A 56,928-nucleotide genomic window follows, 5' to 3' on the forward strand; every position below is an offset into this window, starting at 1 on the left:
TCTCCCCCCCCCCCCCCCCCCCCCCCCCCCCCCCCCCCCCCCCCCCCCCCCCCTCCCCCTCCCCCTCCCCCCGGGCCCGGGGCGTCAGCCGCCGGTCAGGGTGCGGCCGAGCAGGGGCAGCAGCCGGTCCCAGTGGCGCTGCAGCGCGGCGGGGTCGAAGGCGTCGGTGTCGGACATGGTGAAGCCGTGGACGGTACCGGGGTAGATCTCGCAGGTGTGGCCGATGCCCGCGTTGTCCAGGGCCCGGCCGAGTTCGCCGAGGGCCTCGGGCGTGATGTCGGATTCGGCGTGGCCGATGTGGACCTGGGCGGTCAGCCCCGACAGGAGGCGGCGCAGGCCCTCGGGCCCGTCGGCGCCCACGGGTCCGTGGAACGAGGCGGCGGCGGCCACCCGGCCGGGGTGCGCCGCGGCGGTGCGCATCGCCAGGAGTCCGCCTATGCAGTAGCCGGTCACCGCGACCGGGCCGGCGCCGACCCCGGGCCGGGTGGTGAGGAACCTGAGGTAGGCGTCGGCGTCGCTCAGGACGCGTTCGGTGGTGTGCGCCTCGATCAGGGGCATCAGCTGGGCGAAGACCGCGGGCCGGGCCTCTTCCCCGATGTGCTCGGGAAGGTCGATCACCGGTGCCGGGCCGTGCCGGTAGAAGAGGTTGGGGACGAGTACGTAGTACCCGTGCCCGGCGAGTTCGAGGGCCATCTCCCGCAGCACGGGCCGGATGCCGAAACCGTCCGGGTACATCAGCACCCCCGGGTGCCGCTGCCGTTCGCCGTGGTCGGGGAAGGCGGCGAAAGCGTCGGCCGGGCCGTCCGCGGTGGGGATCGACAGGGTCGTGATGGGCATGGATTCTCCAGTCGTGGTCGATGTGCAGAGCCTGTGGCCGAACACGACGGAGGCGGAGCCCGCGCGGCGGCGCGGGCTCCTCGCTCGAACTGGGGGCCCACACCGGCCCGCACGGTGCTCAGCGGAGCACCGGGTCACCGATCCGTGTGTGGCGCAAGGCCGTCCCGGGAGTCATCGCCGCCCACCCTAGCCACGGGCGGAGCCGTCCGCGAGGACGGTCCCGGCCAACACCCCGGATCCCGGGCCCGGTCGGCGCTCCCGGCCCCGCGCGGCAGGCGCTCCCGGGCCCCGCGCGGCGGGCTCCCGGCCCCGCGCGGCAGGCGGTCTTGGCCCCGCGCGGCGGGTGGTCCGGCTCCGGGTGGCCGGAACTCGCCCGGGGCGGGTGAACAGAGGGCTACGTGCTGGTAACTTACGCGAGTTGATCAGGGTCGGGGGTGTGGCCGGCCACGCTCCCGGCCTGAGCCACCCCCACCCCCAGTCAAGGAACCACATTGGCACGCACCGTCGCTGCGGCGGCCCTCGTCTCCACCACGGCCCTCGCACTCGGCCTCTCCCTCCTCGGCGCCGCCGCCCCCGCGTCCGCCGCTGACGCACCCACACCGCACCTGGACTCGGTCGAGCAGACCCTGCGGCAGGTCTCGCCGGGCCTGGAGGGCTCGGTCTGGGAACGCACCGCCGGCAACCGGCTCGGCTCCTCCGTCCCCGGGGGCGCCGACTGGCTGCTCCAGACCCCCGGCTGCTGGGGCGACGCCGCGTGCGCCGACCGGCCCGGATCGCGCCGCCTCCTGGACAAGATGCGCCAGGACATCGCCGGCGCCCGGGAAACGGTGGACATATCGACGCTGGCGCCCTTCCCCAACGGCGGCTACCAGGAGGCGATCGTCGCGGGCCTGAAGGAGGCCGCCCAGAAGGGCGGCCGGCTGAAGGTGCGCATCATGGTGGGCGCCGCGCCCGTCTACCACTCCACGGTGATCCCCTCGTCCTACCGCGACGAGCTGCTCGCCAGGCTGGGCCCGGCCGCCGCGGCCGGCATCACCCTCAACGTGGCCTCGATGACCACCTCCAAGACCGCGTTCTCCTGGAACCACTCCAAGCTGGTCGTCGTGGACGGCACTTCGGTGATCACCGGCGGCATCAACAGCTGGAAGGACGACTACCTCGAGACCACCCACCCGGTCGCCGACGTCGACCTCGCGCTGACCGGGCCCGCCGCCGGCTCCGCGGGCCGCTACCTGGACTCCCTGTGGGACTGGACCTGCCGCAACAAGGGCAACTGGGCCTCGGTCTGGTACGCCGCCTCGCCCGGCGCGGACTGCATGCCCTCCCTGCCCCGCCCGGCCGCCCCGGCGGGCGGCGGGGACGTGCCCGCGCTCGCCGTCGGCGGCCTCGGCGTGGGCATCCGCCAGAGCGACCCCGCCTCCTCCTTCCGCCCGGTCCTGCCCACGGCCGGCGACACCAAATGCGGGATCGGGGTGCACGACAACACCAACGCCGACCGGGACTACGACACCGTCAACCCGGAGGAGAGCGCCCTGCGCGCCCTGGTCTCCAGCGCCGCCTCGCACATCGAGATCTCCCAGCAGGACGTGCACGCCACCTGCCCGCCGCTGCCCCGCTACGACGTACGCCTCTACGACGCCCTCGCCGCGAAGCTCGCCTCCGGCGTGAAGGTCCGCATCGTCGTCAGCGACCCGGCCAACCGCGGCACGATCGGCAGCGGCGGCTACTCGCAGATCAAGTCGCTCTCCGAGGTGAGCGACGCCCTGCGCGGCCGCCTGACGGCCCTGACCGGTGACGGCGGCCGGGCGCGCACGGCGATGTGCGAGAACCTCCAGCTGGCCACGTTCCGCGCGTCCGACCGCCCCACCTGGGCGGACGGCAAGCCCTACGCCCAGCACCACAAGCTGGTCTCGGTCGACGGAGCGGCCTTCTACATCGGCTCCAAGAACCTGTACCCGTCCTGGCTCCAGGACTTCGGGTACGTCGTCGAGAGCCCGGCCGCGGCCGGACAGGTCAAGAGCGACCTGCTGGACCCGCAGTGGCGCTACTCCCAGGCCACCGCGACGTACGACTACGCCCGCGGCCTCTGCCAGGGCTGACACCCCCAGGCCCCCAGGCCCCCGGGTCCCAGGACACCAGGCCCCAGGCCCCAGGCCCCGGACACCCAGGCCCCAGGCCCCAGGCCCCGGACACCCAGGCCCCAGGCCCCGGGTGTCCGGCTCCCCGCCCCCGCCGCCCCCGCTGCGCCCGGCCCGTACGGCCGGGCGCGGCGGGGGCGGCCCCGTGCCCGCCGCCGGGAATACCGCGGGCGCACCCCCCGTTGTGTGGTTGAACAGTCAACAATCTTGGAAGGGGATGGGGACCCATGCAGTTCGGGATCTTCACCGTCGGTGACGTCACGGCCGACCCGACGACCGGACGCGTGCCCGGCGAGCACGAGCGCATCAAGGCGATGCTCGCCATCGCGCAGAAGGCCGAGGAGGTCGGCCTCGACGTCTTCGCCACCGGCGAGCACCACAACCCGCCGTTCGTCCCCTCCTCGCCGACGACGATGCTCGGCTACATCGCCGCACGCACCGAGAACCTGATCCTGTCCACCTCGACGACGCTGATCACCACCAACGACCCGGTGAAGATCGCCGAGGACTTCGCGATGCTCCAGCACGTCGCGGACGGCCGCGTCGACGTCATGACCGGCCGCGGCAACACCGGACCGGTCTACCCCTGGTTCGGCAAGGACATCCGCGACGGCATCGACCTCGCCATCGAGAACTACGCCCTGCTGCGCCGCCTGTGGGACGAGGACACCGTCACCTGGAAGGGCAAGTTCCGCACCCCGCTGCAGTCCTTCACCTCCACCCCGCGCCCCCTGGACGGCGTCGCGCCCTTCGTATGGCACGGCTCCATCCGCTCCCCGGAGATCGCCGAACAGGCCGCCTACTACGGCGACGGCTTCTTCCACAACAACATCTTCTGGCCGGCCTCCCACACCGAGCAGATGGTCAGCCTCTACCGGGAGCGCTACGCCCACTACGGGCACGGCACCCCCGAACAGGCCATCGTCGGACTCGGCGGCCAGGTCTTCATGCGCAAGAACTCCCAGGACGCGGTACGCGAGTTCCGCCCCTACTTCGACAACGCCCCCGTCTACGGCCACGGCCCGTCCCTGGAGGAGTTCACCTCCCGGACACCGCTGACCGTCGGCTCGCCGCAGCAGGTCATCGAACGCACCCTGTCCTTCCGCGACTACGCCGGCGACTACCAGCGCCAGCTGTTCCTGATGGACCACGCGGGCCTGCCCCTGAAGACCGTCCTGGAACAGCTCGACCTCCTCGGCGAAGAGGTCGTACCGGTCCTGCGCAAGGAGTTCGCGAACCTGCGCCCCGCCGGCACACCGGACGCACCGACCCACCAGGCCCGCGTGGCGGCCGCCCGCCCGGCCCCAAAACAGGAGACGCAGGCATGAAACTCGCCGTCGTATCGGCAGGGCTGAGCTCGCCCTCCTCCACGCGCCTGCTCGCCGACCGGCTCACGGCCGCGGCACTCGGCCACCTGGACGCCGCCGCCGAACCCCGGGTCATAGAAGTGCGGGAACTGGCGACGGAGATCGCCCAGCACCTCGTCACCGGGTTCCCGCCCGCCCGGCTGGCCGCCGCACTCGACACGGTCGCGGCCGCGGACGGCCTGATCGCCGTGACACCGGTCTTCGCCGCCTCCTACAGCGGCCTGTTCAAGTCGTTCTTCGACCTCATCGACAAGGACGCCCTCACCGGCACACCGGTCCTCCTCGGCGCGACCGGCGGCACGGCCCGGCACAGCCTGGTCACCGAACACGCCCTGCGCCCGCTGTTCACCCACCTGCGCGCACAGGTCCAGCCCACCGCCGTGTACGCGGCCTCGCAGGACTGGGGCGAGCAGGGCCTGGCCCGGCGGATCACCCGCGCCGGCACGGAACTGGCACACGCCATGAGCCCCGCCGCCCGGGACACCGCCCCCGACACCGCCGCCGCGCTCGCACCCCGTTCGCCGACCGGGGCGATCACATCCGCGGATCCGGCGAACGGCTTCCGGACGGTGCCGTTCGAACAACGGCTGGCCGCCCTGCGCGCCGAGTAGCCCCACGGCATCCCCCCGCAGCACCCGCTCCAGCGGCCCGGCGGCTTCCTGGTCCCCACCATCTGCCGGGCACAGCACCGGGCCCGCCCCGGGCCGGTGCCCCGCCCGGGACACCCCCAAGCCCCCGGGCGGGGCCCAGGTGATCCGGCCCGGCTCCGGATCACGGGCGAAGGCCCCCGCCGCCGTCCTGGGCGGGTACCCTCCCCGGCGGCGGCGGCGGCGGCGGCGGCACGGACACGGCGGCCGGCGGCGAACACCCCCCGCACGCACCGCCGCAGGCCACCGGGCAACATGCCGCGTCCGGCGTAATCGGAGCTTCGGCCCGGCTTCCTCCCCACGCTGTGACAGCCGATCACGCTCAAATCAGGAGGCCCGTGTGCACAGCTCCCGTGGGTGCGCGGCCCTCCGCACGGCGCCCGGGGGCGGGCGGTGAGACGCACCCGCCCGGACGCCTCCCTCACGGCCGGCCCCGACGACGGCTTCCGGCCGGCCGCACCGCCGGCGTGGACGCGGTGGCTGCCGTTCGTCTACGTGGCCTTCGTCCTCCTCCTGGAAGCCGCCCAGCAGGAGGAATGGGCGGTGAGCCTCTTCCTCGTCGCCCTGCCCGCCATCGCCGCGTACGCCTACGGCCCGGCCGTCGTGGCCGCGCTCACCGTCCTCGCCATCCTCCTGGAAGGCTTCCTCGCCGCGGCCTCCCACCACCTGGGCGAGACCCACCACGTCACCGCCGACATCGCCACCGCCGTCGTCGGCATCCTCGCCACCGCCCTCGCCGCGCACCGCCGCAGCCAAGAACGCCACCTCGTCCACGCCAACTCCGTCGCCGAGGCCCTGATGCGGGCCCTGCTGCGCCCGGTGCCGCACCAGGCCGGGAACGTGCTCGCGGCCGGCCTGTACCGGCCGAGCGAGGCCGGGACCATGGTGGGCGGCGACCTCTTCGACATCCGCACCACCCGGACCGGGGAGCGCGCCATCATCGGCGACGTACGCGGCAAAGGGCTCCCGGCGGTCCGCACGGTCGCGGCGATCCTGGGCACCTTCCGCGAGGCCGCCTACGAGGCGCAGGACCTGCCGGCCATCGCCGCCCGGCTGGAACGGGGGCTGGTCCGCGAGGCCGAGGAGATCCGGGACGCCGAACTGTTCGCGACCGCCGTGCTCATCGAGTACGACAGCCTGGCGCACCGGGTGACGGTGACCAACCACGGACACGTGGAGCCGGTACTGATCTCCCGCGGTCAGGTCCGCACGCTGCAGGACCCGCCGGCGCTGCCCCTCGGGCTGGGCCACCTGGCCGCGCGGGACAGGCCGGTGCCGTGCAGCCACCGGTTCACCCGGGGCGACGTACTGCTGCTGGTCACGGACGGGCTGGTGGAGGCCCGTGACCCCGGCGGCGACTTCTATCCGCTCGTGGAGCGGCCCCGCCACCGCTTCGAAGGCCGCCCGGCACCCGGCCCCGCCGACGTCGTCGACTTCCTCAACACCGACCTCCCCCGCCACACCCCCCACCTCCACGACGACGTCGCGATGCTCGCGATCACCCCGCACCCCCGCACCTGACACCCCGCCCCCGGCCCGCCCCGCCCCGGCCCCGTCCGAAGGCCCCGGAGCCGCCCGGGCCGGCACGTACGCTCGACCGTATGCCCCGCTCCCCGAAGAAGCCCCGCCTGCTCGTCGCCGACGGACGCAGCTACACGTGGACGGTCCGTCACGGCCACTGCGTCCTTGAAGACGGCGGCTGCCGCAAAACCCTCACCCTGAATCCCCACCCGCCGGGCACCGGCGGCCTGCTGCGCTTCGTCTTCGACGAGGGCCCCGGCCGGTACGTCTCGGGTTTCACCACGGGCTCGGGCGAGGTGGGGGAGACCGGGACCGGCGCTCTGAACCTGCACGAACCGGGCACCGTACGGGTTCTGCTCGACGCGGCGCTCGCCCGCGGGTGGCACCCGGGGGAGAAACGGGAGACGAAGGCCGACGGCTGGACCTTCCTCGGGCCGGCGGTCGCCGTACGGGGCTGAGTCCGGTCGCCGCACCGGCCCTCAGCGGGGTGCACGTGCGGCGAGGACCCCGGCCCGGGGCCAGACCCGCCGGCCGTCTGCCCGCGGACACCACGAAGGCCCCGGCATCGACCCGGGGCCTTCATGCACTTCGCTGACCTACCGGTTCAACGACCCGGACCGCAGTACGTCACGCCCGCCCCGGTCCCGCCCCGGCGGGCGGGGCCGGCCGCGGCGCAGGCGCACCGCGGCCGGCGGCGCCTGCTGTGCCCTACCTGAACAGACGGTCACCGGGCGCGGCCATGCGATGGGTGCCGCCGTGCCGGTTCACCCAGTCACGGATGAGGCCGACGGAGTTGGCGCACTGCCAGCCGTCGTCGTACTCGCGCACTCCGGTGAAGGCCCCGTAGCCCGCGATGATGCCGTCCACCCGCCCGTCACCCAGCAGCTTGTCCACGTACCAGGGATCGTTGTAGGTGGTCGTCCAGGACAGGGTGGCCGCGAGCTGCCCGGCGTCACGGTCCGCGGCGCCCCTCTTCAGTTCCGCGCACGTGTAGTACGTGGCTTCCGTGCAGTTGCCGAACCCCTTGGTGATGTCGCTGTCGCCGTAGTCCATCACCCGGCGGCCGGCCGGGAACCCGGAACCGGACCGGTCGAACGCGCCCCGGACCCGGTCGCGGGTCCCGGTCGTCGTGATGCCCTCCAGGGCGCCGAGCCTGCCCTCCAGGCTCTGCCAGCCCCGGCCCCCGACGTCCGGGGTGCTGCCGCCGTGGTACTCGTAGAACCCGTAGAGCACCTGGATCCCGGCAGCCGTCAGCCGCTGCGCCTTGTCGCGCAGCCCGGCGACGCTGCACCCGCGGTTCTCCCGCTCCCCGCAGTAGTTGGGATCCTTGATGTCCAGCCAGACCAGCGACAGCCTGCGCCCCTGGTCCGCGTGGGAGAGAATGCGGTCGACCATGCTGTCGAAGCCGGGGCCCAGCCGGTTGTCACCGGCCGAGGAACAGTCGTGATAGGCCCGCCACTCGTTCGGGTTCCACCACGCGCAGACGTCTATCTCGATGCTGTTGGCGCCATGCCTGAGTGCGGCGTCCACGCCGTCCAGGGTGTCGACACGGTGCGCGATGGCGTAGACCGGGTGACGCTGATCGGCCGCCGCCGCCGGGGCCGTACCGAGCGCGGTGGCGGCGACGACCGCGCACAGGGCCGAGAGCAGCGCCAGGAGCATCCGCGGGCCGGCGCCATGCTTGAGGTGAGGGGTCAAGAAAACACTCCGTCATGTCGGTGTCCGAATAGGACGGTTCATCTCACCCGCCACATGCTGGCACGCGATAAATGTATGACGAATGAATTCTGTTGGGGATGTTCCCGGAATGGCGGGAAACAGCCGCCGCCCCCTCCGCCGTATGACGGGAAAACACCCGCGGGGAAAAGAGGGGGCGCAGATTCCGGTGCCGCGCGAATCGCCTCCGCGCGCCCGGACGTCCACCGGGGGCGGTCCGGACCGCGGGCCACCGCTTCCCGCCCTGCCGGAAGCCGCCGGGCCGCAACCGTGCACGGCATCCGGCGCGGACGGCCCGCACGCCGCGCATTCCGCACCCCCGCCGGGAAATACGGACGCCCCCGTTCCCACAGGCCCCGGCCGGCCCCGCGGAATACCGGGGGAGCGGACGCAATGCCGGGGAACGGCCGGAAATCCCCCGCAGCCGGTTTCGGCCGACCGTGACATCACCGATCAGAACCGGACTTGGACGGACGGCGAACATAACCCTCAGGCACTTGCTGCCGTCCGGACGGCATCGCAATACTCTCCGAACGGTCCGGCCGACCGACGTCCCGTGCACTTTCGGCTTTCCGCTTCCACATTCCGGGAGACAGCTATGTCCGACACCGCACACACCCCCGGGGCCGAACTCCACGACCTGGAGCTCGACCTCGGCGACCTCACCGTCACCTCGATGCGGGACACCGCCGCGCTGCCCGAGGGCGGGGCGTCCTGGGGCTCCTGCTCCTGCCAGGGATCGTCGTCCTGCGCCCAGCCGCAGGACGTCACCGCCCTCGAGGTCTGACCCCCCTACACGAGAGGCACCCCATGAACGACGCCACGCAGTCCGCCGGTTTCGACCTCGACGACCTCGACCTCGGTGAACTCACCGTGACCTCCATGCGGGACACGGTCGCGCTCCCCGAGGGAGGCGCGTCCAACGGCGGCAGCTCCTGTTCCTGCGGCTCGTCCTCCTGCGCCCACCCCCAGCTGCCCGAACTCCCCCTGTAACCGGGGAACACCACCGCACCACCGCACACAGCACCACCGCACCACCGCGCACAGCGCCACCGCACCACCGCGCACAGCGCCACCGCACCACCGCACACAGCGCCACCGCACCACCGCGCACAGCGCCACCGCACCACCGCGCACAGCGCCACCGAGTGACCGCTCGCCAGACGCTTCCCGCCGCGCCCCCGCGCCCGGCGGGAAGCCGCGCGCCGCCCCCACCCACAGGACGGGAACCCATGCCGCAGCCGCAGCCGCACTCCGCCCCCGGCACCGACGGCTACCGGGTACGGTCCGCCACCTACGCGCTGGCCCGCGCCACCGTGCTCGCCCACCCGGCCCAGCCTCCCGCCGCAGCCGCCTTCCGGGACCTGCTGACCCGCCTCCACCGGCTCGACACCGAACTGGCCCAGACCGCCGCACCGCTCTGCGACGACCTGTACGCCGCCCGCGACGGCCACCCTACGGACTTCCACCGCGACACCGTCCTGCCCCTGCGCAGAGCCCTGCACAACCACCGCGAACCCCGCCCCGCCCTGCTCGCCCGCCTCGGCGACCTGCCGGCCCGCCTGCCCCGGCTCGCGGCCTGGCTCGCCCTGCGCGCCGACCGCGACACCCTCCTCACCGCCCTCGACACGGCCTGCGGCCCCGCCCTCGACGCCGAACGCGCCTCGCTCGCCGCCCTCTGCCGCGAACCCGCCCTCGCCAAGGCCACCGCCCTGACCAGCGCCGACCTGCTGCGCGCCATCAACCGTGCCGCCACCGGCACAGCCGACCGCCGCACCCGCAAGGAGGAGCCCACCGTGCTGCGCTACGCCCTGCGGGCCAGCACCAAGACCAGCCCGCTGTCATGGTTCACGGCGGTCGGATGGGGCCCACTGGCCGGCCACCTTGCCGACGGCCCCGCCCGCCCGGTGACCTCCTGGGGCACCGCACCCCTCCTCGACGGCCCCCTGCGGTCCGTCGTACGGGCCAACCGCACCCTGACCACCGCGCTGACCCTCGCCCTCCTCGACGCACCACACCGGCGCACCACCCTTCCCCACCGCATCACCAGCACCGCACGGACCGCCGGCGCACGCACCGCCTACACCCGCGACCGGCCCTCCTTCGCCGGCGGCCGCTACCTCGTGCCCGGCGAGGACGAGGCCGAGGTGGCCTCCGGCAGACCGCTGCGCCTGCTCACCGGCCTCGCCGAGAACCCCGTACCCCTCGCGGACCTGACACGGCACCTGGCCGCGGCGCTCTGCCCGGCCGGCGAGGACGACAGCGGCGCCGGCCGGGCCGCGGTCGCCGCCTTCCTCGACCGGCTCACCCGCGCGGACCTCCTGGTCCCGCAGCACCCCGTCGCCCCGCAGGACCCCGCCCCCCTGCAACGCCTCGACGCCTGGGTACGCTCCTTCGCACCCGGCCACCCCGAAGACGCCCGCCGCGCCGACCGGATCGCCGAACTCGGCTCACTGACCGCCCGCTTCGCCGACGCCCCGGCCGCCGACCGCCCCGCCCTGCTCACCACCCTCACCCAGCGCTGGACCGCCGAACTGGCCGCCGCCGGCCGGCCCGTCCCCACCGGCTCCGCCCCGCTGACCGTCCTGTCCGAGGACGTGATCGCCCCGCGCCCGCTGGCACTCGACGGCTTCCTCGGCGCCGCCGACCACGAGGCGCTCGGCGAGGTCACCGCCCTCGCCGAACTCTTCGACCTCGGCCATCTCCTGCGCCGCGCCCTGCGGGACCGCTTCGTCGAGCGCTACGGCCCCGGCGGACGCTGCGCACACCCCTGGGAGTTCGGCACCGACGTCACCGCCGCCTGGGAATCCGCCGGACGGATCGCCCTGCTCGACCCCGCCGACCGGGGCGCGTTCCCCAGCGCGACCGAACCGCTGGCCCGGCTGCGCGCGGAGATCACCGCCGCCCTGCACGACCACGACGGCCCCGCAGGCCGCCACGCCCCCGCTCCCGCCGACGAGGCGGTACTGCCCGCGGACACCCTCAAAACCCTCGGGGAACGGCTCCCCGCCCCGGCCCTCGAACGCCCCCTCAGCTACACCTACTTCCTCCAGCGCGACCCCGCCGCCGGACTGCTGGCCGTCAACCACGTCTACGGCGGCTGGGGCCGCTTCACCAGCCGCTTCCTGGACTTCCTCGACCCCCGCGCCGCCGCCGAGGTGTCCCGGCAGATCCGGCGCGGCCTCGGACCCGGCGCCCGCCCCGCCCAGATCCGCCCCGTCGGCGGGTTCAACGCCAACCTCCACCCCCTCCTCGTCCCGGACGAGATCGGCTCCGACCGCGACCGCACCCCCATCACCGAAGCCGACCTCGAACTCGTCCACGACGAAGCCACCGACCAGGTCCGCATCCACCTGCGGACCACCGGCGAACCGCTCGACGTGCTCTACCCCGGCTTCCTCGCCCCCGTGCTGCTGCCCGCCCGCATCGCAGCCCACCTCGCCGACCACCCGGCCGGCGCCGTCGACTTCCGGCCCCTCGCCCCCCGCCGGACCCTGGACGCACCCGGCGGCCCGGTCACCGTCAGCTCCCGGCTCCGCCACCGCCACGTGGTCCTCCAGCGCCGCCGCTGGCTGCTGCCGCCCGCCGTCGTGGCCGCCCTGCGCGCCGACCTCGCCGCCGACACCCACCCCCACCGGGTCCCCGCAGCCGCCACGGCCGACTGGCGCGCCCGCCTCGGCCTGCCCGAACAGGTCTTCCTGCACCCGGTGGCCGGCGCCCCCACCGGCCGGGCCACCGAGGACTTCCTCAGCCGCCTGACCCGCCCCAAACCGCACCTCGCGGACCTCGGCAACGCCCTGCACCTGCGCTGCCTGGCCAAATGGCTGTCCCGGCACACCGACGGCATCGTCCTGGAGGAGGCACTGCCCGCACCCGGCGGCCTGGCCGCGCCCGTCCGGGCCGTCGAACTCGCCCTGGAGGTCTACCGGGACGGACGCCCGCGATGACCCGCCCGCCCAGCCCGCAGCACCACGACAGGAGCACACCGGACATGCCGTCCCCCGACCCCGAAACCCCCCCGGGACAGGACCCCCGCGACCACGGCGCGCTGGACGTCGTCGCCTACTACCACCACCCCGTCAAAGCCCCGCTGCTGCGCGAGGTCATGCTGCCGCTCGCCGCCACCGCCACCGCCGACGGCACCGCCGCCCACGTGGAACGGCACTGGCTGCACGGCCCGCACCTGCGGCTGCGCCTGCAGGGCACCGACCCCGCCGCCGTCGCGGACACCGCCGCCGCCGCGGCCGCACACATCCAAACCTGGCTGCGCGCACACCCCTCCCACAGCGACCTCACCGAGGCCCAGCTCCTGGAACAGGCCGCCGAGGCCGGCCGCGCCGAACTCCTCCCCCCGCCCTACGGGCCGGTCCACCCCGACAACACGACCCGGATCGAACCCGTCGACCGGTCCTGCGTACGTACTCTCCTCAAAGCGGACGGAACCGCCCTGCGCGAGGACCTTCTGCGCCACGGCCTGGACGCCCTGCGGGCCGGCGCCGGCTTCCTCGGCCGGCACGGGGACACCGGCCGGGCCCGGCTCCGCCTCGCGGTGACCGCCCTGGCCGCCCACGCCTGCGCCCACCCCGGCGGCCTGACGGGCGGACACTGGTCCTACGTCTCCCACCTGGAGGACTTCCTCCTCCACGACGACCCCGACGGAAGACTCCGCGCCACCTTCGAACGGCACGCGCAAGCCGCCGGGGACACCGTCACCGCCCTCGTCGCACGCATCGCCGACGGGCACACCGACGACTGGGAACAGGCCTGGGCCGGCTTCTCCCGCAGCGCCTGGCAGCTCACGCGCCGGCGCCACGCCGCCGGCGCCGACCTGCACGGAGACCCCCTCGCCTACCGGATCCGGGCGGCCGCCACCGGCGACGCCGCCGCGTACGAACGCTGGAACCAGGACATCCGCACCCGCTACAGCGAGTTCCACCGGCTGCTGCGCCGCGCCGACCCGCAGGGCACGATGTGGAGCCGCCCCGACTACCTCATCCACCGGGCCTGCACCAACGCCCTCTACCGGCTGCTGACCGTCTGCGACGTCCGCCCGCTGGAACGCTACCTCGCCGCGCACCTCGTCGTCCGCGCCGTGCCCACCCTGACCGGCTGCGACTGGCGCACCGAGATCGGCACCGTCATCGACGCGGTGGAGGCACGGACATGACCGGCGAACACACCGGCCAGGACGCCCACGACACCGGCAGGAACCGCGCGAACGGCGACGACCGGCCGCACCCCGGCGACCGGCTGCGTCCCGGCACCGCCGTCACACCGCTGCGCGCCGGCCTGCACCTGCGGGGGCGGCGCGGCAGCGTCACGCTGGAAGGCAGCACCGCCGTCCCCGTGGTGTGGGGCCTGCTGGAGGAACCCCTGCGCACCGGCCGCCTCGCCGAGTTCCGGGAGGGCCTGGAGCCGGGCTCAGCCGTCCGCGCCGCCGCCGACACCCTCCTCGGCCAACTCGCCGACCACGACCTCCTCGCCCCCGCACCACCCGCCGCCCAGCACCCCGACCCCGCCGTCGCACGGTGGATCGACGCCACGGCCGCCCGCCCCGCCGACGCGGCCGCCCTCCTCGCCACCGCCCGGGCCGAGGTCCTGGCCCGCGACCCGGCCTCCCCGCCCGCCACCGCCGCCGTACGGGCGCTGACGGCCGGCGGTGTGCCCGTCACCCTCACCCCCGACCCGGACCTGCCCCCAGGCCGCGTCCTGCTGACCGTCCGCGGCGCAGGCCCGGACCGGGCGGTCGCGGCCGGCCGGGGCGGCGCCACCGGATACGTGACCGCCCCCGGCAGCGCCGCCCAGGCACGCGCCGACGCAGCAGCCCTCGAGGCCCGGCTCACCGACGGCACCGACGGCACCGACGGCACCGACGGCACCGGCGGCACCGGCGGTGCTGCCGCGCCGCAACCCCACAACACCCCGGGCACGTTCGCCGCGCTGCTGGCCGGCGCCGCCGCACACCGGCTGCTGTGCGCGGCCGCCGGGCTGCCCGACCCGGCCACCGAGGCCGACGACCCGCGGCTGCTCCCCGGCATCCCCGCCGTCCTCCTCGCCGACGCCCGCCCCGCGCGCGCCGACCACCACAGCTGGCTCGGCCCCGAGCGGATCGACGCGGACCGCCGCATCCGCCTCGCACCCCCGGCCGGGCTCGCCGAGGCACTGCGGCGGATCGCCGCCCTCGGGGAGCGCCGCTGCGGACCCCTGCCCGCACCCCTGCCGGGGGAACTGCCCCAACTCCCGGTACCCCTCGCCACCTGCACACTGCCCGGCCCCGCCACCGGGCACACCGCGACCCCCCGCACCCTGACCGGCGGCGGGCCCCGCCTCGACCTGGCCCGCCTCGAAGTGTTCTGCCGCGCCGCCGAACTGCTGCTCGGGGAAGCCGCGTTCACCGTCGGGGCCGACCCGGGGCACGCCCGCGGCCGCGCCCTGCGCCACGCCGCCGCACGCCGCCTCGCCGCCACCCCGCACAGCCGCCCCCCGCTGGACCCGGCCCGATGGTCCGGCCACCCGCAGCTGCGCCACTGGTGGACGACCCTGACCGGCCGGCTCGCCGTCCCCGCCCGACTGGAGGTGCACCGGGCGGCCCCCCACGCACAGGCGTACCGGGCCGTGGTCCGCCGCACCCCGCCGGGGCCGGGGCGCGGGCCGGGCCCGCTGCTCGGCGAGGCCGTCGAGGCCACCCCCGGCGACGCCGCCTCCTTCGCCGCGCTGGCCGCCGTCACCACCATCTGCACCGCCGCGGCCGGGACGCCCGGCGCCCCGCCACCGCCCTCCGGGGGCGCGGCCGCCCCGCTGGCGGCGGCCGGTGTGCCCACCGCCGCCTGGGAGGACCCCGGCTGGACCGGGGGCTGGCTCGCCGACCTGGCCGGGCGCGAGGAGGCCTTCCACCACACCCTGCACCGGCTGTCCGGAGCCGGCCCCGCGATCACGCCGGCCGCACCCAGCCCCGCACCCGGCCCCGCGATCACGCCGGCCGCACCCGGCCCCGCACCCGGCCCCGCACCCGGCTCCGGCCTCGCCGGCCTGCTGCACTCCTTCGGCTTCACCGTGCTGCACACCGCCGAGGAGGCCCGATGACCCGCCCCGCCACGGCCCCCGCACCCGGTCCCGCACCCGGTCCGGGCCCCGTCCCCGTACTGGACGCGGCCGCCGCCCTGGCGGCCACCACCGGCCGGGCCGCGGTCCTGCTGACCCGCTGGACGCTCGGCCTCGCCGAGGAACTGAGCCGCCACGCCCTGCACCGGCCCGTGGCCCTGGTCCCGGTGCGCTACGACGGGCCGCTGGCGGTGATCGGACCGGTGCTCCGGCCGGGCGCCGCGGCCTGCCTCGTCTGCACCGAGTACCAGCGCCTGGCGACCGCGGGCGGCCGGGTCCCGTGGCAGACCCCGAAGCTGACCCTGGCCGGAGTACCCTCACCGGCCCTGACCCCGGCCGTAGAGGCCCTCGTCCACGACCTCCTCAACCCCGACCCCGACCCCGACCCGGATGCGGCCCCGGATGCGGATCCGGATGCGGCCGTCGTCCACGTCGTCCACCAGGGCCGCGGCACCTGGTCCACCCACCACGTCCGCCCCGTCGGCGGCTGCGACGTCTGCCGCCCGCTGCCCTCCGACACCCGGACACCGCTCCACCCACTGCCCTGCGGACCCCGCCCGATGCCCGACCCGGCCGTCCTGCGCGGCCCCAACCCCCGTACGGCCGGCACCGCACTGCGAGCCGCCCTGCACGACGAGCGGTTCGGACCCGTGCGGCTGCTGCGCCGCTCCGAGGACTCGGCGTTCAGCCTCACCAGCGCGCTCGTCACCGACGGCAGGTCCGTCGACGACGGCGGCCACGGCCGGGCCCGCACCTTCCCCGACAGCGAACGCATCGCCCTCTTCGAAGCCGTCGAACGGTACGCGGGCATGCGCCCCACCGGCCGCCGCACCGACCTGCTGGCCTCCTTCGCCGAACTGGGCCCCGACCGGGCCTTGGACCCCGCACGGCTCGGCCTGCCCGACCCCGCCCACCACGGCCACCCCGCCTCACCCACCGTCCCCTACACCCCGGACCTTCCCCTCCACTGGGTACACGGCTGGTCCCTCACCCACCAGAAGCCGACCGCCGTCCCCGAACACGTCGCCTACTGGGACGTGCCGGGACCGGACCGGCCACGCGTCGTGTACGAGTCCTCCAACGGCTGCGGCCTCGGCAACAGCCCCGAAGAGGCCGCCCTGTACGGGCTGTTCGAGGTCGCGGAACGCGACGCCTTCCTCATGGCCTGGTACGCCGCCACCCCGCTGCGCCGCATCCACCCGCCGGCCGACGACACCGACACCCTGCTGCTCGCGGACCGGGCGGCGGCCGCGGGCTACCGGCTCCTGCTCCTGGACGCGACCAACGACTTCGCCGTCCCGGCCGTCCTGGCGGTCTGCCGCTACGAGGGCGGCCACCCCGGCGCGCCGCGGATGTTCCTCGCGGCCGGCGCCCACCACGATCCGCGCACCGCCATCCGCTCCGCCGTCGCCGAGGCCGTCACCAACGTGCTGGAGGCACCGCACCGTTCCTCCGCCGAGGCAGGGCCACGCGACCCCGAACGGCTGCGGCCCATGCTGGAACACCCCGAACTCGTCCTCACCCTCGACGACCACGTCGGGCTGAACACCCTGCCCGAGGCCGCCCTGCGCCTGGAGTTCCTCTTCGCCGACACCCCGGCCGCGGCGGTCGACGAGGCCTGGCCCGGCGCCCCCCGGCCGGTGCCCGACCTCTCCGGCCTCCTGACGCGGACCGTCGCCCGGCTGGCCCGGGCCGGACTGGAGGTGATCACCGTCGACCAGAGCGAGCCGGGGCTGCGCGAACGGTTCGGCCTGCACTGCGTGAAGGTCGTCGTCCCCGGCGCGCTCCCGATGACCTTCGGGCACGTCAACCGGCGCACCCTCGGCCTGCCCCGGCTGCTGGAAGTACCCCACCGCCTGGGCCGCACCGGCCGGCCGGTGCACCACGGCGAACTGCCCCTGCACCCGCACCCCTTCCCCTGACCCGACACGCGAGGCGAGGACCGGACGACGTGACGACGACCGACAACGGCACCGGCACCGGCACGTGCGCCGCCGCCGGCACCTGGCAGAGCCACCACCTCTTCCTGCACTCCACCACCGAGGACACCGACCGCTTCCTGATCCGTGACGCGGCCCCCCTCCTCGACGGCCTCGTGGCCGCCGGCGAAGCCGCCGACTGGTTCTTCATCCGCTACGGACAGGACGGCCCCCACGTACGGATCCGTGTCCGTACCACCGGGACCGCGACCGCCGCGGACCTCCCCCGACTACCGGACCTGCCGGACCTGCTGGCCCGGCGGGCACGGCAGGTGCCCGCCGTCCCCGGCCCCTGGCCCTCCCGGCACGCCGAGATCCGCGCCGTGCCCTACGTACCCGAAACCCGGCGCTACGGCGGACCGCGGGCCCTGCCCGTCGCCGAGGCGCTCTTCGGCACCTCCACCCGCACCGCCCTCGACGTACTGCGGGCCCTGCCCGCCAGGACCACGGCCGCAACCCGGCTCACCGCGGCCGCGGACCTGGCGCACACCACGGCCTACGCGCTCGGCATGGACCCGCTCGCCGCCGCACGCTGGCTCCGCGCGCACGCGGCGGGCTGGCGCTGGGTCACCGAGGTGCCGCTGCTGCCCGCCGCCGCCGTCCACACCCGGGTCAACACCGTCCACGCCGCGCAGCGCACGACCCTCGGCGCTCGCGCCGCGGACCTGCGCGAGCGCCTGCAGGCCGGCACCGCGGCGCCCTGGCTGACGCACTGGGCCGAACGGGTCCGGGAGGCCGACGCGACCCTCGACGGCCCCGGCGAGCGGACCCGGGCCGGGATCTGGGGCTCCCAGCTGCACATGCTGTTCAACCGGCTGGGAGTGAGCCCCGACGAGGAACGGGCCGTGTGCCGGCTGGCCGCGCGCACCCTGCTGGAGACGGACGGACCGGCAGGCTTCTTCCCGCCCGGCCACACCGCCCCCGACCTGCAGTACCTGGAGCGCAGCAAGTTCCAGATCGGCCGCGGCGAGGACTCGGCACTGCGCCCGCTGCCGGCCCCGGCCCCGGCCCCGGCCCCGGCCCCGGCCCCGGCCCTGGCGGCCGACCCGGCCGGGCCCGCCGAAATCCCGCTCCCCGCCGACCCGTTGCCCGAGGTGCCCCTGGCCGCGGTCCTCGCCGCACGCTCCTCGCTGCGCGGCGCCCTCACCGGCCCCCTCGACACCGGCACGCTCGGCGCCCTGCTGTGGCACTCCCTCGCCGAAAGCGGCCGCACCGAGCAGCACCTCGCCGACGGCACGACCCGTACCCTGGCCCACCGCCCCTACCCCAGCGCGGGCGCCCTCCACACGGCACGCGTCCGCCTCCTCGTCCTCGACGTGAACGGTCTCCCCGCCGGCACCTACGACTGCCTCCCCGAACGCCGGACCCTGCGCCGCATCGGCCCGGCGGCCCCGCTGGAGGACATCACCGCCCTGTCGACCTACCTCTCGCGCCCCTCGGCCGACCCGGACTGGATCGGCATCGCACAGGCACCGGTACTCCTCGCCCTCTACGCCGACCTCGGCCTGCTGCGCCGCCGCTACGGACTGCGCGCGCTGCGCCTGGCCCTGCTGGAGACCGGCCACCTGGCCCAGACCCTGCTGCTCACGGCGTCGGCCCTGGGCCTGGGCGGGACCCCGCTGGGCGGCTTCCACGACGACCTGGCCCACGAACTGCTCGGACTCCACGACCCGGACCAGCCGCTCCAGTACCTCCTTCCCCTCGGCCGCAGGCCGCACCGGCACGGCAGGTGACCACGGCACGCCAACGGACAACGCCGACGACGACCGGTGCGGCACTCAGCGCTCGTCGCCGACCGCGCCCGGTGCCAGGGCGGGGGAGGGGAACGCATGGCGTGCCTCACCGCCGGACCCACACACCCCGACGGCTGGGCCGCGCCCGCCCGCACGGCAGGACTGCGCTGCGCCCAGGGCGCGGCCTCCTCCAGCGTCGACCGCGCGGGGGAACCGACGCGTGGCCGCAGTCCCGGCCGTCCTGGACAGAGGCACTGCGCCGCGGGAGGAACGAACCGCACCGACACGAGACACGAGACAGGCGCCTGCCCTGCCCTGCCCGGTCCTGCCCGGCCCGGCACGCGAGGTGCCGGCCCGGGCAGGCGCTCAGAAGTCCCAGCTCTGGCTCCGCGCGCCGTTGCAGCTCCAGCTCACCAGGAGCTGGCCGATGTCAGGCCGCCCGGCCAGGATGTCCAGGCACTTCCCGTTCACCCGGTTACGGATCTCACTGCCGTTGCGGTACCACTTCTGGTGAAGACCGCCGTGGCAGTCCCACATGCTCACCGACCCCTGGTCCCCCAGATGCGGGCCGTAGATCTCCAGGCACTTCCCGTTCATGCTCGAACGGATCTGCTCACCGTCCCAGTACCACTGCTGGTTGGTCCCGCCGTGACAGTCCCACGTCACGGTGGAGGCGCCGTTCTCGTTGTGGAACATGAAGATGTCGGCGCACCTCCCGTTCAGGTTGGACTTGAGCAGCGGTGCCGCGGCATACGCGGGCGAGCCGGTCAAGACAGGGCCGGCCAGCAGCCCGGTGACCGCCGCCAGCAGCATCAGTCGTCGCACGGACCTCATGTATTTCCCCTTCCCATCACCGTGGCGCGGTTGCGCCGGCCCCTGTCTAGCCCCCGGTCGATGTCCGGCGCCGGAACGAGGATTCCGGACATCAAAAGCTGGACAAACACCACCCGACACGGATGCGGAAAGCCGCAGGAAGGACAGCAATGCCACGCCCCGAACGCCCGCTCGACCCGGACTCCGGTCCGCTGACACGATTCGCGGCCGACCTCCGGAAACTGCGCGAGGCAGCGGGACGCCCGCCCTACCGGGCACTGGCGAAAACGGCACACTATTCGTCCACGACACTGTCGGACGCCGCGGGCGGGAACACCTTCCCGAGCCTCGCCGTCACGCTCGCCTACGTCGACGCCTGCCAGGGCGACCGCCGCGCATGGGAAACCCGATGGCATGCCGTCGCCACCGAGATCGCCGCGAGCGCACCACGCGAGGACCCCGCGGAAACCAGCCGTCAGAACGCCCCGTACGCCGGGCTGTCGGCATTCCAGCCCGAAGACGCGAGCCGCTTCTTCGGACGCGAGCGGCTGACCGGCGAACTCCTCGCGAAGGTACGCGACCGCCGCTTCCTCGCCGTCTTCGGGCCCTCCGGATCGGGAAAATCCTCGCTGCTGCGGGCCGGACTCGTCGCCCGCGCACGGGCATCGGGGTGGCCGGTCATGCTCTTCACCCCGGGCCCGCATCCCCTGGAGGAATGCGCGCTCCACCTCGCCGCGGCGACGGGCGAGGCCCCCGCCACCCTGCTGACCGAGCTGCAGGACGATCCCGCGGCACTGCACCTGCGCATCCGCCAGACCATGACCGACCACACACCGGACACCGACACACTGATCGTCGTCGACCAGTTCGAAGAGATCTTCACCCTCTGCACGGACCGCGGCGAACGCGGCGCGTTCACCGCCCTGCTGACCGCGGCCGCCACGACGGCGACCAGCCGCACCCGGGTGGTACTCGGCGTACGCGCCGACTTCTACGGCCACTGCGTCCAGGACCCCCGGCTGGTCGAAGCAATCCGCGACGCGCAGATCGCGGTCGGCCCGATGAGCAGCCAGGAACTGCGCGAGGCCATCACCCGGCCGGCCGTCCTCGCCGACTGCACGGTGACCGGCCCGCTCCTCGCGGCCGTGGTCGCGGACGCGACCGGCCAGCCGGGCGCACTGCCCCTGGTCTCGCACGCGATGGTCGAGACCTGGCGCCGGCGCAGCGGCAGCCGCCTGACCCTGGAGGGCTACCTGGCCGCCGGCGGAATCCAGCACGCCCTCGCACACACCGCGGAGAGCGCCTACGGAGCACTGTCACCCGCACAGCAGGACCTCGCCAGGTCGCTGTTCCTCCGGCTGACCGCCCTGGGCGACGGCACCGAGGACACCAGGCGCCGCATTACCAGGGACGAACTGGACCCGAACCCCGACACCGTCCACGTCCTCGAATCCCTCGCCCGGAAACGGCTCGTGACACTCGACCAGGAATGCGCCGAGATCACCCACGAGGCGATCATCCGGTGCTGGCCGAGACTGCGCGGCTGGCTCACCGAAGACCGCGACCGGCTGCTCCTGCACCGCCGGCTCACCGACGCGACCGCCGGCTGGGAGCGGCACGACCGCGACCCGCACACCCTGTACCGGGGCGCCCGCCTGGCCGCGGCCCTGGACCTGGCCGCCGCGGACGGCAGCCACCTGACCTCGAAGGAACGGCGCTTCCTCGACGCGAGCCGGGAAGCACAGGCCGGCGAGATGGCCGCGGTCAGGCGACGGACGGTCCGCCTGCGGCAACTGGTCACACTGCTCACCGTGCTGGTGGCCGTCGCCGCGACCGCGGGCGCACTGGCCGTCGGCTCGCGCGACTCCGCCGTCCGCCAGCGCAACGTGGCCATCGCACGCAAGGCCGCCGCCGACGCCGCCGAGGTACGCCGGCACGACCCCGCGCTCGCCGCGCAACTGAACCTGGCCGCCTACCGGCTGGCAGCCACCGGCGACGTCCGCGACCAGCTCATGAGCACGTTCGCGACGCCCTACACGAGCCGGCTCACCGGCCACACCTCCGACGTGGTCTCGATCTCCTTCGCCCCGAAGAGCAGGGTCCTGGCCACCGCGAGCTGGGACCGCACGGTCCGGCTGTGGGACACCGAGGACGCCCACCACCCCGTACAGCTCGCCGCCGTGACCCAGCCGGAGCGGATGGTGTCGGTGGCCTTCGACCCGGGCGGCCGCATCCTGGCCACGGCGAGCGAACGCTCCGTACGGCTCTGGGACGTGACGGACCGTCGTGCGCCCGCCGAACTGAGCACCCTGCCGGACCAGCGGTCCGCACCGACATGGGTGGCGTCCGGGCCGGGCGGCCTCATCGCCACCGGCCACACCGACGGCACGACGCGCCTGTGGAACGTGCACGACCCCCACAACCCCCGGCAACTGGCCACCCTGCCCGGTCACTCCGGCACGGTCACCTCGGTGACGTTCGGCCCGGACAACCGCACGGTGGCGACCACCGGCGACACCACCACCAGACTGTGGAATGTCGCGGACCCCGCGCACCCGCTCCTCCTCGACGTCCTGCGCGGACACACCGACACCGTGACCTCGGCCGCCTTCAGCCCCGACGGCAACACCCTGGCGACCGGCAGCTGGGACCGCACCGCACGGGTCTGGGACATCACCGGCGGCCGGTCCACCCGGCCGCCCGCCGTCCTGCCCGGCCATCCCGCGATCGTCTGGTCACTCGCCTTCAGCCCGGACGGCACCACACTCGTCTCGGTCGGCGGCACCACCCAGTTCTGGGACATCGCCGCCCCGGCGGACCCGAAGCGCACCAGCACGCTCCAGGGCGGGTTCTACCAAGCCGCGTTCAGCCCCGACGGCCGCCTCCTCGCCACCTCCGACCGGCTCCTGGACCTGCGGGACCTCTCCCTCGCCACCCACGACGACGTGGTCACCTCCCTCGCGTTCGCACCCGGCGGCCACCTGCTCGCCAGCGCCAGCTGGGACGGCACCGCACGCCTGTGGCAGGTCACCGGCGGCCGCGCCCTGTGGCCGCTGTCGGCCCTGCACGGACACACCAGGTTCGTGCGCTGCGTGACGTTCAGCCCGGACGGCCGCACCCTCGTCACCGCCAGTGAGGACGGCACCGCCCGCGTCTGGAACGTCACCGACCCCCGAAAGCCCCGCCTGACATCGGTCATCGCCCCCGAAGGCGGCGAAGTCGCCGGCACCGCCTTCGCCCCGGACGGCCGCCTCCTGGCCGTCTGGGCACAAGCCACGGCCGGCCTCTGGGACCTGACCGATCCCGCCGCCCCCCGGCCGCTGAGCCGGATCGCCGAGGACGGGCCGCACGTCACGACGGCCTCGTTCCGGCCCGACGGCCACACGCTGGTCACCAGCACGGGCGAGTCCGGCTCACTGCGACTCTGGGACATCACCCGGCCACGCACCCCCCGGGAACTGCCCTCCCCCTTCCCCTCCGACCCTCTCACCGGCGGCGTATTCAGCCCCGACAACCGGCGGCTGGCCGCCTTCCACCGAACGGACAGGACCATCTGGCTGATCGACGTCGACGACATCCACCACCCGGCGAAGACAACGCAGCTGCCGGCCTCCGGCTCCTGGCTCTACACGCTGGCCTTCGACGCGCAAGGCCGCCGACTGGCAGCCGGCGCCGCGGACAGCAAGGCCCTCCTGTGGGACGTGAGCGGCCCGGCCACCCCCACCGTCCTCACCGGCCACGCCAACCCCGTACCGGCCGTGGCATTCAGCCCGGACGGCACCACCCTGGCCACCGGCGGCAACGACTTCACGATCCGGCTGCGGGACACCGGCCCGGACCGGGTCGCCACCCGCATCTGCGACAGCGCCCACCCCCGGATCACCAGAGCCCAATGGGCCCAGTACTTCACGGCGGTCGGCTTCACCCCGCCCTGCCCCGCCACCTGACACCCGGAGGGCTCAGCGCCTGTACCTCCGTGCAGACCGGGCTTCGTCGCCCCGGGAGCGATGCGAGAACGAGAGCATGAGCACGATCGACCCGCATGCCGAGCGGAATCCCGTTCCGGACAGGTGCCGGGACCGACGCGCGGTGTCGGTCATCCATCGGCGGCTGCCGGTCCGGTGTCGGTGGCATGTCGGCGAGGCCCGGCAACCTTCCAGGGACGGCCCCCCGGAGCTCACCGGGCGGCCCCGATCCCCAGGAGCCACCATGCACATGCCCGTCACGATCATCGGCGCCGGACTCGGCGGACTCACCCTGGCACGCGTCCTGCACGTCCACGGAATCCCGGTCACCGTCTACGAGGCGGAGCCCTCCCCGACGGTGCGCACGCAAGGCGGGCTGCTCGACATCCACGACTACAACGGACAGCTCGCCCTCAAGGCGGCCGGCCTGATGGACGAATTCCACGCCATCGTCCTGGAGGGCCGCCAGGCGATGCGGGTCCTCGACCCGGACGGGACCGTCCTGCTCGACAAGGCCGACGACGGCACGGGCGGACGCCCCGAGGTGCAGCGCGGCGAATTACGACAGATCCTCCTCGACTCACTCCCGCCCGGCACGGTCCGGTGGGGGCACAAGGCCGGCAGCACCCGCGCCCTCGGCCGGGGCCGCCACGAGGTGACGTTCGCCGACGGCGCCACCGTCGTCACCAGCCTGCTGGTCGGCGCGGACGGCGCCTGGTCACGGGTACGGCCACTGCTCTCCACCGCCACACCCGAGTACACCGGCACGTCGTTCGTCGAGACGTACCTGTTCCACGCCGACACCCGCCACCCGGCCGCCGCGAAAGCGGTCGGCGGCGGGATGCTGATGGCGCCCTCGCCGGGCAGGGAGATCTTCGCCCACCGGGAAAGCGGCGACACCCTGCACACCTACGTGGCGCTGACCAGGCCGCAGGACTGGTTCGCCGCCATCGACTTCACCGATGCCGCCGCGGCCACCGCACGGATCGCGCGCGAGTTCGACGGCTGGGCACCGGAACTCACCGCGCTGATCACCGACGGCGACACCGCGCCGGTCCTGCGCCCCCAGTACGCTCTGCCGACCGGGCACCGGTGGGACCGGGTGCCGGGGGTCACCCTGCTCGGCGACGCCGCCCACCTCGCGCCCCCGAACGGCGAAGGCGCCAACCTGGCCATGTACGACGGCGCCGAACTCGGCAGGGCCCTCGCCGCACACCCCGACGACGTCGAGGCCGCGCTCACCGAGTACGAGCAGGCCATGTTCCCCCGCAGCGCCCAGGTCGCCACTTTCGAAGGCGGAGAGGTCCCGGGGATCGACTCCGAGCACAACACGGCCCAGGGCCTGATCGACATGATCACCGAGAAGAGCCGATGAGCCGCCCAGGCCCCGATCCGACGCTCTCCGTCCCGCCCGCGCCCGAGCCCGGCCGGCGGTGGCTCCCGAACCCATCGACATTGATCACGGGCGCGAGCGATGGACCGGCTCCCTAAGCCCTCGACAAACGACTCCCGTTCCCACCGCCCGGCGTCGGGGACTTCACCGCGGGGGAGGCAGCCGCGAAGTCCCCGACGCCGCACCGCGGTTCAGGCCACGAGCAGGCGCAGCCCGAGATCTGCCGCGTCGAGGCCGGCGAGGTGGCTGTTGCGTGCGGCCCACCGGCCGGAGGCGAGGTCGGCGCCGAGGCTTCGTACCGCCCGCTGCTCGGCCTCCGGCCCGACCCGCGTCCACACCGACACCGCACGGCGCACGCGATCCTCCGGATACGCCTCCGGCCGGCGCCAGTACGCCTCGAACAGGCCGTCGGCGCAGTGACCCGCCCTCGAAGAGAGCGGCGTCCCGGCCGCCACCGCTCACCGCCGGCTGCAGGCCCGGCGGCCCGGCCTCACTTCAGGTGCCGGCCGAAGAACCGGTTCCCGTCCTCCACCTCGAACCACGGAGTGCCGGTGTGTCCGCCCGGATTGGCGTGCAGCGTCTTCTCCTTGGCGCCGAAGGAGTCGAACAGGTCCAGGGCCCGTTGCCGGGGATTCCCCTCGTCGTCCCACTGCAGCAGGAACAGCAGCGGAACGGTGACCTGCCGGGCCTCCTCGCGCTGGGCGCGGGGCACGTAACCCCCGGCGAAGAAACCGGCGGCCGCGATGCGCGGCTCGGCCACCGCAAGGCGGATGCCGACGGCGGTCCACCCCGAGTACCCGACCGGGCCGCCGATCCCGGGCAGCGCAAGGAGGGCGTCCAGGGTGGTCCGCCATTCCGGGACCGCCTTTTCGACCAGCGGGCCGATGAAGGACTCGAAGATCTCCTCGACCGGCTCGCCGGCCTGCACCGCCCGGCGGAGGCCGGCGCGGGCCTGCTCGTCGGCGGCGGAACGGGGCCGGTCACCGCACCCGGGGGCGTCGATGGCGGCCACCGCGTAGCCCTGCGCCGCCGAGTGCCGGGCCCGGGCCACCAGCCGGGCCGCACCCTTGGGCAGGCCGTTGTTGTGGGCCATCAGGATCAGCGGGACCGGTACGGCGGATTCAGGCGTCCACAGGGTGCCGGGGATCTCGCCGAGGGTGAATTCGCGTTCGAGGACGCCGTCGTCGAGGCGCTGTCCGGAAGTGAAGTGCATGGTCGTGCCTTTCGGGAGGGCTTGCGAGCGGCGCTCCCGGACGACCTGCCTACCGTCCGACCGTGACCCCGCAGGGGAGCACCCGTGTCGATACTGCGTTCACGGGTACCACCTCCTCGTTCTCTCGCACGGCCTCCGGGAACGTAGCAGTGCCCGCCGGGGTCCGCCAAGCAGGTTTCCCGCGGCCACCGCGCGGCCGGACGCCACGCAGACACCACACGGATCCACCCGGGCCCCGGTCACGGCCCCGCGCCGGGGCCCGCGGGCGCCGCGGCCCCGCCGTCCAGCCAGCCCGCCTCCCGGGCCGCCTCCAGCGCGGCATTCGTGAAGTGCGTGACGATCGGCGACGGCGAGGTCTCCGGGAGCACCAGATGGGTGGCGAGCGGCCGGGTCCCGGGAGCGAGCGGGACCCAGCGCAGCCACCCCGGCAGCTGGTCGCCGGACGACGCGGCGACCAGACCCACCGTGCGGGCGTCCCGCAGCACGCTCTGCGTGGGATCGAAGGCCATCGGACGCTCCGTCAGCCGCGGTACCAGCCCCGCCCCCCGGAACACGGCCAGCACCTCGTCGTAGTGGCCGGGGTTGGCCTGCCGCTCGTGCAGCACCAGCGGGAAGGCCGCGGCCTCGGCCAAGGTGAGCTCGCGCCGCCCGGCCAGCGGATGGGCGGCCGCCAGCAGCACCCCGCGCGGTTCGGTACGCACCAGCAGCAGCCGCACCCCCGCCACCGCCTCCGGCGAACGCGCTATCCCCGCATCCGCCCGCCCGTCGAGCACCGCGTGCGCGATGTCGGGGGTCCGCAGCACCTCGGCGGCCACCTGGACGTCCGGCAGCCGCGACCGCACCGCCTCCACCAGGCTCGGCACCGTCCCGTACCCCGTACTGGTGCTGTACACCAGACGCAGCCGGCCCAGTTCACCGCGCCCGGCCCGCCGGGCCGCCTCCCACACGTCCTCCAGTGCGGCGAGCGCACCCGCACCGCGCTGGTACACGGCCTGCCCCGCCTCCGTGAGGCGCACCACGCGGGTGGTGCGGTGCAGCAGCAGCACACCCAGCCGGCTCTCCAGCCGGCGGATCTGCGTGCTCAACGCCGGCTGCGCGATGTGCAGCCGGGCCGCCGCCCGCGTGAAGCTGCCCTCCTCGGCCACGGCCAGGAAGTAGCGCAGCAGTCTCGCCTCGGGCATCGTCACCCCGCCATCGTAGAGGCGCCGCCCCATTCATATCCGGGGGTTATGAACCGAGACAGAGCCGGTCTTTCCCTCCCGGCCGCCGCCCTGCCTACGGTCGCTGCATGACCTCTTCCCGCACGTCCCCCGCCTCCGCCCACCCCGTGCCGCCGATCCTGCCCCAGCGGATGCGCGCCTGGATCGGCACCCCCGACGGCCCCGACCTGCGCATCGTCGCCCTGCCCGAACCGGCCCCGGACGAGACGCTGGTGAGCGTCGCGGCCTTCTCCGTCAACCGCGGCGAACTCAACCTGTTCCGGCGCCGCGCCGAGGGCTGGCGGCCCGGGCAGGACCTGGCCGGGACCGTCGTACGCGCCGCCGCCGACGGCAGCGGACCCGCCGCCGGGACCCGCGTCGCGGCGATGAACGACTTCGGCGGGTGGGCCCAGTACGCGGCCGTCCCCGTCGGCCGCCTCGCCGTCCTCCCCGACGCGGTGGCCTTCGCCGGGGCGGCCACCCTCGGCGTCGCCGGACTGACCGCCCTGCGCGCCCTGCGCCGCGGCGGGCCGCTGCTGGGCCGCCGCGTCCTGGTCACCGGGGCGAGCGGCGGCGTCGGTTCCTTCGCCGTGCAACTGGCCGCCGCCGAGGGCGCCGAGGTGACGGCGCTGACCGGCACCCACCGCGACCTCGACCTGAAGGCGCTGGGCGCGCACCACGTGGTCACCTCGCTCGCCGACGCCGAGGGCGACTTCGACGTGATCCTCGAATCCGTGGGCGGAGAAGTACTGGTCACGGCCCTCAAGCGGCTGTCGGCCTTCGGCCACATCGTGGTGCTCGGCACCTCCTCGGGCCGCACGGCCTCTCTGAGCATCTCCTCCTTCGTGCCCCACGCACGCCAGACCCTGCACCCCTTCTGGGTGTTCGGGTCCGGCGAGCCGGTCGGCGAGGACCTGGAGCTGCTGGTCCGCCTGATCGACCTCGGCCGGCTGCGGCCGGTCCTGGGCCACCAGGACGCCTGGGAACGGCTCCCCGAGGTGATGACGTCGCTGCGCGAGCGGCGGATCGCCGGCAAGGCCACCCTGCTCGTCCACGACGGGGCGTGAGGGCGTGGCACGCATCGTCGTCGCCGGCTCGCCCTACCGGGCCGGCACCGGGAAGATCATCGCCTCGGCGGCCGCCGAACGGGGCCACACGGTCCGCTACGTCAGCGACCTCGGCGACCCGGCCCGGCCCGAAGACCTCGGTGAACTGACGGACGCGGCCGCCGTGCTGGAGGGCGCCGAGGCCGTCGTCCTCGTCCCCAAGCGGGGCGACGCCCGGGTGCACACCGAACGGGCCACCCGGGTGCTGCTGGAGCAGGTGCGCCGCCACCGGCCCGCCGCGCACTTCGTCCTGTTCAGCTCGTTCGCGGTCGGCCACGGACCCGCCCACCCGCTCAACCGGATCAACGACACGCTGCTGCCGGCCCGGGTCGCCGCCGAGCGGCTGGTGCGCGGCAGCGGCCTGCCCTACACCATCGTGCGGCCCACCTGGATGACCGACGACCCGCCCGGCAGCCACGCCCTGACCCTCAGCCAGCACCCCCACGGGGACGGCATGGTGGCACGCTCCGACATGGCCGCCGCGATCGTCGCGGCCATCGAACAGCCCGCCAGCCGGTCCACGACCTTCAGCCTGTTCAACGAACCCGGCGCGCCCGTGGCCGACTGGGCCGCCGCGTTCGCAGCCCTGCGCCGCGACGAGCCGCAGGAGGAGCTGTGATGCCCGTACGTCCCGCCGCCCAGCACGCCTGGGAGGACACCTTCCGCTCCGACGAGGCCGGCCGCGCACTGCCGCCCCGCCACCACCGGCTGCTGATGCTCGACGTCGCGGGCTCCCCCGTACGGGAGGACGCCGCACACCTGGAGGCCGCGCTCGGCGCCCTGGAGGAGCGGTACGGGCACGGGCCCGACGGCATCCTGATGTGCATGGGCTGGGGCCCGGGCTGGTTCGAGCGGCACACACGGCTGCGTTCCCCGGTGGGGCGGCCCGTCCCGATGGCCCGCTGGGAGAACCCGGTGCTGGAGGAGTACGACGCCTGCCTGCACCTGGCCTCCGACCGGGAGGAGACGGTGACCGGGGCCGCCGCCTCGCTCTTCGGGCCGGGACCGCAGGACCAGCGCGGGCGCCTCGTGCTGCGCGAGACCCGCAGCGGCTTCGTGGGGGAGGGCCTGCCGGCCGCGCGCCGGCCGCAGGCCGGCGTACCCGCCCAGGCCCCGCTGCTGCTGGGCTTCCACTCGGGACTGCGGCGCAACCAGGCCACCGAGGAGGAGGTCTCGATCACCGGGGGGCCGCTGGCCGGCGGCACGACCATGCACGTCAGCTACATCGTCCTCGACACCGACAGCTGGTACGAGCAGCACGAGGACGAGCGTGCCGCCCTGATGTACTCGCCCCGCACGACCGCGAAGGAGGCGCAGGCTCTGGTCGAGGACGCGGAGAGCGACCGCACGCAGCTCGCGGCGGTGGCCGCCGCCCACGGACGGGTCGGCCACGCCCAGGCGACCGGGCGGGCCCGGCTCGCCGGCCGTCCGCGGATCAACCGCAGGGACTTCGCGACGATGGACCACGGAGTGCCCGGGACCCACTTCGTGTCCCTGCAGCGCACCATGGAGGACTTCCACGCCACCCGGGCGATGATGAACGCGGCCGACGCGTCCACCCACCACGGTGGGATCGGCGTGCGGCGCAACAACGGCATCAACGCGTTCATGGACGTCCGGAGCCGGGCCACCTTCGCCGTGCCCCCGCGCGCCGACCGCGCCTACCCGGGGCTGGCGGAGCCGCCCGCCTGAGCCGGCCGGGCCCCTCGCGTACGCGTGCACCTGTGGAGCGACGGCTGCCGGGCCCGGCCGCGGCGGCCGGCCGTGGTGCATCAGATGGACCGTCCGGCGACCCGGGCGAGCAGATCGTCCAGCGCGGCGGCGGACGCGGAACCGGGTTCCGGGCTGAACACCACGGCCCACTCCCCGTTCTGCGCCCCCTCCTCCAGCACCACCCGGGAGAGCTCCATGGAGCCCACCGCGGGATGCTCGAAACGGAAGAGGACACCGCAGCCGTCCTCGTCTCGCCTCTCCCCGGCCGGACGCGACCACAGCTGCGCGAACTCACCGCTGCCGGCGGCCAGTTCGACCACCAGGCGGGTCAGCTCCTCGTCCGGATGCTGCTCCACCGCCCGCCGCAGGGCCCCGACGAGCCCGGCGACCTGCCGCTGCCCGGGCCCGTACAGCGCCCGCGTCGCCCGGTCGAGGAAGAGCATCCGGGCGAGGTTGGGCTGTACGTCCCCGACCGGCCAGTCCAGGTCCCAGGCGAGCAGCGCCTGCCCCGGCAGGTTCCAGCCGGTGATGTCGTAGCGGTGATTGAAGGCGATGACCGGCAGCATGGGCACGGCCCGGGTCAGGTGGCCGAGCCCCCGCAGCCGGGACGTGCCGGGGGAGGCCCCGAGCCGGAACAGTTCGGCCCGGTCCCCGGCCTCCAGGTGCAGCGCCGATGCCAGCGCGTGGAGCACGGACAGGGACACGCGGCCGGCCCGGCCGTCCTCGATGTCGGTGTAGCGGTCGGCGTCGAGCCCCGCAGCCCGGGCCAGTTCGGCGGGCAGCAGACAGGGCGCGGTCCGGGGGCCCGCGCCCGTCGGCACCCCCGTCCGCTGGGGGGCCGTGCGCAGGCGGTGGGAGCGCAGGAAGTGGCTGAGGTCGGCGAAGGATTCCATGGGTCCAGTCTCGGCGAGGCGTTGATCCCCTCGCCTGCCCCTGCTGGTCATCCTCAGCGGGTATTGACGGATTCTCGACTGCTCCCGGACCGGCTCCGGCGTCCTGCCGGCGCGGGCCGCTAGCCGCCGCCGCGGCCTTCCAGGAGGATGCGCAGCGCCTCTTCCTCCAGGGAGGCGGGCTCCGCGTGGTACAGAACGATGCACTGGTCGGGGGAGTCGGGAAGGCGCAGGCTCTCGAAGGCGAGGGTCAGTTCCCCGACGGCCGGGTGGTGGAGATGGCGCGTACCGAACGTCTTGTCCCACACCACGTGTCCCGACCAGATCTCGGTGAACTCCGGGCTCGCGTGGGAGAGACGTTCGATCAGCTCGACCAGTTCCGGGTCGCCCGGGAAGCGGCCGGCCATCATCCGCAGGTACCCCGCCATCTCGACCGCCTCGTCGTTCCAGCGGGGGTAGAGGGCGCGGGCGCCGGGGTGGAGGAAGACGAGCTCGGCCAGGTTCGGCGGCATGTCCCGGGCGAGGAGTTCCTCGATGTCGATGTGTCCGGAGAACATGGTCCGGGCGAGGGCGTTCCAGGCGAGGATGTCCATCTGCCGGCCCAGCACGACCGCCGGCCCCTGGAGGTAGGCGGAGATCATCCGGGCGACCGCGGGCCGCACTTCCTCGGCGGCCTTGGCCGGGCGGGCGAGCTCGGCGGCGCGGGACAGGTTGTGCAGGTGGGCCCGCTCGCCCGGGTTCAGGCGCAGCGCGTTGGCGATGGCGTCCAGGACCTCGGGTGAGGCGCTGCGGTTCTGCCCCTGCTCCAGGCGCGTGTAGTAGTTGACGCTGACCTGGGCGATATGGGCGACCTCCTCCCTGCGCAGCCCCCGCACCCGGCGTCTCTTGCCGTCGCTGGGCAGGCCGATGTCGTCCGGCGACAGCAGGCTGCGCCGTACCTGAAGGAACTTTCCAAGATCAGAATCTCGAACTCCCGTCGCCCGCTGCATTCTTTTTTCGCCTTTCGCTGCCCGCGCACTGCGCTGAAACATCCGCCGAATACTAGCCGATGGGAAACGTGGGGAAGTGCCGTCCGCGGCCCGGCTGATTCACGCCACACGGGCCTCCTTACAAAGGAAACCCGGAACGACGAATTCCGGCCCGTGACGTCCGTCACTCCCGCATAACTGGGGGCCAAGATCCCATGCGGCAAGGCGATTTGGCGAGCAGAGCGGGACCGGCGAGTCCATCTGCAGGGGAGCACCAACGACAATTCAGCCAGCGCCGCATTATTCCCGGGCGGGCTGCCGGCGGCGGCGTTACTGGTCACTTACCGTGTAAATCCACCTTGATTGTTGAGGTGTGTACGACTTCTGGTCCGGGTGTGCACTACATGCTTCCCGCGCGTTCTCCAGAGGGGTCGGTAAATAGAATAGGTCCGGAGTGTTTACTCACGGGTATTCGGAACGGGTGGGCCGCCGCCGGTCCAGCGCGCGCACCGGCGCCACCTTGACCAGAGCCGCGATCCGGACCAGCTCGTCCAGTACCGGAACCGGCAGGGTCAACCGCGGCCGCACCGCCCCCGCGCCGGCCGGCGGGACCATTGCAAGACGCCGCGCGGCGCCCGCGGCGGTTCCGCTCAGGCACATCAGGAACTGGCTTGTTACCGCCCCCTCCCGGAGCACCCCCGAACCCCCTCCCGACCGGGCCGCACGCGTGGTGATGACACCGAAGGCGCCTCCCCGCGCCGCCCGCCCGGAATACCAGGCCGTGATGCCGACATGGCGTGAATGCTGCACCGAGACCACGGACGAACCGTGCACCCGGGCCTGCTCCACCGCCTGGTCCACGGCGAAGGCCAGCGCGGGCTGGCCCAGCCCGTGATGCGCGTCGATCACGGTGACGTCCCCGTACCGGCGTACGATCTCGGGCCGGGCGGCGCCGTTGATCGTTCCGCCCAGCAGCCCCTGCACGTACGGGAGCAGCCGCACCACACCGTGCCGGGCCGCCCCCGCGAGATCCGCGGCCACCAGCACCTCGGCCGTCAGGTCCGCGTCGGCCGGGCGGGCACCCGCCGATTCCAGGGCCGCGCTGACGAACGCGGTCAGTTCATGCCCGGCCACCACCGCCACCAGGCCCGTCCCGGGCCCGCGCACCGGCACGGGCGCCGCCGTCATCACCTTGGACATCCGCTCTCCCCCTCTTCCCGCTCTCCCTCGTCCCGCCGGCCCTCTCCCCGCTCCCGCGCCGGCCCGCAACCGGCCCCGGACAGACAGAAGGCGGATGCCCGGGCAACCGACAGGAGAGTCACCGGACATCCGCCTCCGCCTCCTCGGCGCCCCGCCCGCGGGGGACGGGGGAGGGGCAGCCAGGACTATTGGGAGAGGAACTCCTCCAGCAGGGTGGCCAGCGCGACCGGGGTCTCCACCATCGGGTAGTGGCCGGCGTTGCCGACCACGGCCAGCCGCCCGTTCGGATAGTGCTTCATCCACGTCTCCTGCATCGACTCCGCCGTCACCGCCGGGTCGTGCTCACCGACCACCACCAGCGCCGGCACCTGAGCACCGCTCACCCGGTCGGCGAAATCGGTGGTGCGGAAGGAATCCAGGTAACTGCGGAAAGCGACCGGCCCGACCTCCTTCATCGAAGACTCGGCGAAAGCGGTCACCCAGTGCGGGGACAGCCGGTTGCCGGTCGTCAGATCGATGACGATGCGACGGTTCTCCACCTTGTGCGCGGCCTCCGCGAACAGCGGGAAGTCGGAGTCCGGGATCGGCATGCCACCCGCGGGAACCGGGCTCAGCCCCACGATCCGCCTCACCCGCTGCGGAGCCTTGAGCAGCACCTGCTGGATCGGCTGCCCGCCCAGCGAGTGCCCGATCAGCGAGAACTCCTGCCAGCCCATGTCGTTGGCCAGGGTCAGCACGTCCGAAGCGATCTCGTCCGTCGTGTACGTACCGGCCACCTCCAGGCTGCGCCCGAAGCCCCGGGCGTCCATGAAGGCATACGTGAAACGCGACCCGTCCAGGTACGGCCACAGCGGCGAGAACGACTGGTGCCCGCCGAAGAGGGAGTGCAGCACGATCACCTTGTGCGGGCCGGAGCCCACGGTGTGGGCGAAGGGGACGGATCCGGCAGTCTGGTACATGTCTTCTTCCTCCAGCGGGAGTTCATCGGTCGGTGAAAGGCCGGTCCCCGGGGCGGTGCCCGCCCCGGGGACCAGAAGGCGGTCGAGGGTGTCGTACAGCTCGCGCAGCTCCTCACGGTGCCCGTGCAGGACGATGTGCCCGTCCGGCCGCACCAGGTGGAAACCGGCGTGCCGGCAGTGCAGTTCACGGGCGGCCGACACGGCCGGACCCCGCCCCGGCAGGGCCGCGGTGTCCACCACCCGCACCTGGCCGGCCCACGGCCCGGCCAGCCGGCGCACCGCATCCGCCAGGCCGCGGTCCGGGTCCTTCTCGCCCGGCAGCACCACCAGGTGCAGCCGGACCGGATCGGCAGCCGGTCCGGCCACCCCCAGCGCCACGGCCAGCGCCCGCGGCAGGGCCGCACCCTCCCGGGCGTGCCGGCGCAGACCCGCCCGGGCCGAGCACCAGTGCACGGCCCTCGTACGCCTGGGCCCGTCCGCGACCGGCCCGTAGACCCAGCGCCGGCCCGCGGCGACCGGCACATAGAAGCGGTCCAGGACCCCCGTACGGTCCAGGGCCCGCATCGCCGTGTCCCGCAGGGTGACCTGACTGCCCCGGGTCCACATCGCAGCCCGGGTCTGCAGGTCGGTGTCGCGCACGACGGCATCGGCCACCGCCGCCCGCTCGGGCGTGTAGCTCTCCAGCAGCCCGGTCCGCGCCTCACCGCGCACCACCGAGGCCAGCTTCCAGGCGATGTTCTGGGCATCCTGGATCCCCGTGTTCAGACCCTGCCCGCCCATCGGACTGTGCGCATGCGCGGCATCCCCGGCCAGGAAGACCCGGCTCAGCTGGAAGGAGGCGGCCCGGCGGCGGTGCACCCGGAAGGTGGTCACCCAGTCCGGGTCCGTCAGCCGCAGCCCGCCGGGCCCGCGCAGGTCCACCAGCCGCTGCATGTCGGCCAGCGTCCCGTCCGCCATGTCCGCAGGAGCGTTGGTGAAGAAACGGAACAGACCGAACGGCTGCGGCACGATGGCCAGGACACCCATCCGTGACTGGTAGTAGTGGATCTCGTCGGGCTCCAGCGGATCGCCGGCCACCTTCGCGTCCGTGATCAGGAAGCGGTTCTCGTACGTGGCGCCCTCATAGGCGATGCCGAGCTGCCGGCGCACCGCACTCGTCGCGCCGTCCGCACCGATCACCCACGGCACGGTCACCCGCTCGACGCTCCCGCCGGCGTGCTCCAGCACCGCGGTGACCGGCCGGTCCTCGCGTATCGCCCCGCTGAAGTCCACGTCCTGCAGCGACACCAGCCGGACACCCCGCTCCACACGGCCGCCGAGCCGGTGCAGACCCTCGGTCAGCACCTCCTCCGTGAGCCGCTGGGGCAGGCAGTAGGGAGCCATGTCATCGGCCATCCGCATGCGGGTGACCGGCTTCTTCTCCGAGTAGTAGGTCATCTGCCGCAGCTTGACCGCGACCTGGCCGACACCCCCGGACAGCCCGAGGTCCTCCAGGATGTCCAGGGTGCGCGGCCACACCAGCATCGCCTTGGAATGGACGCTGGGGCCGGGAGCCGCGTCCACGATTCTGACGCGGACCCCCCGGCGCAGCAGTTCACAGGCCGCGGTCAGGCCGGTCGGGCCGCCACCTACAACGAGGACGTCGTAGGCATCCGGCCGCGCCGCGTCCGCGCCGGTGTCATCTTCAGTGGGGTACCGGGTGGTCATCGAAGCCTCTTTCGCGCTCGCCGTCCGAAGCCGGATCGAAGTGGGCCGGACGGCTCAGAGGAAGGCCAGGGAGATGGCGTAGCTGTCCTCGTGCATGTGGTAGCGGGTGATCAGCCCATCGCAGACGTGCAGTTCGACCGCGAACTCCGAGGCGAACGCCTTGCCGGTGGCGTTCACCCGGTAACGGAAACGGCCCAGCGCCACGGCCGTGCCGTCCTCGGCCAGGATCCGCTCGATGGCGAACTCCTCCGGCGTGAGGTTCTCGCCCGCCTGCTTGAAGAAGTCCGCGACCTCGCCGCGGGTGGTACGCCGTCCCATCCACGGAATCAGCGCGGTGTCACCGGGAGTGAACCAGTCGAGAGGCTCCGCGAGCAGTTCGAGAGCCCGGTCGGCCTCGCCTGCACCGAGCCGGCCGAAGAAGTCTTCGACTACGGAGCGTGTGGAATTCGTCATGCCCCGAAACGTATTCACGGCCGGGCCGCATGAGACAGACCCAGCCAGTGGTACCCACCGCAGCCCTATGAAACAGCGGGTACTGGCTAGCCCCCCACACCGTGCAGATGCTCGGAGCAACCCAACCGGCAGGAAGCGAAAGGTCTCTCATGTCAACGGTCAACAGCCCCGAGGAGACTCGGGCAGATCATTCGCCGGGCCCGGCCCCCGCGCCCGAGCGGATGACGAAGCGGCAGACGCTCATCCTGCTCCTGCTGCTCGGCGCGCAGTTCACCCTGGCGGTGGACTTCTCCATCATGAACGTGGCGGTCCCGGTCATCGGCCGCGAACTCGGCTTCGCCACCGAAAACCTGCAGTGGATCGCCACGGCCTTCGCACTCAGCGCCGCCGGGTTCAGCCTCCTCTTCGGCCGCGTCGCCGACCTGGTCGGGGCCCGCAAGGTCTTCCTCACCGGCCTCGTCCTGCTGACCCTCTCCTCCCTGGCGGGCGGCCTCGTCGACTCCGCAGCCCCCCTGCTCGCCGCCCGGGTGGCACAAGGTCTGGCGACCGCCATGGTCACCCCCGCCGGCCTCGCCCTGCTCATCACCTCCTTCCCCGAAGGACCCCTGCGCGACCGCGCACTCGGACTCAACGGCGCGATGCTCTCCGCCGGCTTCACCTGCGGCGCCATCGTCGGCGGCCTGCTCACCGACACCCTGAGCTGGCGCTGGGGCTTCTTCATCAACATCCCGATCGGCATCCTCCTGATCGTCGTCACCCCCCTGCTCCTCAAGGGCTCCCGCTCCCACGGCGGCAAGCTCGACATCCCCGGCGCCGTCTCCGTCAGCGCCGGCCTCATCGCCCTGGTCTACGGCATCTCCGCCGCAGGCCAGTACGGCTGGGGCGACCCCACCACCCTGATCTCCCTCGCCGTCGGCGTCCTCCTCCTCGTCGCCTTCGGCTTCGTGGAGCTCAACGCCAGCGAACCGCTGGCACCCCTGCGCATCCTCGGCCGCCGCAGCGTCACCTGGGGCAACATCGGCGGCGCCGCCACCTTCATCGGCTTCACCGCCATGATCTTCCTGCTCACCCTCTACCTGCAGGAAGTCCTCGGCTACTCGGCCATCGCCACCGGCCTGACCTTCGGCGTCCTCGGCATCGGCGCCTTCCTCGGAGGCGTCACCGCCCCCCGCTGGATCGGCGCCCTCGGCAGCAGCCGGGCCGTACTCGTCGCCGGCCTGCTCATCCAGGGCATCACCGTCGGCGCACTGTACTTCGCCGGCGACGCCCGCGGCTGGCTCTACGGAGTCCTGGGCCTGGCCTTCCTCAGCAGCTACGCCCACGTCGCCGCCATCGTCGGCTTCATGGTCACCGCCACCTCGGGCCTGCCCAACGAGCAGCAGGGCCTGGCCACCGGCATCACCACCCTGACCCAGCAAGTCAGCATCACCATCGGCATCCCGATCATGAGCGCCATCGCCACCGCCCAGATCCGGAGCCTGTCCAGCGAACCGGTCAAGGCCGCGACCCTGTCCGGCATCAACCTCGCGATCCTCGTCAACGGCCTCATCCTCATCGCCGTCGCCCTGCTGGTCGCGCTCTTCCTCCGCAACCGCCGCACCGCCGGCCGGCACTGACCGCCCCCGGCCGGCCCGAACGACCGTCGCCGGGGGCCCGGACCCACCCCCGCCCGGGCCCCCGGCGACGGCCACGCCCGTACGCACAGAAAGCGACGAACCGATGAACCGGAACACCCCGCGCGCCCGGGCGGCCGACCACCACACCACCGACATCCTGGTCGTCGGCGCCGGCCCCACCGGACTGATGCTCGGCTGCCTCCTGCGCCACCACGGCATCGAGTGCACCGTCATCGAACAGCGCGACGACATCGACCCCCGCACCCGCGCGGTCATGGTGCACGCGGCCGGACTCGAGATCCTGGACACCCTGGACCTGCGCACCGCCGTCGAGGACAAGGGCGTACGCCAGACCCGCATCGACTTCCACACCCGCCACCAGGCCCTGTTCACCGTGGACTTCAGCAGGCTCGACACCGCCTTCCCCTACTACGTGAACGTCCCGCAGCCCGACGTCGAAGCCGTGCTCGCCGACCGGTTCACCACCGCCGGCGGCCGGCTCCTGCGCGGCCTGCGCTACACCCGCCACCAGGAGGACGAGCACGGCGTCACCGCCGAGACCGACGCCGACGGCGCCCCGCACACCATCACCGCCCGCCACCTCGTAGGAGCCGACGGCGCCAGCAGCGCCGTCCGCACCGCCCTGGGCATCGGCTTCCCCGGCATCACCTACCCCATGAGCTACCTCCTCGCCGAGGGCGCCCCCCTGCTCCCCGCCGACCCGCACGCCTCCGCCATGTACATCGGCCCCGCCGGCGCAGTCTCCCTGCTGCCACTGCCGCACGGCACCGTACGCATCGCCGGACCCGTCTCGGCCGAATCGATCGACCGCGACAGCGAACTGAGCACCCAGCACTTCCAGGAAACCGTCGACACCCTGGGCTTCGGCCCCACCCTGCACTTCGAACGGGTCGACCGCATCGCCCACTACCAGGTCCACGAACGCCTCGCCGAGCGCTTCACCCGCGGCCGGACCGTCCTGGCCGGAGACGCCGCCCACCTCAACGCACCCGCCGGCGGCCAGGCCATGAACACCGGCTTCGGCGACGCCTGGGCGCTGGCCTGGCGCCTCGCCGCCCTCCTGGACGGCTCCCAGGCCCCCCTCCTCGCCGACTACGACCGCGAACGCCGCGCCGCAGCCGCCGAAGTCGCCCGCTCCACCAGCGTCCTCGCCCTCCTCGACGCCATGCGCCGGGCCACGACAGAGGCGGCGCGAAACTCCGTACAGGAAGCGCTGACCGGATACGCGGAAGCCTGGAGCCAGCTCTACCTCCACTACCGCCCCACCCCCGCACCCACCACCACGGACACCACGGCACCGACGGCACCCACCGACACCACGCCCGGACACATCGTCCTGCCACCCCGCACCGGCCACCGCCTGCAGCCCGGCGCCCGCGTCCCCGGCCACCGCCCCGAACCCGGCCGCCACACCTGGCTGCACCTGCCCGGCGCCCGCCCCGACGACACCCTCCTGCCCCCGCTCACCCACACCGCGGAACTCTCCCCGGCACAGCGCGCCTGGCTCCCGGCCGGCGCCGCCGCCGTCCTCGTACGCCCCGACGGCCACGTCGCCCGGACCGTCCCCGCCCCCACGGACACCACCGCCGTCGCCCCCGCCGAAACCGAGAAGGAGGCGGCATGACCACAACCCCGCCCCGCCCCCCGACCGGCCTCAGCATCGCCGGCACGGGCAGCTACCTCCCCGAGCAGCGCCTCGACCTGAACACCGAGGCCGCCCGCCACCCCGACCCCGACGCCGAACGCATCCGCGCCACCGGCTACCGCACCATCGCCACCGAACAGACCCTCTACCCCGGCGACATGGCCCTCGTCGCCGCCCAGCGCGCCCTGGCCGCCGCCGGAACCAAGCCCCAGGACATCGACCTCATCGCGGTCACCGCCATCCACCGCCACGGCCACCAGCGCCTGTGGTCCCCGGCCTCCTGGCTCCAGTCCCGGCTCGGCGCCACCCGCGCCCTGCCCTTCACCGTCAGCCAGGGCTGCAACGCACAGCTCCTCGTCCTCGACCTCGCCGCCGGCCTCCTCTCCCGCAGCGGCCGGCGCAACGCCCTCATCGTGGCCACCGACCGCTTCGCCGCCTCCGGCTTCGACCGCTTCACCGCCGACTACGGCATCGTCTACGGCGACGGAGCGGCCGCCGCCGTCCTGACCGCCGACACCCCGGCCCCCCAGGCCCCCGGCTGGCACGTCCTGACCATCCACAGCGTCAGCGACCCCGAACTCGAAGGACTGCACCGCCTCGACGAGCCGGCCCCCGAGACACGCGCCCTCTTCGGCGCCGAACACGACGTACGCGCCGCCAAGAAGCGCTACCTCGCCGCCCACGGCACCGACAGCCTGCGCGAGGCCACCCGCCGAGCGGTCCGCGAGATCCGCCGGGCCCTCCTGCCCTCCGGCACGGACCCGAGACTGCGCCGCGTCGTCTACCCCAACCTGGGCCTGCCCCTGCTCCAGGAGAACTACTTCCCCGAGTTCCCCGGCGGCGCCGAGACATCCCTGTGGGACTTCGGCGCCACCGTCGGCCACCTCGGCAGCGGCGACCAGATCGCCGGCCTCGACCACCTCGAACACCACCACACCTTCGCCCCAGGCGACCGGATCGTCCTGCTCGGCGCGGGAGCCGGTTTCACCTGGACAGGAGTGCTCCTGGAACGCCGCTGACCGCCCGGACGACGACGAAGAAGCACCAGCAGAAGCAGCACACCACCCGAGAAAGCAGGTTCCGCACGTGACCACCGCACCCTCGCCGCTGGAACAGGACCTCGCCGCACTTGAGCTGAGCTACAGCCGTACCGTCGACCGCACACTGGTCCACCGGGACTCGCTCGGCGAAGTCTTCCTCACCGACCTCCAGCCCCTCGGCGGAGCCTCGTACGTCGCCGCGGCCCAGCTGCCGCGCTCCCACGCCTACTACGGCGACCACCTGCTCAGCCCCAACGTCTACGACCCGGTCCTGCTGCTGGAGGCCTGCCGGCAGGCCGCACTGGCCGGCGCCCACGCCTACTTCGCAGTGCCCCGCACGGACAAGTTCATCCTCACCCACCTGCGCGTCCACCTCTCCCGCCCCGACCGGATAGCCGTCGGCGCCACCCCCTGCCAGCTGACCCTGCACGTCACCACCAGCAACCACTACGTCCGCGAAGGCCGCACCAACGGCCTCGACTACGACGTGGACCTGCGCGTCGGCGACATCAGCATCGGCCGCGCCGGCATCGGCCTGCGCTTCAAGTCCCCCGAGTCGTACGTCGCCCTCCGGCTGCGCAACCGCGACCAGAGACCACTGCCCTCCTCCGCCGACCACCCGGGGCAGGGCAGCACCACCGGCGCACCGGTCGAGCCGTACCGCGTGGGCCGCGCCAACGCCGACAACGTCGTCCTCACCGGCATCGAGGTCGCCGGAGACACCCTGACTGCCGGGATCCGCACCCCCGGCAGCCACCCCAGCATGTTCGACCACCCGCAGGACCACCTGCCCGGCATGGTCATCGCCGAGGCCGCCCGCCAGATCGCCCTCTACGGAGCCCTCGACGTGCGCGGCATGTCGCCGTCCCGCACCTACCCGACCGACCTCGCGGTCACCTTCAGCCGGTTCGGCGAACTCGACAGCCCGGCCACCCTCACCGCAGTCGTCGGCGAACGCCGCGACACCGACCGCCCGGCCGAGCCCGCCGTCTACTACACCCAGGGCGGAATCGTGGAGTTCGGCGACGAAAACGCCCCCGACACCGACCGCGTGCCGGTACGCGTCGAGGCCCACCAGGACGGCGAGAGCCTGTGCCTGCTCACGCTCAACCTCGCCCGGGTCCGGACCCCGCGATGAGCACCGCCGCCTTCTTCGACGTCGACGAGACACTCATCGCCTTCAAGAGCATGTTCCGTTTCCTGGCGTTCCACCTGGAACGCCGGGGAGCGGCCCCCGGCACCTACGAACGCCTCTCCGGCACGCTGCACCGTGCCGCGGCCGACGGCGTCCCGCGCGCCGAGGTCAACCGCCGGTACTACCGCCTCTACGCGGGGGAGAGCGCGGCAGCCCTGGCGGCCTCCGGCCGAGCCTGGTTCACCCACGAACTGGCCGGCGCACCCTTCATCCCGGCCCCCACCGCCCGCTTCGCCGCACACCGCCAGCGCGGCGACCTGACCGTCCTGGTCTCCGGATCCTTCTTCGCCTGCCTGGACCCGGTCGCCGAACACCTCGGCGCCGACTGGGCCTTCGGCACCCGGCCCGTGATCCGGGGCGGCGTCCTGACCGGCGAGGTGGTGACCCCGCTGATCGGCACGGCCAAGGGCCGCACCGCCCACGCCGTCGCCGCCGTCCGCGGCCTCGACCTCGCGCACTGCTCGGCCTACGGGGACCACAGCAGCGACCTCGACCTGCTCCGCGCCGTCGGCCGCCCGGTGGCCGTCGGCTCCGACCCCGTACTCACCGCGCACGCGCAGCTGGCCGGATGGGAGCGGCTGCCCGGCACACGAGCGGCCGCCGAGCCCCGACCCCAGGAGATGAGAACGTGACGAACAGACCCCGCGCAACGGGAAACCCGATAGCAGTCCTGGCCACGGGCTCCTACCTGCCCGAGCAGGTCGTCGGCAACGACGAGGTGGCCGGCGCCACCGGAGTGAGCGACGAGTGGATCGTACGCAAGACGGGCATCCGCGAACGCCGCCGCGCCGCCCCGCACGAGGCCACCTCCGACCTCGCCGCCCACGCCGGCCGCCGGGCCCTGGAGCAGGCGGGCATCCGCCCGCACGACCTCTCGTACATCGTGGTCGCCACCTCCACCCCCGACCAGCCCCAGCCGGCCACCGCCGCGCTGGTCCAGCACCTCCTCGGCGCCGTCAACGCCGCCGCCTTCGACGTCAACTCCGTCTGCAGCGGCTTCGTCTGCGGGCTGACGGTCACCGAACGCCTCCTGCGCGCCGAGCCCGGCGACGCCCACGGCCTGGTCATCGGCGCGGACATCTACTCACGGATCCTGGACCACACCGACCGCAAGACGGCCATCCTCTTCGGCGACGGAGCGGGCGCCGCCGTCCTCGGCCCCTCGCCCTCCGGCCACGGCCTGCTCGGCACCAGCCTGCTGACCCGGGGCGACCAGCACGAGCTGATCGGCGTCCCGGCCGGCGGCAGCCGCCGCCCGGCCTCCGTCCGGACCCTGGAGGAGGGCGCGCACCACTTCCGCATGGACGGCCGCGGCGTGCGCGCGTTCGTCCAGGAGAACCTGCCCGGAGCCGTCGCGCAGCTGCTGGCCCGTACGGGGCTCCCGGCGGGCTCCGTCGACCACTTCGTCCCGCACCAGGCCAACGCCGTCATGATCGGCGAGGTATGGCCGGCGCTCGGCCTGGACAACGCCGCCCTCCACCTGGAGCTGGCCCGGTACGGCAACACCGGCTCGGCCTCGATCGCCATCACCCTCGACGAGATCCACCGCCGGGGCCTGCTCGCCGAGGACGACGTGGTGCTCCTGACCGGCTTCGGCGGCGGCATGTCGGTGGGCTCCACCGTACTCAGCTGGGCCCCCACCGCCCACGCGGCCGCCCCCCGCGTCCTGGCCGCCGCCACGGGCTGACCCCACCCACCACCCCCGCCGGGGCGCCGACGAACCCCGTCGGCGCCCCGGCGCGCGCACGAACCCGCTGTGCCGAATGCCGGGGGACGGTACGCCTGTTCGAGCCGAAGCTCAGCAGTTGTCACCGGCAGAGCCGGATGACATGGCGAAAGGGACCGGCCGAAGCAGCCTGATGGTCACCAGCAGCGAAGACCGGCGGGCGGAACTCGGCCTTTGACGGCCTCCGCGATCTGCAGGGCGGCCCGGGCGGGTGTGAGGTGCGTGGTGTCGACGACCTCGGCCTCACCGTGCAGCCACGTGCGGGCCGCCTCGGCGCAGGGCTCGAGGTATGCGAGACGGAACGGGGAAGGACCAAGAACCATGTCCCCCTCGATCCGCCCGCGAAGGGTGTCCTGGTCGGCATGGAGAACGAAGTGCCGTACCGCAATCGCATGCCGGGCAAGGCCCGAGCTGATCTCGCGCCAGTACTGCTCGACCAGGACGGTCATGGGCATCACCAGAGTGCCACCGGTGTAGTCGAGTACGCGGCGGACGGTCTCGACCACGAGCGGCCACCACGCCGACCAGTCCTGGAAGTTGCCCGTCCAGGGCAGCGCCGGTTTGATGTCCATGAGCGTCTCGCCGACCTTTTCGGCATCGAACACCCGTGAATCCGGGATCAACTGCTGCACGAGTGCACTGGCCGTCGTCTTTCCTGCACCGTGGGTGCCGTTGATCGGTCTCGGCTCTGAGCGGCCGTTCTGCCGGTTCTTCACCGTCTGCGGAGCCGACGTCAACGCGGCCGCGAGCCAGGCCTGCGTGACACCGGCCGCCTCAACCCCACCTGCACGTTGGATTTAACCCTGCCGGGCGTGTCGTGTCCGTGGGACGCGTTGCGGGCCCGGTACCCAACCGCACCGGTTGTTGGGTCCGCCCGGGTGTGGGCGCGTGCGCGGACGGGGCAAGGTCGCAGACAGGAACCGGCCGGCCTGTCGGCAGGGACGCAGGGAGAGGACGGCGCGCTGATGGACTGGGACTGGTGGACGGTCGAGTTCGGGGACGCGCACGCGGGCGCGGCGGGTGTCCTCGTCGGCGGCAGCGAGCCGGGCCCGGTGTACTTCGATGTGGGGAGCGGTCCGGACGTGCCGTCGACCACGCACTGGTCGGCCTACGACGGCCGGGCCCGCCGCCCGCGCGCCGAGGCCCTCCGGGCGGTGTGCGCGTGCGGATGGCGCGGCCCGGCCCAGTACCCCCTGGACTGGGACACGATCGGCGACCAACCCCTGTACGAGGCGGACATCGACCTCACGGGACCGCTCGCGGACTGGACCGCACACCTGTCCGTCGTCCGCGACAACGCGGTAACGCTGCCCGAACCGCTGGCCGCACTCCTGGCCGCGATGACCGAGCAACTGACCACTACGGCCGCGGACACACCACTGGCCGCGCTGCGCGCCGCCGGCATGCTGGAGCGGATCGCCACCCGGATCGGCCGGCAGACCGCAGGCGCGCTGCGCGACGACAGCATGTCCGCCGAAGCGGTCGCCACCGCGCTCGGCACCACCCGCTCCAAGGCGCTGCTCCTGCTCCTGACCGCGCAGGACAGCTACTGAGGATTTCGCGTTGTCGTCGGGTAGTGACGGTTCATGATCCCTGCGGTATGCCGGTGAGGTGAGGTATGCAGAGGGTGGGGGCCTGACCGCTGAGCGTCGGGCGTTTCGTGAGGGGATCCGGCTTCAGGCCGGGATGCGGTTCGCGGCGGTCAGAAGACCGCGGTGATCGCGAAGGATCTGCGGGTGAGTGTGTTGCGGTCACCGGTCTGGGGCAACGACACGGTCGTGCGGCTGGAGGAAGTCTGGGACACCCTCCCTGCCAACTTGCACGGACGTGATCAGAGGCATTGACTTCCACCCGCTGCTCACCGTTGAAGTCGGCGACATCTTGGACCGCGTCGTGGACGCTGGCAGCCGCACGGCTCTGGATGAATTCCTGCAGAGCTATCGGGCGGTGCGGATAGGATCGTAGGTGTGGGAATTGACTGGGAAAACATGCTCGGCACAAGCGGGAACGGCCTCAACGAGGCATACGACAGGGCGGTCTCCTCGGTCGTCTATAGCGAGACCCTAGGGGACGACCATCGGCCACTCCCAGTCGGCGAAGAGTGCGACGACACAGATGGCCTGCGCTGACCTGAGGGCGCACACAGAAACTGCCCGATGAGCCGGGGTTTTTGTTGGGCTTGGTCCGCTTTGACGGGCATTGGAGATCAGAGGCTTCTGCCCCGGAGTGAATCGGTGGTCAAGCGTGACCGGCGCCGCCGGGTATGACGACTTCGCCCGTCGCCGGGCGGGAGCCGATGCCGGGCCGGACTTCGAGCGGCGCCATCCGAATGCCGGCTGGCTGTCCATGCACTGGAAGATGCCCGCGGAAACAGGCACCCAAGAGGAGCGCCTGAAGCGCCTGTCGATGCTCGCCCGCTACCAGCCCGCCCAGTGGGCGAACCACATCAACGTGGACGGCAGCCGACACGCGGTGCCCATCGAGAAGATTCTGGAACGGGCCATGGAACATCTGCCCGTCCTGTCACGCAGTGGGTAGAGCGGGAAGGCGCCCATCGGCCGGTCCCGAGGGCCCACGGCGAGGAGATCGCGGTCGAGGGTGAGGCGGAGCCGGTGATCGTGAAGCTCGGCGTATGGGTCTCCAACACCAAGAGCCGACGCGACAAGCTCACCGCCGACCAACTCGCCTCGCTCGCGAAGCTGGGCGTGGACTGGGCGTGACACGCCACCTCGCCCGTCGTTGAGCCGGGAGGTCAGCGAAGTGGAGGCCCCGGGACGTCGTGACACCCGGGGCCCTCGTCTTGCAACACGGGCTGCGACACAGGTCCCCTGACGGCTACGGGCCGGTGTTTATCCAGGTCAGGGGAGCAAACCGAGGCGCGTTGCACCCCTGTTGCAATACCGAGCGTGTGCGTTGCAGTCATTGGTCTGTCTCCGCCCCACCGGCCGAAGAGGCGTCCCGCCAGGGACGGGCGCGACGTGCTACCGCTTGGGGGCTGACAGCCTGGTCGCCGTCCAGTTACTGAAGATTTCAGGGTGGGGTCGGTGGGTTGAAGAGCGTCCGCAGCGAGCAGGTGACGTTCCCCTGCAAGAAGTGAGCCCTGCTTCTTCTTGCGCTTCAGCAACAGCGCCATCGACCAGATCAACGAACTCGGCCGCCAGGAGATCCACGCCCTCGACCGCGCCCTGGCCGCCCTCTCCGTCGCCCCCTCGACGGGCGACCCCATCCCCGGCTCCACCCCCGAGCTCCACCGCTACGACGACGACCTCGACGAAGTCGCCGTCATCTACTACGTGACCGTGCTGCGCACCGTCGTCGTGGCGTACGTAGAAGCCTGAACACCACCCGGACAGGGGCGGTCGGCCGGCCCCTGCGTCCGGGGCCGTCCTGATGGGTGGCACACAAGCGGGTGCGTCACCCTCGTCGGTGGCACCGCCCGCTCGAACCGTCAGAAGAGCGACCAGGACCCGGCGACATGGATGCCGGCCCCGCAGGTGCGCCGAGCAGGAGGCGCTGCTGGGATACGCAGCCGGCCGCCCGAACGCGAACCTCGCCTTCGAGCGGGCCGGCTGAGACAACCGGAGCGTGCCCTGCACCGTCGCACAAGACCTCGTCGATGACCTGGAACAGGCACACGGAAAGGCACAGGCACTGTGCCTCGTCGCGGCCGCCGTGGAGAGGGCAAGCAGTGATTTCGTGGGCGAAGACCTCAGCCAGGCCAATCTGCATCGCGTACCGCTCAAAGGTGTCCGCTGGGATGCCGCCACCCTCTGGCCCGAGGAGTGGGAAGGGCTGATCCGTCGGGCGTCTGTGCCAGCCAGTGGAGAAGAGGGGTACTCATCGTTGCCACCGAGCCGCACAGCAGTGCTGTATCAGCTGACGTATAGCCACCACGGCGATGGTGCCGGTCTCCGGCCCGCTGGGCGCGGGCCGGGCGCCAGCGGCTGTCAGCACTTGCGTTCCCGCGCCAGGGCGGGGTCCCCCGGCCGGTTGCCGACCGCATCGGAATACCCGGTTCTGCCCCCACGCAGAGCGACTTCATGGAGTACGAGACTGCGGGGGGCGGAGCAGTCCTACGGTGTGTCCCGCATAGCTGTCAGAGGATCGTGAGATCCACCCATACCCACGGTTCGTGGTGCCATGGGCGGACTTCGCCGACGACCAGTTCGATGGTTGCTCCCACCGGTGGGAGGTCCTGAGCGAGTCGCCTCACGCCTGGCTCGCTGCCGCGGCGGATGCTATCGAGAGATGCGCCGACAGACTCGTATTCGTTGAGCTTCGCTGTGATGCCCCATGGCTGGTGGCTGGTGATGGTCGCTTGCACGGGATCGCCTGGGTGAAGCTCGCTGAGAGGGCGCTTCGGCTTGTCTGACACGGCAGCATCATCTCTCCCTGTCATCAGCAGGGCGTTGGCGGGGAACGGAGTTCGCCCAGGTCATGCCCCAGACCTTGGTCCGGTACGTCCTGTCGGAGCGGGAGGCGGGCCTCCTGGTGGGCTCACGCCAGTGGCCCCTGTTGGCCGCCCGCATGCGGAAGATCGGTGAGAGCGACGGCACACATACTGCCGCCCGGCACCTGAACCGCCTGACGGCCGACACCTCCTGGAAGCAGGCCACGGGCACGGCCCTGGTGGGCCGCCTCGTGGAGGCGACCCGCCACGCCCTGACCACGCCGCCGTCCGTGCGGTCGGCGTCCGCGTCCCGGCTGCGGGTCTCCCCGGTGGCGGCCCGCTCCCGCTCCACCACCATCCCCACCACCGCGGCCCCTGGCCTGCCGGCCCCGGCCGAGGCCGCCGTCCCCGCCCACCGCCGGCCCGCCGCATCGGGCAAGGGGGCGGGACGCGGGAGGTGACACGGCGTCGGGGCGGGGGAGAGGAGGAACTGACGGTCGGCGCCCGGCAGGTTGGCGGCCGGGGCGGGTCCGGGAAGGGCGTGGCGCAGTGGTGATGACCTGGCTCCGGTCTGGGCAGCCCGGCGCACGTGCGGCACCCGAACGGGTTGACCACCGTGTCCATGTACCCGATGGAGGGGTTGGAGGGGACGAGCGCCCGTCATGGGCCTGTCTGCCCGGCCCATGGCCGGCGCCCGCTTGGCTCACCGTTTCGACGCACATCCTGAGGGAGACCCCCAGTGAAGAAGACCACGGCCGTCATTACCGCGACCGGAGCCATCCTCCTTGGCGCGGCGGGCATGGCTTCCGCCGACGCCGGTGCCCAGGGTGCGGCCATCGGCTCGCCGGGTGTCGCCTCCGGGAACGTCGTCCAGGTCCCGGTTCACGTTCCCGTCAACGTCTGCGGCAACACCGTCAACGTCATCGCTCTGCTCAACCCGTCCTTCGGCAACACCTGCGTCAACGCCTGATCCGGCCCCAGCAGCGCACCGGGGAGCCTTGCCGTTTCCCCGTGTGGCACGTGAGCGCGGCCCCGGCTTCCTCCCCGGTCGGCCGCGCTCACGCGCGTTCACCCCTGCTCTCCCGGCGCGCGTACCGATGCGGTACGACCCGCCGCCGGGAGGAACCGTCGATGAGCGCCCAGCCCGACCACACACCCCTCACCCCGCACGCCCCCGCACCGGGCGCGCCGGCTGGCCTGCGCGCCGCACAGTGGGTGCCGGCTTTCGAGCGGGAGTGGGCGGCCGCGCTGGAGGAGTTCCGCCGCACGTTCTCCCTCGCCGGGCTGTACGAGGTCGTCCAGGACTGGCAGGGCCGCCTTGCCCACGCCCCGGCGGTCGACGCGTTCGTCGCTTCCGGCTACGACGGCAGCGAGTCCATCGAGATGGCGGAGCTACGGGGAAGGCGGCGATGACCGGACAGCCGTACGCGGTCCGCTTTTCCGCACCGGCGGCGAAGGTCCTCGACACCCTGCCCGAGCACGCCGAGGACACCGTGCGGGACGTCCTGGACGCCGCAGCAGCAGCCCCGTGGGGCTTCCCGCCACCGGAACGCCGACGACCCCGAGGGCGAGGACGTGCGCTACGCGTCCGTCGGCCGGCTCTCCCTCACCTACTGGGTGAACCAGCCGCTGCGCCGCCTGACGGCCCTGAACATCGCCGCCCAAGCGGGCCAGCCGCAGGACCGCGAGGACAACGAGGGCGATCCGGTGCGGCGCGAGCTTGCGCCACCGCGAACCGATCCTGTTCAGACGGCCCCGGATGAGGCCGCCGTTTTCGACCAGGTCCAGGGTCGCGGCGTGCGCTCCACCGCGTCCTTGGCCTCCTTGAGGCCCGTACCCGTGGTCGCGCGGTATCGCTTGATCGCCTGGATTCTCCGGCCGGGTCCGGTCCGTCCTGTTGGCAATGCTCGCGGTGTTGAAGAGCACGATGAGGACGACAAGCGTCAATGCTGCGATTCCCTTGGCCGGGAGCCCAGTTCCGTTTCCTTCGCCCGCAGCGGCAACGTGTGTACGAACCTGTCGGGCCCGAACTGAGACACGGAAACGCCACGCCGGGTAGGCCCGGCGTGGCGTTTCCAAGCGCACCAAATTTAGCGCATGCAATATGTGAAAGATAAATCAGCGAACGTCGCCGCGGAACATCCACTGCCCACGAATGCCGTCGTCCGAAACGTGGCAGCTTGCGATGCAGATGAAGATCTTGCCGCCATTGACGCACTCGTTATAGCTGTGTACCTCATTGTTGGGGTAGCGGACGTCGATCTGCGCGGCATTGAGGGACGGGCCCTTACGGACCGGCGCGATCCTCTTCACCGTGTACTTGTGACTGTCCGGGCGGCACTGGATGGTGCCCAGTGCCTCAACGCCGCTGGTGGCGATGGTGGTGGACGTGGGGATGGCGGCCTGGGCGGTGGCGCCGAACCCCCAGAGGGCCAGAGCCGTTCCGGCGGTCAGTACTGCCGCACGCATTCCGAATTTCACAATTTCTCCGCTTCCCGTACCATTTCTCCACCGGTGTGTCCGTCAGTCTTAAGGCGGGCCGGGTCAGGGCACCGCAGGTGACCCCTTTCGGGGGTGGAGGGGTGCTTTAAGCATCGGCCTCGCGGCGAGCCGTCAGCAACGACGATTCCCGCATCGTGATCAGATCTTGATCAAGGTAACTTTGCCTCCGTTAAGCGGAGTTGAGCATTCAGGGAGGTTCGGCTCAGCCCGGATCCACCGGTTGATGCCTGTGGACAGTCCTTCTGGAAACGAGGAAGAGCCTTGTGAACTGCGATGATTGGGAGTTGTAAGGCTTCCAGTACGCGCGATCGACAAGGCTCTTCCGAGATGCAATCTTCCCATGCTGCTGTGCATGTCTCCGCGCTCTTCGACGAGCCGAGTCTGATCGCGGATGCCGGGCTGCTGCCGCTGGTCGCGCTCGCCGAGCGGGTCGGGCTGCCTGATCTGGCCGCCACGGTTCGTATCGAGGCGGCCGACAACAGCGGCGGGGCACGCGCGCCCGCCAAGATGATGTCGCTGCTGGGCGCGATGTGCCGGGGCCGACTCCATCGACGATGCCGACCGGCTGCGGCACGGTGCGATGGGCCGGGCCTTCGCCGGCATACGCGCTCCGTCCACGCCGGGTACTTTCCTGCGGTCCTTCACCCACGGCAACAACCGGCAACTGCACCGGGTACACCGCGATTTCCTGGCCCGTCTCGCGGCGCACACCGCGTTGCTGCCCGGCGCAGGTGCGCTGATGTTCCTCGATGTCGACCCTGCCCACCGCCGGGTCTACGACCGTGCCAAGCAAGGCGCCGAGCGCGGCCGCACCTGATCCACGTCCCCGCCCGCCTGGCCCGCACCACGAGGATCAAGGTGACCGCCCACCTGCCCGAGCATTGAGGTCCCGCCACTCTGATTCTCGCTGGTGAGAGGGGCTGGTGTGCTGTCGCGGTGAGGTGCTCGTGCTGGTCCGGGCGGAGATCGTTAGCACGTGATCGTCCGTCATGGGCGGTCTCTGGCGTTCTCGGGCCGGGGTAGCGGTCCGTTTCCACCAGGACCTTGCTCCCGGCCGCCCGCACACGGTGTACGTTCACCTCCGGGCGGGAACCGTCCCCCAGTACGAGGTCGAGGAGCGCCGCGGCGGCCGCCCGGGCGGGGCCCGCCAGCAGGGCGTCGACCGTCGACACGGTTCCGATGAGGCGCAGGCGTTGCTGGCCGGACAGCCAGGCGCGCAGCCCGTCGAGCAGCATGCGGTCGTCGTCGACCACCGCGATGTCGATCATGCCGGCCACCGCAGTTCGACCACTGTTCCCTCACCGGGGCGGCTCCACTTCCGCCCTGCCTCCGATGGCGGCCATCCTGCCGTGTACGGAGCGGCGCAGTCCGGTCCCGGCACGGCGGTGGCTCTCGTCGGACGTGTCGAATCCGATGCCACGGTCACCTCGACACCACCGGTGTTGCCGAAGAAAAGTGGCCTTGACGTGGTTCTTCCGCAGCGTCTCCAGGACCTGGGGCGTCCAGCGGGGGTCCGGGCCGTCGTCGATGGTGATCGCGACCTGGCGGCCCGCGCCCTGCGCCAGCCGGGAGATCCCCAGCGGGACCCCGGAGGTGCTCCGGGCGGCCCCCTGGGCGGCGCCTGCGGTTCCGGCCGGTGCGGAGTGGCCGCCGGGGGGGGCGTCCGGGGCGCGGTCGGGTCAGCCGATGGTGAAGGTGGCGGTGTGCTTCTGGAGCACGACTCGGTCCTTGCCGGTGCGGTTCTTGCCGTCGGTTGTGCGTCTGCCTTTGGTCTTGGTTCCGGTGATTTCGACCTGGTAGGTGCCGGGCTGCAGGTTGGTGTAGGTGCGTGTGACGGTGCACAGGTAGGAGACGGATCCCACGCCGGCGTGGAAGGCGTGACTCTGCAGGACGTCCTGGCCCTGGGTGAGGGTGATCGTCCCGTCGATGACCGGTTTGAACTCTTCGGCCAGGTCTGGTCCCTCGCGGTGCCACATGATGGCGTCCCAGAACCAGCACTCGGCGTCGTAGCGGACGGTGGCTTCCTGGAATTCCTGTCCCCAGGACACTTCCACGGTCAGGACGGCGCCGACGCTGGAGATGTTGCCGTTGTCGCCCTGCGAGTCCAGCGTTCCGCTCTTCGGGGATCGAACGGTGGTGGTGACCGCGGGTGACCGGGACTCGATCCAGTCCACCTGCCCGAGGGCGCCCTCCTGGCATGTGGTCACGTACCGGCTGTCGCGCTGGCTGCGTCGGCGGGTGCCCTTGGGCCGCTGCGATCCGTCGTTGGCCACGCAGTAGTCGATCCCGCCCGCACCGGGGAGTTGGATCGGCTGGGCAGGCGTCCACAGGGTGAATCGCTCCTGATCGTCCGTCATGAGTGAATCTTCACCGCACGTGGTGGGAAACAAGCCCCGCCGCTCGTAACGCCACCCCGTAGGACGATCTGGGCGGCGAACGCCACCGGCCTGCAAGCGCGAGCCGGGGCCGCGCCCGCGTCCCGGCTGTCGGTCTCCCCGATGGCGGGCCCGCTCCACCACCGGGCCCAGCAAGGTGTGAATCGGTCTGGTGGTAGCACTGTATGGGCGTCAGCCAGGACGGGACGGCAGTCCCTGCTCGCGCTGCACTGCGGTAGCGATCATGGCTGTCACGGGGTGACCAGGCTGACGCCGTCAGGTGCTGATCACGAAGAGGGGTGGCTGCCATGGGCGCGCCTGTTCACAGCGTTCGGTGCGTCTGCTGAAGACGATCGGCGATGCTGCCGACAGCGGGTCCGGGCTGCAGGGGGAGTGGTCGGAGTTCGAGCGGATCGTCCTCCACGGCGGCATATAGATCTCCCCGCCCGGGAGTATCCGCTGCCGGGTCGCGGTTACGCGCGGGCGTGAAGCGGCTCGTCCTGACTTCAGCCCGTCCGGCTCTCGCCGGCCGCCCGGTCGCTGTCACCGGGCTCGAACGTCCCTGCGCGCCACCGATCAAGGATGTCTGCTCAGGTGGTTCGGTCGTGGCGTGTGCGGTGGCGCTGGGCTTTGGCCCGGTTGCCGCATACCGCCATCGAGCACCAGCGTCTTTCTCCCTTGCGTGATGTGTCGAGGAAGTGGAGTGGGCAGGGCGGGTTGGCGCATTTGCGTACGCGCCCCGGCGCCTGGGCCATGACGCGCAGCAGGTCGCGTGCGCACATCCAAGCGGCATGGCGTGCCGGGTCCGTCACCTCGGGTGTTTCGACCGGCTCTCCGGCGTTGAGGGACAGCTTGATGCGTCCGTGGCCGAGGATGCGGTTCAGGTCGGTCGTGTCCGTGGGATCCGCCACCGCGGCGGCGAGGGCGGTCCGGGTCTCGCGCAGGTGGGTGCGGACGTCGGCTGCGGCGGCCCCCGTGTTCAGGCTGTGCTTGTCCAGCCAGGCCAGGGTGAGCGCATCCTCCTCCAGCAGGTCGTATGCATCCGTCCCTGCCAGCCACCGCGTGTCGAGGAGGTCGGCGGCCAGCGGCTCGTCCGTGAGAGGGCGCCCGGGCCATCCCCGCTCCTCCAGCCGCGCCTGCAGTCCGGCCTCGCTCTGCTGCGTCACGACAACACCAACCTCTCGACTAACCACTCAACTCTATTTGACAGGTTAGCAGAGGCGTGCTTTCCTCGAATCGAGCTAACCGGTAAAAGTGTTCTGAGGGGTTACTGTGTTGTTGAAGCGTCGACATGTTGCGCTCCTGGCAGGGCTTGCCTGCATGACCGCAGCCTTCGGCGTGAACTTCGCTGCCGGCGCCCTGTTCCCCTTCCTCGCGGCCGAGCACGGATGGAGCGCGGCGACGCTGGGCGCTGTCGCGGGCCTGAACACGGCGCTCACCGGGCTTCTGCAGCCGCTCGTGGGCCGGGCGGTGGACGCGTGGGGCGCACGCAGGGTCCTGCTCACCGGCATGGCCTCGCTGGCCGCGGCCCAGCTGCTGCTGTCGCTGACCTCGCAGCTGTGGCAGTTCGTGCTGGCCTACGGCGTTCTCGGCGCCGCGGGTTTCGCCGCCTCCAGCACGCCGACCGTCTCCGCGCTGGTGAGCCGCTGGTTCCCCCGCCGGAAGGCGACAGCCCTGACGGTCATCACCGCCGGCATCAACCTCGGACAGCTCCTCGTCGTACCGGCAGCGGCCTTCCTCGCCGGTGCCGAGGGCGTTCCGATGACCTACACCGTCCTGGGAACGGGCGCCGCGCTGCTGGTGATCCCGCTGCTGCTGGCCGTACCCACAGAGCCTCCTGCCGCGTCCGCTCCCTCGTCCGCGCCCGCGGAGGCGGCTGGCGAGGCGACACGGTCGGGCTCCCTGATGCTGACCATCACGTTCGGCCTGCACGCCCTGCCGCTGTACATGGTCATGCTGGCCCTGCCCCAGTACGCGATCGACCACGGCGCAACCCCGGCCGCCGGCGGAAACCTGCCGGCCGTCGCCGCCGCAGCCAGCCTCACCAGCATGATTGCCACCGGTGTCCTGCTGCGCCGTGCAGCACCCCGCAGCCTGCTCTACGCACTGCACGCACTACGAACGCTCGCGCTCCTCCTGCTGGCCTTCGCGCCCGGCCCGGCCGTGATCCTCGCCGGAACCCTCCTGTTCGGGCTCTCCAGCTTCGCGACCATCCCCCTCACGGTGGCAGCACTCACCGCGAAGACCCCCGCAAGCCGGCTGGGCCGGTCGATGGCCCGCGCGTGGCTCGTCCACCAGAGCGCCGCAGCCCTCGGTGTCGCCGCGGGCGGCGCCGTGCACGCCTGGACCGGCAGCTACACCCCGCTGCTCGCCGGCATTGCCGCGGCACCCCTTCTCGCCCTGGTGCTGCTGCTGCGCAACCGCACGGCCGACCCCCACGACAGCGCCGCGACACGGCCGGCCCCCACCCAGACTTCCGACACCCCGGTGCCGGATCTCCCCACCAGCCTGACAACGAAAGGCATGTCATGACCACCCGCCACCACTTCGCCGAGATCGACGGCCAGAGGGTCTTCTACCGCGAGGCCGGACCCGCCGACGCCCCCACCCTGGTCCTGCTCCACGGCTTCCCGACCAGCTCCCACATGTTCCGCGAGCTGATCCCCGCCCTCGCCGACCGGTACCACGTCATCGCACCCGACCACATCGGCTTCGGACGCAGCTCCGCCCCCTCGGCCGACGCCTACGACTACACCTTCGACAACCTCACCGCCGTCACCCTCGCACTCCTGGACCACCTCGGGCTGCAGACCTTCGCCCTGTACATCCAGGACTACGGCGCACCCATCGGCCTCAAGATCGCCCAGGCCCACCCCGACCGGGTGACCGCGATCATCACCCAGTCCGGCAACGCCTATACCGAAGGCTTCACTCCCTTCTGGGAGCCCCTGTTCGCCTACGCCATAGAGCCGGGCCCCGACACCGAGCCCGCCGTGCGCGCCCTGCTGACCGCTGACGCCACGCACTGGCAGTACACCCACGGCGTCAAGGACACCACCCTGATCAGTCCCGACGCCTGGACTCACGACCAGGCACTTCTCGACCGGCCCGGCAACGCCGAGATCCAGCTCGCACTCTTCCGCGACTACAAGAACAACCTCGACGCCTACCCCGCCTTCCAGGAGTACTTCCGCACCACCCAGGTACCCCTGCTGGCAGTCTGGGGCCGCAACGACGAAATCTTCGGCCCCGACGGAGCCGAGGCCTACCGGCGCGATCTGCCCGACGCCGAGATCCACCTCCTGAACGCCGGCCACTTCGCCCTCGAAGACCAGCTCGACACCATCGCCGGCTACATCCGCGGCTTCCTCGGACGCGTCCTGAACTGACAGACCGCCGGGCTGGGCAGGCCGGCACCCGCCGGCCTGCCCACCCCACACCGTCGCCACCCCACGACATGCGGCACTGCGACACCTCCACCCACCGTGCTGCAACCACCGAGGAGAGCGCATGCCTCAGCACTACGCACGCATCGCCTTTACCGACGAGGTCAAAGAAGCGCAGCAGGCGAACGGCAGCAGACGCGCCATGCAGCGCTTCGAGGAAGCCGACTTCGACAACGACATCCTGGGACCCGCCGAAGAACGCTTCATCACCGAACGCGACGGCTTCTACCTCGCCACCACCAACAGCAGCGGATGGCCATACGTGCAGCACCGGGGCGGCCCCCCGGGATTCGTGCACGTCATCGACGAGACCACACTCGCCTGGGCCGAACTGCGAGGAAACCGGCAGTACAT

The 56,928-nt window shown here is 72.8% G+C and carries 50 protein-coding genes and 2 pseudogenes (1 of these 52 running past the window's edge); 35 read left to right on the plus strand and 17 right to left on the minus strand.

Going from position 1 to position 56,928, the window contains the following annotated elements:
* Positions 1 to 84 precede the first annotated feature (84 nt).
* Positions 85 to 837 carry a dienelactone hydrolase family protein gene (locus ACZ4YL_RS35495; RefSeq protein WP_468122053.1) on the minus strand — a complete coding sequence of 251 codons (753 nt, stop codon included), beginning with the start codon at positions 835 to 837 and terminating at the stop codon, positions 85 to 87.
* A 491-nt stretch (positions 838 to 1,328) separates the two neighbouring features.
* Between ACZ4YL_RS35495 and ACZ4YL_RS35500 the strand changes: the two genes are divergently transcribed.
* The 5 genes from ACZ4YL_RS35500 (at position 1,329) to ACZ4YL_RS35520 (ending at position 6,968) form a co-directional block, all read left to right on the plus strand.
* Positions 1,329 to 2,936, plus strand: a complete 1,608-nt coding sequence (locus ACZ4YL_RS35500) for a phospholipase D-like domain-containing protein (RefSeq protein WP_468122055.1) — start codon at positions 1,329 to 1,331, stop codon at positions 2,934 to 2,936.
* A 266-nt stretch (positions 2,937 to 3,202) separates the two neighbouring features.
* Positions 3,203 to 4,303, plus strand: coding sequence for an LLM class flavin-dependent oxidoreductase (locus ACZ4YL_RS35505; RefSeq protein ID WP_468122057.1), 1,101 nt, complete (start codon positions 3,203 to 3,205; stop codon positions 4,301 to 4,303).
* On the plus strand, positions 4,300 to 4,953 hold the full coding sequence (locus tag ACZ4YL_RS35510) for a CE1759 family FMN reductase (RefSeq protein WP_468122059.1): 654 nt from the start codon (positions 4,300 to 4,302) through the stop codon (positions 4,951 to 4,953). Before ACZ4YL_RS35505 ends, ACZ4YL_RS35510 begins: the two co-directional genes overlap by 4 nt.
* A gap of 429 nt (positions 4,954 to 5,382) precedes the next feature.
* Complete coding sequence (locus ACZ4YL_RS35515) at positions 5,383 to 6,510, plus strand: PP2C family protein-serine/threonine phosphatase (protein WP_468122061.1); 1,128 nt, start codon at positions 5,383 to 5,385, stop codon at positions 6,508 to 6,510.
* A gap of 80 nt (positions 6,511 to 6,590) precedes the next feature.
* The gene (locus ACZ4YL_RS35520; protein ID WP_468122063.1) at positions 6,591 to 6,968 is read left to right on the plus strand and encodes a hypothetical protein; all 378 of its coding nucleotides are present in this window, start codon (positions 6,591 to 6,593) and stop codon (positions 6,966 to 6,968) included.
* A 250-nt stretch (positions 6,969 to 7,218) separates the two neighbouring features.
* On the opposite strand, the gene ACZ4YL_RS35525 is transcribed toward ACZ4YL_RS35520, so the two are convergent.
* Complete coding sequence (locus ACZ4YL_RS35525; protein WP_468122065.1) at positions 7,219 to 8,208, minus strand: PI-PLC domain-containing protein; 990 nt, start codon at positions 8,206 to 8,208, stop codon at positions 7,219 to 7,221.
* Positions 8,209 to 8,824: 616 nt separating this feature from the next.
* Here ACZ4YL_RS35525 and ACZ4YL_RS35530 point away from each other — a divergent pair.
* The 7 genes from ACZ4YL_RS35530 (at position 8,825) to ACZ4YL_RS35560 (ending at position 19,039) form a co-directional block, all read left to right on the plus strand.
* Complete coding sequence (locus ACZ4YL_RS35530; protein ID WP_382539548.1) at positions 8,825 to 9,013, plus strand: thiazolylpeptide-type bacteriocin; 189 nt, start codon at positions 8,825 to 8,827, stop codon at positions 9,011 to 9,013.
* A 23-nt stretch (positions 9,014 to 9,036) separates the two neighbouring features.
* Complete coding sequence (locus tag ACZ4YL_RS35535; RefSeq protein ID WP_030774781.1) at positions 9,037 to 9,219, plus strand: thiazolylpeptide-type bacteriocin; 183 nt, start codon at positions 9,037 to 9,039, stop codon at positions 9,217 to 9,219.
* Positions 9,220 to 9,458: 239 nt separating this feature from the next.
* Entirely contained in the window at positions 9,459 to 12,173 is a 2,715-nt protein-coding gene (locus ACZ4YL_RS35540) for a lantibiotic dehydratase (RefSeq protein ID WP_468122067.1), read from the plus strand.
* A gap of 44 nt (positions 12,174 to 12,217) precedes the next feature.
* Positions 12,218 to 13,393, plus strand: a complete 1,176-nt coding sequence (locus ACZ4YL_RS35545) for a lantibiotic dehydratase C-terminal domain-containing protein (RefSeq protein ID WP_468122069.1) — start codon at positions 12,218 to 12,220, stop codon at positions 13,391 to 13,393.
* Complete coding sequence (locus ACZ4YL_RS35550) at positions 13,390 to 15,309, plus strand: hypothetical protein (protein ID WP_468122071.1); 1,920 nt, start codon at positions 13,390 to 13,392, stop codon at positions 15,307 to 15,309. Before ACZ4YL_RS35545 ends, ACZ4YL_RS35550 begins: the two co-directional genes overlap by 4 nt.
* On the plus strand, positions 15,306 to 17,249 hold the full coding sequence (locus ACZ4YL_RS35555; protein ID WP_468122073.1) for a TOMM precursor leader peptide-binding protein: 1,944 nt from the start codon (positions 15,306 to 15,308) through the stop codon (positions 17,247 to 17,249). The genes ACZ4YL_RS35550 and ACZ4YL_RS35555 overlap by 4 nt, the downstream gene beginning before the upstream one ends.
* Positions 17,250 to 17,278: 29 nt before the next feature.
* Positions 17,279 to 19,039 carry a thiopeptide-type bacteriocin biosynthesis protein gene (locus tag ACZ4YL_RS35560; protein ID WP_468122074.1) on the plus strand — a complete coding sequence of 587 codons (1,761 nt, stop codon included), beginning with the start codon at positions 17,279 to 17,281 and terminating at the stop codon, positions 19,037 to 19,039.
* Positions 19,040 to 19,405: 366 nt separating this feature from the next.
* Here the strand turns inward: ACZ4YL_RS35560 and ACZ4YL_RS35565 are convergent, their stop codons facing one another.
* Complete coding sequence (locus ACZ4YL_RS35565; protein WP_468122076.1) at positions 19,406 to 19,873, minus strand: RICIN domain-containing protein; 468 nt, start codon at positions 19,871 to 19,873, stop codon at positions 19,406 to 19,408.
* Positions 19,874 to 20,022: 149 nt separating this feature from the next.
* Here ACZ4YL_RS35565 and ACZ4YL_RS35570 point away from each other — a divergent pair, with 149 nt between their 5' ends.
* Complete coding sequence (locus tag ACZ4YL_RS35570) at positions 20,023 to 23,799, plus strand: nSTAND1 domain-containing NTPase (RefSeq protein ID WP_468122077.1); 3,777 nt, start codon at positions 20,023 to 20,025, stop codon at positions 23,797 to 23,799.
* Between the two features lie 262 nt (positions 23,800 to 24,061).
* On the plus strand, positions 24,062 to 25,192 hold the full coding sequence (locus tag ACZ4YL_RS35575; protein WP_468122079.1) for an FAD-dependent oxidoreductase: 1,131 nt from the start codon (positions 24,062 to 24,064) through the stop codon (positions 25,190 to 25,192).
* A 209-nt stretch (positions 25,193 to 25,401) separates the two neighbouring features.
* Here the strand turns inward: ACZ4YL_RS35575 and ACZ4YL_RS35580 are convergent.
* The 3 genes and pseudogenes from ACZ4YL_RS35580 to ACZ4YL_RS35590 form a co-directional block, all read right to left on the minus strand.
* Positions 25,402 to 25,626, minus strand: a pseudogene (locus ACZ4YL_RS35580) (MerR family transcriptional regulator); the annotation flags it as partial.
* Between the two features lie 74 nt (positions 25,627 to 25,700).
* Positions 25,701 to 26,423 (minus strand): dienelactone hydrolase family protein, encoded by a 723-nt coding sequence (locus ACZ4YL_RS35585; RefSeq protein WP_468122080.1) that lies wholly within the window; start codon positions 26,421 to 26,423, stop codon positions 25,701 to 25,703.
* A gap of 239 nt (positions 26,424 to 26,662) precedes the next feature.
* Positions 26,663 to 27,604, minus strand: a complete 942-nt coding sequence (locus ACZ4YL_RS35590; RefSeq protein WP_468122194.1) for a LysR family transcriptional regulator — start codon at positions 27,602 to 27,604, stop codon at positions 26,663 to 26,665.
* Between the two features lie 107 nt (positions 27,605 to 27,711).
* Between ACZ4YL_RS35590 and ACZ4YL_RS35595 the strand changes: the two genes are divergently transcribed.
* From ACZ4YL_RS35595 to ACZ4YL_RS35605, 3 genes are read left to right on the plus strand one after another with little or no spacing between them, the layout of a single operon-like run.
* On the plus strand, positions 27,712 to 28,689 hold the full coding sequence (locus ACZ4YL_RS35595; protein ID WP_468122082.1) for a zinc-binding dehydrogenase: 978 nt from the start codon (positions 27,712 to 27,714) through the stop codon (positions 28,687 to 28,689).
* A gap of 4 nt (positions 28,690 to 28,693) precedes the next feature.
* Positions 28,694 to 29,347: an NAD(P)-binding oxidoreductase gene (locus ACZ4YL_RS35600; protein ID WP_468122084.1), complete on the plus strand. Its 654-nt coding sequence runs from the start codon at positions 28,694 to 28,696 to the stop codon at positions 29,345 to 29,347.
* On the plus strand, positions 29,347 to 30,420 hold the full coding sequence (locus tag ACZ4YL_RS35605) for a DUF7405 family protein (protein WP_468122085.1): 1,074 nt from the start codon (positions 29,347 to 29,349) through the stop codon (positions 30,418 to 30,420). Before ACZ4YL_RS35600 ends, ACZ4YL_RS35605 begins: the two co-directional genes overlap by 1 nt.
* Positions 30,421 to 30,500: 80 nt before the next feature.
* On the opposite strand, the gene ACZ4YL_RS35610 is transcribed toward ACZ4YL_RS35605, so the two are convergent.
* The 5 genes from ACZ4YL_RS35610 to ACZ4YL_RS35630 all read right to left on the minus strand — a co-directional run bounded on the left by ACZ4YL_RS35610 (position 30,501) and on the right by ACZ4YL_RS35630 (position 36,618).
* Positions 30,501 to 31,334 carry a helix-turn-helix transcriptional regulator gene (locus tag ACZ4YL_RS35610; protein WP_468122087.1) on the minus strand — a complete coding sequence of 278 codons (834 nt, stop codon included), beginning with the start codon at positions 31,332 to 31,334 and terminating at the stop codon, positions 30,501 to 30,503.
* A 119-nt stretch (positions 31,335 to 31,453) separates the two neighbouring features.
* Positions 31,454 to 32,320 carry a helix-turn-helix domain-containing protein gene (locus tag ACZ4YL_RS35615; protein WP_468122088.1) on the minus strand — a complete coding sequence of 289 codons (867 nt, stop codon included), beginning with the start codon at positions 32,318 to 32,320 and terminating at the stop codon, positions 31,454 to 31,456.
* Positions 32,321 to 32,761: 441 nt separating this feature from the next.
* Complete coding sequence (locus ACZ4YL_RS35620) at positions 32,762 to 33,499, minus strand: Ldh family oxidoreductase (protein ID WP_468122090.1); 738 nt, start codon at positions 33,497 to 33,499, stop codon at positions 32,762 to 32,764.
* 185 nt (positions 33,500 to 33,684) lie between these two features.
* Entirely contained in the window at positions 33,685 to 36,165 is a 2,481-nt protein-coding gene (locus tag ACZ4YL_RS35625; RefSeq protein ID WP_468122091.1) for an alpha/beta fold hydrolase, read from the minus strand.
* Positions 36,166 to 36,219: 54 nt separating this feature from the next.
* A complete protein-coding gene (locus ACZ4YL_RS35630) occupies positions 36,220 to 36,618 on the minus strand; it encodes a nuclear transport factor 2 family protein (protein ID WP_468122093.1) in 399 nt (132 codons plus the stop codon).
* Between the two features lie 221 nt (positions 36,619 to 36,839).
* Between ACZ4YL_RS35630 and ACZ4YL_RS35635 the strand changes: the two genes are divergently transcribed.
* The 6 genes from ACZ4YL_RS35635 (at position 36,840) to ACZ4YL_RS35660 (ending at position 43,822) form a co-directional block, all read left to right on the plus strand.
* On the plus strand, positions 36,840 to 38,234 hold the full coding sequence (locus tag ACZ4YL_RS35635) for an MFS transporter (RefSeq protein ID WP_468122095.1): 1,395 nt from the start codon (positions 36,840 to 36,842) through the stop codon (positions 38,232 to 38,234).
* A 103-nt stretch (positions 38,235 to 38,337) separates the two neighbouring features.
* A complete protein-coding gene (locus tag ACZ4YL_RS35640) occupies positions 38,338 to 39,879 on the plus strand; it encodes an FAD-dependent oxidoreductase (protein ID WP_468122097.1) in 1,542 nt (513 codons plus the stop codon).
* Complete coding sequence (locus ACZ4YL_RS35645) at positions 39,876 to 40,919, plus strand: ketoacyl-ACP synthase III family protein (protein ID WP_468122099.1); 1,044 nt, start codon at positions 39,876 to 39,878, stop codon at positions 40,917 to 40,919. The genes ACZ4YL_RS35640 and ACZ4YL_RS35645 overlap by 4 nt, the downstream gene beginning before the upstream one ends.
* Positions 40,920 to 40,986: 67 nt before the next feature.
* A complete protein-coding gene (locus tag ACZ4YL_RS35650) occupies positions 40,987 to 42,078 on the plus strand; it encodes a ScbA/BarX family gamma-butyrolactone biosynthesis protein (protein ID WP_468122100.1) in 1,092 nt (363 codons plus the stop codon).
* A complete protein-coding gene (locus ACZ4YL_RS35655; RefSeq protein ID WP_468122102.1) occupies positions 42,075 to 42,767 on the plus strand; it encodes an HAD family hydrolase in 693 nt (230 codons plus the stop codon). Before ACZ4YL_RS35650 ends, ACZ4YL_RS35655 begins: the two co-directional genes overlap by 4 nt.
* Entirely contained in the window at positions 42,764 to 43,822 is a 1,059-nt protein-coding gene (locus ACZ4YL_RS35660) for a 3-oxoacyl-ACP synthase III family protein (RefSeq protein ID WP_468122103.1), read from the plus strand. The genes ACZ4YL_RS35655 and ACZ4YL_RS35660 overlap by 4 nt, the downstream gene beginning before the upstream one ends.
* Before the next feature lie 176 nt (positions 43,823 to 43,998).
* Here the strand turns inward: ACZ4YL_RS35660 and ACZ4YL_RS35665 are convergent, their stop codons facing one another.
* Entirely contained in the window at positions 43,999 to 44,577 is a 579-nt protein-coding gene (locus ACZ4YL_RS35665) for a P-loop nucleotide/nucleoside kinase family protein (protein WP_468122105.1), read from the minus strand.
* A 249-nt stretch (positions 44,578 to 44,826) separates the two neighbouring features.
* On the opposite strand from ACZ4YL_RS35665, the gene ACZ4YL_RS35670 reads away from it, so the two are divergent.
* The 4 genes and pseudogenes from ACZ4YL_RS35670 to ACZ4YL_RS35685 all read left to right on the plus strand — a co-directional run bounded on the left by ACZ4YL_RS35670 (position 44,827) and on the right by ACZ4YL_RS35685 (position 47,199).
* A complete protein-coding gene (locus ACZ4YL_RS35670; protein ID WP_468122107.1) occupies positions 44,827 to 45,414 on the plus strand; it encodes a hypothetical protein in 588 nt (195 codons plus the stop codon).
* A gap of 58 nt (positions 45,415 to 45,472) precedes the next feature.
* Positions 45,473 to 45,603, plus strand: a pseudogene (locus tag ACZ4YL_RS35675) (IS630 family transposase); the annotation flags it as partial.
* A gap of 502 nt (positions 45,604 to 46,105) precedes the next feature.
* Positions 46,106 to 46,399, plus strand: a complete 294-nt coding sequence (locus tag ACZ4YL_RS35680) for a YaaC family protein (RefSeq protein WP_468122108.1) — start codon at positions 46,106 to 46,108, stop codon at positions 46,397 to 46,399.
* A gap of 572 nt (positions 46,400 to 46,971) precedes the next feature.
* The gene (locus tag ACZ4YL_RS35685) at positions 46,972 to 47,199 is read left to right on the plus strand and encodes a hypothetical protein (protein ID WP_468122109.1); all 228 of its coding nucleotides are present in this window, start codon (positions 46,972 to 46,974) and stop codon (positions 47,197 to 47,199) included.
* A 758-nt stretch (positions 47,200 to 47,957) separates the two neighbouring features.
* On the opposite strand, the gene ACZ4YL_RS35690 is transcribed toward ACZ4YL_RS35685, so the two are convergent.
* Positions 47,958 to 48,236, minus strand: coding sequence for a hypothetical protein (locus ACZ4YL_RS35690; protein ID WP_468122111.1), 279 nt, complete (start codon positions 48,234 to 48,236; stop codon positions 47,958 to 47,960).
* A 62-nt stretch (positions 48,237 to 48,298) separates the two neighbouring features.
* On the opposite strand from ACZ4YL_RS35690, the gene ACZ4YL_RS35695 reads away from it, so the two are divergent.
* From ACZ4YL_RS35695 to ACZ4YL_RS35710, 4 genes are all read left to right on the plus strand, one after another.
* Positions 48,299 to 48,712 carry a hypothetical protein gene (locus ACZ4YL_RS35695; protein WP_468122113.1) on the plus strand — a complete coding sequence of 138 codons (414 nt, stop codon included), beginning with the start codon at positions 48,299 to 48,301 and terminating at the stop codon, positions 48,710 to 48,712.
* Positions 48,713 to 49,050: 338 nt separating this feature from the next.
* On the plus strand, positions 49,051 to 49,221 hold the full coding sequence (locus ACZ4YL_RS35700) for a chaplin (protein ID WP_468122196.1): 171 nt from the start codon (positions 49,051 to 49,053) through the stop codon (positions 49,219 to 49,221).
* 161 nt (positions 49,222 to 49,382) lie between these two features.
* Positions 49,383 to 49,664 carry a DUF6247 family protein gene (locus ACZ4YL_RS35705; RefSeq protein ID WP_468122115.1) on the plus strand — a complete coding sequence of 94 codons (282 nt, stop codon included), beginning with the start codon at positions 49,383 to 49,385 and terminating at the stop codon, positions 49,662 to 49,664.
* A 162-nt stretch (positions 49,665 to 49,826) separates the two neighbouring features.
* Positions 49,827 to 50,285 (plus strand): hypothetical protein, encoded by a 459-nt coding sequence (locus ACZ4YL_RS35710; protein WP_468122117.1) that lies wholly within the window; start codon positions 49,827 to 49,829, stop codon positions 50,283 to 50,285.
* Between the two features lie 84 nt (positions 50,286 to 50,369).
* Here the strand turns inward: ACZ4YL_RS35710 and ACZ4YL_RS35715 are convergent, their stop codons facing one another.
* Positions 50,370 to 50,732: a hypothetical protein gene (locus ACZ4YL_RS35715; RefSeq protein WP_468122118.1), complete on the minus strand. Its 363-nt coding sequence runs from the start codon at positions 50,730 to 50,732 to the stop codon at positions 50,370 to 50,372.
* Positions 50,733 to 51,333: 601 nt separating this feature from the next.
* Here ACZ4YL_RS35715 and ACZ4YL_RS35720 point away from each other — a divergent pair.
* Complete coding sequence (locus ACZ4YL_RS35720) at positions 51,334 to 51,570, plus strand: hypothetical protein (RefSeq protein ID WP_468122120.1); 237 nt, start codon at positions 51,334 to 51,336, stop codon at positions 51,568 to 51,570.
* Positions 51,571 to 52,051: 481 nt separating this feature from the next.
* Here the strand turns inward: ACZ4YL_RS35720 and ACZ4YL_RS35725 are convergent, their stop codons facing one another.
* From ACZ4YL_RS35725 to ACZ4YL_RS35735, 3 genes are all read right to left on the minus strand, one after another.
* Positions 52,052 to 52,333 (minus strand): polysaccharide deacetylase family protein, encoded by a 282-nt coding sequence (locus ACZ4YL_RS35725; RefSeq protein ID WP_468122198.1) that lies wholly within the window; start codon positions 52,331 to 52,333, stop codon positions 52,052 to 52,054.
* 99 nt (positions 52,334 to 52,432) lie between these two features.
* Positions 52,433 to 53,110 (minus strand): hypothetical protein, encoded by a 678-nt coding sequence (locus ACZ4YL_RS35730; protein WP_468122122.1) that lies wholly within the window; start codon positions 53,108 to 53,110, stop codon positions 52,433 to 52,435.
* A gap of 608 nt (positions 53,111 to 53,718) precedes the next feature.
* Positions 53,719 to 54,294, minus strand: a complete 576-nt coding sequence (locus tag ACZ4YL_RS35735; RefSeq protein ID WP_468122124.1) for a CGNR zinc finger domain-containing protein — start codon at positions 54,292 to 54,294, stop codon at positions 53,719 to 53,721.
* Positions 54,295 to 54,448: 154 nt separating this feature from the next.
* Between ACZ4YL_RS35735 and ACZ4YL_RS35740 the strand changes: the two genes are divergently transcribed.
* The 3 genes from ACZ4YL_RS35740 to ACZ4YL_RS35750 form a co-directional block, all read left to right on the plus strand.
* Positions 54,449 to 55,660 (plus strand): MFS transporter, encoded by a 1,212-nt coding sequence (locus tag ACZ4YL_RS35740; protein ID WP_468122125.1) that lies wholly within the window; start codon positions 54,449 to 54,451, stop codon positions 55,658 to 55,660.
* The gene (locus ACZ4YL_RS35745) at positions 55,657 to 56,517 is read left to right on the plus strand and encodes an alpha/beta fold hydrolase (RefSeq protein WP_468122127.1); all 861 of its coding nucleotides are present in this window, start codon (positions 55,657 to 55,659) and stop codon (positions 56,515 to 56,517) included. Before ACZ4YL_RS35740 ends, ACZ4YL_RS35745 begins: the two co-directional genes overlap by 4 nt.
* Positions 56,518 to 56,638: 121 nt before the next feature.
* Positions 56,639 to 56,928 carry the start of a pyridoxamine 5'-phosphate oxidase family protein gene (locus ACZ4YL_RS35750; protein WP_468122129.1) on the plus strand. 340 nt of this gene lie beyond the right edge of the window, so the window shows 290 of its 630 coding nt (coding positions 1-290); the start codon lies at positions 56,639 to 56,641; the stop codon falls past the right edge of the window.

This window comes from Streptomyces sp. NPDC030021 (genome assembly GCF_055574035.1).

Bases quoted from the DNA above. Each gene is read 5' to 3' on its own strand.
- ACZ4YL_RS35570 (WP_468122077.1), top strand. From the start codon at position 20,023: ATGCCACGCCCCGAACGCCCGCTCGACCCGGACTCCGGTCCGCTGACA.
- ACZ4YL_RS35575 (WP_468122079.1), top strand. From the start codon at position 24,062: ATGCACATGCCCGTCACGATCATCGGCGCCGGACTCGGCGGACTCACC.
- ACZ4YL_RS35610 (WP_468122087.1), bottom strand. From the start codon at position 31,334: ATGGAATCCTTCGCCGACCTCAGCCACTTCCTGCGCTCCCACCGCCTG.
- ACZ4YL_RS35535 (WP_030774781.1), top strand. From the start codon at position 9,037: ATGAACGACGCCACGCAGTCCGCCGGTTTCGACCTCGACGACCTCGAC.
- ACZ4YL_RS35510 (WP_468122059.1), top strand. From the start codon at position 4,300: ATGAAACTCGCCGTCGTATCGGCAGGGCTGAGCTCGCCCTCCTCCACG.
- ACZ4YL_RS35630 (WP_468122093.1), bottom strand. From the start codon at position 36,618: ATGACGAATTCCACACGCTCCGTAGTCGAAGACTTCTTCGGCCGGCTC.
- ACZ4YL_RS35545 (WP_468122069.1), top strand. From the start codon at position 12,218: ATGCCGTCCCCCGACCCCGAAACCCCCCCGGGACAGGACCCCCGCGAC.
- ACZ4YL_RS35695 (WP_468122113.1), top strand. From the start codon at position 48,299: ATGCCCCAGACCTTGGTCCGGTACGTCCTGTCGGAGCGGGAGGCGGGC.
- ACZ4YL_RS35585 (WP_468122080.1), bottom strand. From the start codon at position 26,423: ATGCACTTCACTTCCGGACAGCGCCTCGACGACGGCGTCCTCGAACGC.
- ACZ4YL_RS35505 (WP_468122057.1), top strand. From the start codon at position 3,203: ATGCAGTTCGGGATCTTCACCGTCGGTGACGTCACGGCCGACCCGACG.
- ACZ4YL_RS35540 (WP_468122067.1), top strand. From the start codon at position 9,459: ATGCCGCAGCCGCAGCCGCACTCCGCCCCCGGCACCGACGGCTACCGG.
- ACZ4YL_RS35640 (WP_468122097.1), top strand. From the start codon at position 38,338: ATGAACCGGAACACCCCGCGCGCCCGGGCGGCCGACCACCACACCACC.
- ACZ4YL_RS35655 (WP_468122102.1), top strand. From the start codon at position 42,075: ATGAGCACCGCCGCCTTCTTCGACGTCGACGAGACACTCATCGCCTTC.
- ACZ4YL_RS35530 (WP_382539548.1), top strand. From the start codon at position 8,825: ATGTCCGACACCGCACACACCCCCGGGGCCGAACTCCACGACCTGGAG.
- ACZ4YL_RS35670 (WP_468122107.1), top strand. From the start codon at position 44,827: ATGGACTGGGACTGGTGGACGGTCGAGTTCGGGGACGCGCACGCGGGC.
- ACZ4YL_RS35590 (WP_468122194.1), bottom strand. From the start codon at position 27,604: ATGCCCGAGGCGAGACTGCTGCGCTACTTCCTGGCCGTGGCCGAGGAG.
- ACZ4YL_RS35595 (WP_468122082.1), top strand. From the start codon at position 27,712: ATGACCTCTTCCCGCACGTCCCCCGCCTCCGCCCACCCCGTGCCGCCG.
- ACZ4YL_RS35605 (WP_468122085.1), top strand. From the start codon at position 29,347: ATGCCCGTACGTCCCGCCGCCCAGCACGCCTGGGAGGACACCTTCCGC.
- ACZ4YL_RS35635 (WP_468122095.1), top strand. From the start codon at position 36,840: ATGACGAAGCGGCAGACGCTCATCCTGCTCCTGCTGCTCGGCGCGCAG.
- ACZ4YL_RS35730 (WP_468122122.1), bottom strand. From the start codon at position 53,110: ATGACGGACGATCAGGAGCGATTCACCCTGTGGACGCCTGCCCAGCCG.
- ACZ4YL_RS35495 (WP_468122053.1), bottom strand. From the start codon at position 837: ATGCCCATCACGACCCTGTCGATCCCCACCGCGGACGGCCCGGCCGAC.
- ACZ4YL_RS35620 (WP_468122090.1), bottom strand. From the start codon at position 33,499: ATGTCCAAGGTGATGACGGCGGCGCCCGTGCCGGTGCGCGGGCCCGGG.
- ACZ4YL_RS35565 (WP_468122076.1), bottom strand. From the start codon at position 19,873: ATGAGGTCCGTGCGACGACTGATGCTGCTGGCGGCGGTCACCGGGCTG.
- ACZ4YL_RS35740 (WP_468122125.1), top strand. From the start codon at position 54,449: ATGACCGCAGCCTTCGGCGTGAACTTCGCTGCCGGCGCCCTGTTCCCC.
- ACZ4YL_RS35520 (WP_468122063.1), top strand. From the start codon at position 6,591: ATGCCCCGCTCCCCGAAGAAGCCCCGCCTGCTCGTCGCCGACGGACGC.
- ACZ4YL_RS35720 (WP_468122120.1), top strand. From the start codon at position 51,334: ATGGGCCGGGCCTTCGCCGGCATACGCGCTCCGTCCACGCCGGGTACT.
- ACZ4YL_RS35705 (WP_468122115.1), top strand. From the start codon at position 49,383: ATGAGCGCCCAGCCCGACCACACACCCCTCACCCCGCACGCCCCCGCA.
- ACZ4YL_RS35550 (WP_468122071.1), top strand. From the start codon at position 13,390: ATGACCGGCGAACACACCGGCCAGGACGCCCACGACACCGGCAGGAAC.
- ACZ4YL_RS35625 (WP_468122091.1), bottom strand. From the start codon at position 36,165: ATGACCACCCGGTACCCCACTGAAGATGACACCGGCGCGGACGCGGCG.
- ACZ4YL_RS35745 (WP_468122127.1), top strand. From the start codon at position 55,657: ATGACCACCCGCCACCACTTCGCCGAGATCGACGGCCAGAGGGTCTTC.
- ACZ4YL_RS35645 (WP_468122099.1), top strand. From the start codon at position 39,876: ATGACCACAACCCCGCCCCGCCCCCCGACCGGCCTCAGCATCGCCGGC.
- ACZ4YL_RS35615 (WP_468122088.1), bottom strand. From the start codon at position 32,320: ATGCAGCGGGCGACGGGAGTTCGAGATTCTGATCTTGGAAAGTTCCTT.
- ACZ4YL_RS35555 (WP_468122073.1), top strand. From the start codon at position 15,306: ATGACCCGCCCCGCCACGGCCCCCGCACCCGGTCCCGCACCCGGTCCG.
- ACZ4YL_RS35700 (WP_468122196.1), top strand. From the start codon at position 49,051: ATGGCTTCCGCCGACGCCGGTGCCCAGGGTGCGGCCATCGGCTCGCCG.